Source organism: Rhizobium sp. L9 (assembly GCF_002531885.1).
Classification (GTDB): Bacteria; Pseudomonadota; Alphaproteobacteria; order Rhizobiales; family Rhizobiaceae; genus Rhizobium.
In genome coordinates this window covers 1-55,869 of the sequence record NZ_NWSZ01000030.1, presented here as the reverse complement: position 1 = coordinate 55,869, position 55,869 = coordinate 1, and the positions used below count along the sequence as shown (strand labels likewise).

General features: G+C 62.1%; 53 protein-coding genes and 3 pseudogenes (1 of these 56 only partly in view). 30 read left to right on the top strand and 26 right to left on the bottom strand.

Features of this window, described 5'->3' with window-relative positions; translation table 11 throughout:
- The 3 genes and pseudogenes from CO660_RS26575 to CO660_RS26565 all read right to left on the bottom strand — a co-directional run.
- Nucleotides 1–1,047, bottom strand: the 5' portion of a protein-coding gene (locus CO660_RS26575) for a DUF932 domain-containing protein (protein ID WP_097601257.1). 141 nt of this gene lie to the left of the window's left edge; 1,047 of the gene's 1,188 nt are visible here — the first part of the coding sequence; it begins with the start codon at nt 1,045–1,047; its stop codon lies beyond the left edge, outside the window.
- A 117-nt stretch (nt 1,048–1,164) separates the two neighbouring features.
- Nucleotides 1,165–3,327 (bottom strand): ParB/RepB/Spo0J family partition protein, encoded by a 2,163-nt coding sequence (locus tag CO660_RS26570; RefSeq protein WP_097601256.1) that lies wholly within the window; start codon nt 3,325–3,327, stop codon nt 1,165–1,167.
- A gap of 406 nt (nt 3,328–3,733) precedes the next feature.
- Nucleotides 3,734–3,953, bottom strand: a pseudogene (locus tag CO660_RS26565) (gfo/Idh/MocA family oxidoreductase); the annotation flags it as partial.
- A 4-nt stretch (nt 3,954–3,957) separates the two neighbouring features.
- On the opposite strand from CO660_RS26565, the gene soxR reads away from it, so the two are divergent.
- Nucleotides 3,958–4,383, top strand: a complete 426-nt coding sequence (gene soxR, locus CO660_RS26560) for a redox-sensitive transcriptional activator SoxR (RefSeq protein ID WP_097601255.1) — start codon at nt 3,958–3,960, stop codon at nt 4,381–4,383.
- A gap of 157 nt (nt 4,384–4,540) precedes the next feature.
- On the opposite strand, the gene CO660_RS26555 is transcribed toward soxR, so the two are convergent.
- From CO660_RS26555 to CO660_RS26515, 9 genes are all read right to left on the bottom strand, one after another.
- On the bottom strand, nt 4,541–4,924 hold the full coding sequence (locus CO660_RS26555) for a DUF3307 domain-containing protein (RefSeq protein WP_245421388.1): 384 nt from the start codon (nt 4,922–4,924) through the stop codon (nt 4,541–4,543).
- A 12-nt stretch (nt 4,925–4,936) separates the two neighbouring features.
- Nucleotides 4,937–6,799, bottom strand: coding sequence for an adenylate/guanylate cyclase domain-containing protein (locus tag CO660_RS26550; protein ID WP_097601253.1), 1,863 nt, complete (start codon nt 6,797–6,799; stop codon nt 4,937–4,939).
- Nucleotides 6,789–8,066, bottom strand: coding sequence for an NAD(P)/FAD-dependent oxidoreductase (locus tag CO660_RS26545; protein WP_097601292.1), 1,278 nt, complete (start codon nt 8,064–8,066; stop codon nt 6,789–6,791). Before CO660_RS26545 ends, CO660_RS26550 begins: the two co-directional genes overlap by 11 nt.
- A gap of 45 nt (nt 8,067–8,111) precedes the next feature.
- The gene (locus CO660_RS26540; protein WP_097601291.1) at nt 8,112–8,585 is read right to left on the bottom strand and encodes a DoxX family protein; all 474 of its coding nucleotides are present in this window, start codon (nt 8,583–8,585) and stop codon (nt 8,112–8,114) included.
- Nucleotides 8,586–8,599: 14 nt separating this feature from the next.
- Nucleotides 8,600–9,382: a putative DNA-binding domain-containing protein gene (locus CO660_RS26535; RefSeq protein ID WP_097601252.1), complete on the bottom strand. Its 783-nt coding sequence runs from the start codon at nt 9,380–9,382 to the stop codon at nt 8,600–8,602.
- Nucleotides 9,372–10,397 carry a DUF692 domain-containing protein gene (locus CO660_RS26530; RefSeq protein WP_097601251.1) on the bottom strand — a complete coding sequence of 342 codons (1,026 nt, stop codon included), beginning with the start codon at nt 10,395–10,397 and terminating at the stop codon, nt 9,372–9,374. Before CO660_RS26530 ends, CO660_RS26535 begins: the two co-directional genes overlap by 11 nt.
- 32 nt (nt 10,398–10,429) lie before the next feature.
- A complete protein-coding gene (locus CO660_RS26525) occupies nt 10,430–10,699 on the bottom strand; it encodes a DUF2282 domain-containing protein (RefSeq protein WP_085862087.1) in 270 nt (89 codons plus the stop codon).
- Nucleotides 10,700–10,921: 222 nt separating this feature from the next.
- Nucleotides 10,922–11,995 (bottom strand): patatin-like phospholipase family protein, encoded by a 1,074-nt coding sequence (locus CO660_RS26520; protein ID WP_176536388.1) that lies wholly within the window; start codon nt 11,993–11,995, stop codon nt 10,922–10,924.
- A 30-nt stretch (nt 11,996–12,025) separates the two neighbouring features.
- Nucleotides 12,026–12,856, bottom strand: a complete 831-nt coding sequence (locus tag CO660_RS26515; protein ID WP_085862089.1) for a 3-hydroxybutyrate dehydrogenase — start codon at nt 12,854–12,856, stop codon at nt 12,026–12,028.
- Between the two features lie 181 nt (nt 12,857–13,037).
- Between CO660_RS26515 and CO660_RS26510 the strand changes: the two genes are divergently transcribed.
- The 4 genes from CO660_RS26510 to CO660_RS26495 all read left to right on the top strand — a co-directional run bounded on the left by CO660_RS26510 (nt 13,038) and on the right by CO660_RS26495 (nt 16,499).
- Nucleotides 13,038–13,934, top strand: a complete 897-nt coding sequence (locus CO660_RS26510) for a LysR family transcriptional regulator (protein WP_097601250.1) — start codon at nt 13,038–13,040, stop codon at nt 13,932–13,934.
- 193 nt (nt 13,935–14,127) lie between these two features.
- Nucleotides 14,128–14,628: a cupin gene (locus CO660_RS26505; RefSeq protein ID WP_097601249.1), complete on the top strand. Its 501-nt coding sequence runs from the start codon at nt 14,128–14,130 to the stop codon at nt 14,626–14,628.
- Between the two features lie 88 nt (nt 14,629–14,716).
- Nucleotides 14,717–15,922: an MFS transporter gene (locus CO660_RS26500; protein ID WP_097601248.1), complete on the top strand. Its 1,206-nt coding sequence runs from the start codon at nt 14,717–14,719 to the stop codon at nt 15,920–15,922.
- 124 nt (nt 15,923–16,046) lie between these two features.
- Nucleotides 16,047–16,499: a DUF302 domain-containing protein gene (locus CO660_RS26495; protein ID WP_245421389.1), complete on the top strand. Its 453-nt coding sequence runs from the start codon at nt 16,047–16,049 to the stop codon at nt 16,497–16,499.
- A gap of 337 nt (nt 16,500–16,836) precedes the next feature.
- Here CO660_RS26495 and CO660_RS26490 read toward each other — a convergent pair whose 3' ends face one another.
- Nucleotides 16,837–17,520: a peroxiredoxin-like family protein gene (locus CO660_RS26490; protein WP_064807907.1), complete on the bottom strand. Its 684-nt coding sequence runs from the start codon at nt 17,518–17,520 to the stop codon at nt 16,837–16,839.
- A gap of 545 nt (nt 17,521–18,065) precedes the next feature.
- On the opposite strand from CO660_RS26490, the gene CO660_RS34000 reads away from it, so the two are divergent.
- Together CO660_RS34000 and CO660_RS26475 are read left to right on the top strand one after the other, a co-directional pair.
- The gene (locus tag CO660_RS34000; protein ID WP_097601245.1) at nt 18,066–18,254 is read left to right on the top strand and encodes a hypothetical protein; all 189 of its coding nucleotides are present in this window, start codon (nt 18,066–18,068) and stop codon (nt 18,252–18,254) included.
- Nucleotides 18,255–18,387: 133 nt separating this feature from the next.
- Nucleotides 18,388–19,527 (top strand): ROK family transcriptional regulator, encoded by a 1,140-nt coding sequence (locus CO660_RS26475; RefSeq protein ID WP_097601289.1) that lies wholly within the window; start codon nt 18,388–18,390, stop codon nt 19,525–19,527.
- 28 nt (nt 19,528–19,555) lie between these two features.
- Here the strand turns inward: CO660_RS26475 and CO660_RS26470 are convergent, their stop codons facing one another.
- The gene (locus CO660_RS26470; RefSeq protein WP_097601288.1) at nt 19,556–20,602 is read right to left on the bottom strand and encodes a Gfo/Idh/MocA family oxidoreductase; all 1,047 of its coding nucleotides are present in this window, start codon (nt 20,600–20,602) and stop codon (nt 19,556–19,558) included.
- Here CO660_RS26470 and CO660_RS32920 point away from each other — a divergent pair.
- From CO660_RS32920 to repC, 10 genes are all read left to right on the top strand, one after another.
- Complete coding sequence (locus CO660_RS32920; protein WP_141504921.1) at nt 20,589–20,867, top strand: hypothetical protein; 279 nt, start codon at nt 20,589–20,591, stop codon at nt 20,865–20,867. The genes CO660_RS26470 and CO660_RS32920 overlap by 14 nt on opposite strands.
- 75 nt (nt 20,868–20,942) lie before the next feature.
- Complete coding sequence (locus CO660_RS26465; RefSeq protein ID WP_097601244.1) at nt 20,943–22,241, top strand: extracellular solute-binding protein; 1,299 nt, start codon at nt 20,943–20,945, stop codon at nt 22,239–22,241.
- Nucleotides 22,242–22,326: 85 nt separating this feature from the next.
- Entirely contained in the window at nt 22,327–23,256 is a 930-nt protein-coding gene (locus CO660_RS26460) for a sugar ABC transporter permease (protein WP_097601243.1), read from the top strand.
- A complete protein-coding gene (locus CO660_RS26455; RefSeq protein ID WP_085782016.1) occupies nt 23,253–24,095 on the top strand; it encodes a carbohydrate ABC transporter permease in 843 nt (280 codons plus the stop codon). The genes CO660_RS26460 and CO660_RS26455 overlap by 4 nt, the downstream gene beginning before the upstream one ends.
- A gap of 43 nt (nt 24,096–24,138) precedes the next feature.
- Nucleotides 24,139–25,377: an ROK family transcriptional regulator gene (locus tag CO660_RS26450; protein WP_097601242.1), complete on the top strand. Its 1,239-nt coding sequence runs from the start codon at nt 24,139–24,141 to the stop codon at nt 25,375–25,377.
- 46 nt (nt 25,378–25,423) lie between these two features.
- Complete coding sequence (locus CO660_RS26445) at nt 25,424–26,278, top strand: sugar phosphate isomerase/epimerase (RefSeq protein ID WP_097601287.1); 855 nt, start codon at nt 25,424–25,426, stop codon at nt 26,276–26,278.
- A 22-nt stretch (nt 26,279–26,300) separates the two neighbouring features.
- On the top strand, nt 26,301–27,362 hold the full coding sequence (gene ugpC / locus CO660_RS26440) for a sn-glycerol-3-phosphate ABC transporter ATP-binding protein UgpC (RefSeq protein ID WP_085782018.1): 1,062 nt from the start codon (nt 26,301–26,303) through the stop codon (nt 27,360–27,362).
- A 240-nt stretch (nt 27,363–27,602) separates the two neighbouring features.
- A complete protein-coding gene (gene repA / locus CO660_RS26435) occupies nt 27,603–28,811 on the top strand; it encodes a plasmid partitioning protein RepA (protein WP_097601241.1) in 1,209 nt (402 codons plus the stop codon).
- 70 nt (nt 28,812–28,881) lie between these two features.
- Complete coding sequence (gene repB, locus CO660_RS26430; RefSeq protein WP_097601240.1) at nt 28,882–29,856, top strand: plasmid partitioning protein RepB; 975 nt, start codon at nt 28,882–28,884, stop codon at nt 29,854–29,856.
- A gap of 212 nt (nt 29,857–30,068) precedes the next feature.
- Nucleotides 30,069–31,370 carry a plasmid replication protein RepC gene (gene repC, locus CO660_RS26425; RefSeq protein WP_097601239.1) on the top strand — a complete coding sequence of 434 codons (1,302 nt, stop codon included), beginning with the start codon at nt 30,069–30,071 and terminating at the stop codon, nt 31,368–31,370.
- Here repC and CO660_RS26420 read toward each other — a convergent pair.
- Nucleotides 31,363–31,842 (bottom strand): ProQ/FINO family protein, encoded by a 480-nt coding sequence (locus CO660_RS26420; protein ID WP_097601238.1) that lies wholly within the window; start codon nt 31,840–31,842, stop codon nt 31,363–31,365. The two genes, repC and CO660_RS26420, sit on opposite strands and share 8 nt — an antisense overlap.
- Before the next feature lie 252 nt (nt 31,843–32,094).
- Here CO660_RS26420 and panC point away from each other — a divergent pair, with 252 nt between their 5' ends.
- Entirely contained in the window at nt 32,095–33,018 is a 924-nt protein-coding gene (panC, locus tag CO660_RS26415) for a pantoate--beta-alanine ligase (protein ID WP_097601237.1), read from the top strand.
- Nucleotides 33,015–33,836: a 3-methyl-2-oxobutanoate hydroxymethyltransferase gene (panB, locus tag CO660_RS26410; protein ID WP_097601236.1), complete on the top strand. Its 822-nt coding sequence runs from the start codon at nt 33,015–33,017 to the stop codon at nt 33,834–33,836. The genes panC and panB overlap by 4 nt, the downstream gene beginning before the upstream one ends.
- Before the next feature lie 44 nt (nt 33,837–33,880).
- On the opposite strand, the gene CO660_RS26405 is transcribed toward panB, so the two are convergent.
- Nucleotides 33,881–34,795, bottom strand: a complete 915-nt coding sequence (locus CO660_RS26405) for a hydrogen peroxide-inducible genes activator (RefSeq protein ID WP_097601235.1) — start codon at nt 34,793–34,795, stop codon at nt 33,881–33,883.
- Between the two features lie 143 nt (nt 34,796–34,938).
- Between CO660_RS26405 and katG the strand changes: the two genes are divergently transcribed.
- Together katG and CO660_RS26395 are read left to right on the top strand one after the other, a co-directional pair.
- On the top strand, nt 34,939–37,125 hold the full coding sequence (katG, locus tag CO660_RS26400; RefSeq protein ID WP_097601286.1) for a catalase/peroxidase HPI: 2,187 nt from the start codon (nt 34,939–34,941) through the stop codon (nt 37,123–37,125).
- A gap of 546 nt (nt 37,126–37,671) precedes the next feature.
- Nucleotides 37,672–38,397, top strand: a complete 726-nt coding sequence (locus CO660_RS26395) for an SDR family oxidoreductase (RefSeq protein WP_097601234.1) — start codon at nt 37,672–37,674, stop codon at nt 38,395–38,397.
- 94 nt (nt 38,398–38,491) lie between these two features.
- On the opposite strand, the gene CO660_RS26390 is transcribed toward CO660_RS26395, so the two are convergent.
- The 3 genes from CO660_RS26390 to CO660_RS26380 all read right to left on the bottom strand — a co-directional run bounded on the left by CO660_RS26390 (nt 38,492) and on the right by CO660_RS26380 (nt 39,792).
- Nucleotides 38,492–38,902 (bottom strand): type II toxin-antitoxin system VapC family toxin, encoded by a 411-nt coding sequence (locus CO660_RS26390; protein WP_097601233.1) that lies wholly within the window; start codon nt 38,900–38,902, stop codon nt 38,492–38,494.
- Nucleotides 38,899–39,159: a type II toxin-antitoxin system VapB family antitoxin gene (vapB, locus tag CO660_RS26385; protein WP_085781307.1), complete on the bottom strand. Its 261-nt coding sequence runs from the start codon at nt 39,157–39,159 to the stop codon at nt 38,899–38,901. Before vapB ends, CO660_RS26390 begins: the two co-directional genes overlap by 4 nt.
- A gap of 75 nt (nt 39,160–39,234) precedes the next feature.
- Nucleotides 39,235–39,792, bottom strand: coding sequence for a DUF3299 domain-containing protein (locus CO660_RS26380; protein WP_097601232.1), 558 nt, complete (start codon nt 39,790–39,792; stop codon nt 39,235–39,237).
- A 229-nt stretch (nt 39,793–40,021) separates the two neighbouring features.
- Between CO660_RS26380 and CO660_RS26370 the strand changes: the two are divergent.
- Nucleotides 40,022–40,417 (top strand): annotated as a pseudogene (locus CO660_RS26370) (response regulator); the annotation flags it as partial.
- Between the two features lie 39 nt (nt 40,418–40,456).
- Here CO660_RS26370 and CO660_RS26365 read toward each other — a convergent pair.
- The gene (locus CO660_RS26365; RefSeq protein ID WP_097601230.1) at nt 40,457–41,029 is read right to left on the bottom strand and encodes a pyridoxamine 5'-phosphate oxidase family protein; all 573 of its coding nucleotides are present in this window, start codon (nt 41,027–41,029) and stop codon (nt 40,457–40,459) included.
- Between the two features lie 10 nt (nt 41,030–41,039).
- Complete coding sequence (locus CO660_RS26360) at nt 41,040–41,744, bottom strand: SDR family oxidoreductase (RefSeq protein ID WP_097601229.1); 705 nt, start codon at nt 41,742–41,744, stop codon at nt 41,040–41,042.
- A 106-nt stretch (nt 41,745–41,850) separates the two neighbouring features.
- Here CO660_RS26360 and CO660_RS26355 point away from each other — a divergent pair, with 106 nt between their 5' ends.
- Entirely contained in the window at nt 41,851–42,726 is an 876-nt protein-coding gene (locus CO660_RS26355; protein WP_097601285.1) for a LysR substrate-binding domain-containing protein, read from the top strand.
- A gap of 71 nt (nt 42,727–42,797) precedes the next feature.
- On the opposite strand, the gene CO660_RS26350 is transcribed toward CO660_RS26355, so the two are convergent.
- The gene (locus CO660_RS26350) at nt 42,798–43,766 is read right to left on the bottom strand and encodes a zinc-dependent alcohol dehydrogenase family protein (protein ID WP_097601284.1); all 969 of its coding nucleotides are present in this window, start codon (nt 43,764–43,766) and stop codon (nt 42,798–42,800) included.
- A 53-nt stretch (nt 43,767–43,819) separates the two neighbouring features.
- On the opposite strand from CO660_RS26350, the gene CO660_RS26345 reads away from it, so the two are divergent.
- Genes CO660_RS26345 through CO660_RS26335 form a run of 3 tightly spaced genes read left to right on the top strand, consistent with a single transcriptional unit; the run spans nt 43,820 to nt 46,934 of the window.
- Nucleotides 43,820–44,236 carry a thioesterase family protein gene (locus CO660_RS26345; RefSeq protein ID WP_097601228.1) on the top strand — a complete coding sequence of 139 codons (417 nt, stop codon included), beginning with the start codon at nt 43,820–43,822 and terminating at the stop codon, nt 44,234–44,236.
- Between the two features lie 3 nt (nt 44,237–44,239).
- Nucleotides 44,240–45,757, top strand: a complete 1,518-nt coding sequence (locus CO660_RS26340; RefSeq protein ID WP_097601227.1) for an AMP-binding protein — start codon at nt 44,240–44,242, stop codon at nt 45,755–45,757.
- A complete protein-coding gene (locus CO660_RS26335; protein WP_097601226.1) occupies nt 45,735–46,934 on the top strand; it encodes a thiolase family protein in 1,200 nt (399 codons plus the stop codon). The genes CO660_RS26340 and CO660_RS26335 overlap by 23 nt, the downstream gene beginning before the upstream one ends.
- A gap of 159 nt (nt 46,935–47,093) precedes the next feature.
- Here the strand turns inward: CO660_RS26335 and CO660_RS26330 are convergent, their stop codons facing one another.
- A complete protein-coding gene (locus tag CO660_RS26330; protein ID WP_245421386.1) occupies nt 47,094–47,486 on the bottom strand; it encodes a transposase in 393 nt (130 codons plus the stop codon).
- Nucleotides 47,487–47,923: 437 nt separating this feature from the next.
- Here CO660_RS26330 and CO660_RS26325 point away from each other — a divergent pair, with 437 nt between their 5' ends.
- Together CO660_RS26325 and CO660_RS26320 are read left to right on the top strand one after the other, a co-directional pair.
- Nucleotides 47,924–48,688, top strand: coding sequence for an SDR family oxidoreductase (locus tag CO660_RS26325; protein WP_097601225.1), 765 nt, complete (start codon nt 47,924–47,926; stop codon nt 48,686–48,688).
- A 50-nt stretch (nt 48,689–48,738) separates the two neighbouring features.
- Entirely contained in the window at nt 48,739–49,152 is a 414-nt protein-coding gene (locus CO660_RS26320; RefSeq protein WP_097601224.1) for a cupin domain-containing protein, read from the top strand.
- Between the two features lie 50 nt (nt 49,153–49,202).
- Here the strand turns inward: CO660_RS26320 and CO660_RS26315 are convergent, their stop codons facing one another.
- From CO660_RS26315 to CO660_RS26305, 3 genes are all read right to left on the bottom strand, one after another.
- Nucleotides 49,203–50,486 (bottom strand): cystathionine gamma-synthase family protein, encoded by a 1,284-nt coding sequence (locus CO660_RS26315; protein WP_097601223.1) that lies wholly within the window; start codon nt 50,484–50,486, stop codon nt 49,203–49,205.
- Nucleotides 50,487–50,621: 135 nt separating this feature from the next.
- The gene (locus CO660_RS26310; protein WP_097601222.1) at nt 50,622–51,701 is read right to left on the bottom strand and encodes a YihY/virulence factor BrkB family protein; all 1,080 of its coding nucleotides are present in this window, start codon (nt 51,699–51,701) and stop codon (nt 50,622–50,624) included.
- A 315-nt stretch (nt 51,702–52,016) separates the two neighbouring features.
- A complete protein-coding gene (locus CO660_RS26305; protein ID WP_141504919.1) occupies nt 52,017–53,846 on the bottom strand; it encodes an adenylate/guanylate cyclase domain-containing protein in 1,830 nt (609 codons plus the stop codon).
- A gap of 769 nt (nt 53,847–54,615) precedes the next feature.
- On the opposite strand from CO660_RS26305, the gene CO660_RS26300 reads away from it, so the two are divergent.
- Nucleotides 54,616–55,056 (top strand): GFA family protein, encoded by a 441-nt coding sequence (locus tag CO660_RS26300; protein WP_097601220.1) that lies wholly within the window; start codon nt 54,616–54,618, stop codon nt 55,054–55,056.
- Nucleotides 55,057–55,195: 139 nt separating this feature from the next.
- Nucleotides 55,196–55,477 (top strand): annotated as a pseudogene (locus CO660_RS26295) (transposase); the annotation flags it as partial.
- Between the last annotated feature and the right edge of the window lie 392 nt (nt 55,478–55,869).

Sequence of the window (55,869 nt, the reverse complement as noted above, 5' to 3'; positions counted from 1 at the left end):
AACGGTCTCGATGATCTTGCCCGTTTCACTTTTCGAGAAGCCTCGCCGGCGCAGGAATGATTGTCTGTCATCATCGTCGTGGGCGACGATCCGCTCGCGCGCGGCCTGGATGCCTGCGACGAAAGCTGCAGGTGAGGAATTGGCAAAGCTTGTCAGCGCCGGTGCTGCTTCATGGACGAAACGCTCAGCAGCGAATTTGCTGTGGCGAATGCTGATCTCCTGGAAGTTTTCCGTGCCCCAGATGTTGCGGTTGGCGCAGACGGCGCGCAGGTAGAAGGAGGCGATGCCGAGCGTTTTCGACCCCACCTCCGAGTTCCAGGCATAGAAGCCGCGAAAGAAGAGATCAGGTTCACCATTGGGCAGGCGCCCTGCCTCGATCGGATGAGTATCATCGACCAGGAACAGGAAGACATCACGGTCGGATGCGTAGAGCGTAGTCGTATCCTTGGAGATATCGACGAAGGGGTTATATGTCATGCTCGCCCAATCAAGCAGGCCCGGCACTTTCCAGATCGTGTCGCCGGTCCCGTTGCCGGCGATTTTCATCACGGCGGACACGAGCTCGTGGTCCCAGATCCTGCCGTAGTCGGGGCCGGTCACCGCCCGCAGCTCGGCGCGGCCATCGTCCATTTCGAGCGTCTTGACGAGCTCGGCACGATTATTAAGCAGGCCATGCTGCAGATTAATCGCGGCAAGCGGCGCGGGAAGCTGGCGCATATAGGTGGCGGGCGCGCCTGCCAGGTTGCAAAGCTGGCCATAGCTCCAATGCGTCGGTGCCACCGGCCGTCGGTTGCCGGGTAAGATCAGCTCGAGCCGCTCGGAGTTGTCGCGACTGGCCTTGAGGCGGATCGACGAACTTTCCACCGTTCGGGCGTGAGTGCGCTCAGCACGGGACCTTACCGCACCGTAGAGTTCGCCAAGAGAAAGATAGCGCTCATCATCAGGTCGAGAGAACCATTCGGACGAGACGCGGCCATTGCGCTCACCGCGCGAGATGTCGACCCTGAAGCCGGATGCCGGTTGCGAGGCGGAGGTGATGGAGTCCATGACATTTGCTCCTTGAAACGAAAGCGGTCCGGCCTCCTGTTGGAGCCGGACCATGCGCGTGGATCGGAATCGAAGGCCCGGCTTCCGGCCGGACCTCATCGGTTGGATGGTTAAAGCCTACTCGGCCGCGTCGAGGTGCTGCTGCTCCTGCCGAAAGGCGTCATCCGGCTCTGCCGTCGCTTGCTCGGCGTTCACCTCGTCACTGAGAAAAGCCGGAAGATCTGAAGCCTCGGCGTCGATCAGAACCTCATCGGCAGCGCGGTGGGCGATCTCACCGACTGCTGTTCCGGAGCTGTCTGCCGGTGCGTCTTCAATCGCCATTTTCAGCGGCTCGGGTAGCCAGCCGCTGCCGTCGAGCAGGCGCTCGGCTTCGCGCGCCATATCGGCTTTTTTCAGATGATCGATCAGGTGAGCCGCTTGTTCACCCTTCGCCTCCCGCACGGCCTGCAGGATCTGAGCCTTGGTGACCCTTCCAAGATAGGCGTCGACCGTCGGGGTCCAGCCGGCATCGGCCATGTCGAAGCCGATTGCACGGGCGAGCTGGTCGGCATGAGCGATCGCGCGGGTGCGTTTGTTCCATGGTTCGATTACGGCATTCAGCGAGAGGGATGCGCAATGGGCAAACAATGCCAGCCGGCTGACCTCATCGAGCCCGATCAGAAAGTCCCAGAGATCCTCGGGTAGCTTCGGAAGGTCCTGGCCCCATGCTTCCTGCCGCTGGTCGATCTCCCTGGCCCAGACGGTGCCGGAGAGCCCTTCCGTCTGGCCGAAGGTGGCGCTTTGCAGCGTCAGTTCCAGGCACGTGCCCGACCCATAATGGTAGAAGGTCTTCAGGACGAAGGCGTGCAGCACGGCGATGAACGCGACAGCCGGATTGTTGGCGAGCGCATTGCGCAGCGCCACCGTGCGCGTCGCCGTCAGATCAACAAGCAGACGATCGGATATCGGGCGGATGGCACCGTCCTCCTCGTCTGCCTCATCACCGGCAGCGGCCCGACCGTCGAGCGTTGCCCCACCGGTGGACGATGATCCACTCACCTCGTAGCCGTCATCGCTCCCGGACATCACTGCCTCGGTCTCCACCGTCTCCGGCTGCGGTTCGTCTTCCGGCCGGACAAAGCCGCGCTCGATCTTCAGTTCGCCGCCGGCGCCAAGAGAGATGAACACGCCCCCACGGGCGACATCCTGAGGATCGAAGACATATGGCCGGTCGTTGATCCTGTCGAGCTCGTTCCCGAGTTCCTCCAAGCGATGTTCGGTCTGCTCGCACGTTTCCTCGGCCTCCGCATAGGCTGCATCCAGATCGTCGTATTCGGCCTTCAGCGTGCCGTATCGAGCAGTCTCTTCGTCGGTCATTTCGGCCTGGTGCCCATAGAAGCGACGCAGCCCGGCTGTATGCCCGTAGGGAAAGTCGAAGGCCGCTTCGACCCACTTCCAGCCTTCCGTAGCCTTTATTGCTTCTGCGTCTGCCGCCAGTTTCTCGAGCGCCAATTGCTCGAGCAGCGCCGGATCCTGAAGCCACCCGCCATTGTCCTGCTCGAATAGGTCACGCATCACGACACCGCCGGCGGCTTCATAAGCATCGATGCCAACATAGACGGTCCTGCGATCGCTCGCGCGGATCGTCGTTTCGGTCAGGAGCCTGCGGATGTAATAGGGTTCACGAACCTGCTGGCGCGAGACCGTGTCCCAGACCTGCTCCTGGCGGACGTGGTCGTTGCTGATGGAAAAAGCCATGATCTGTTCAAGTTTCATCTCCTCATTGGCGTAGAGTTCGAGCAGTCGCGGCGAGACCGAAGCCAGGCGCAGGCGCTGCCGGACGATGGCGGCCGAGACAAAGAAGCGCGCTGCGATTTCCTCTTCGCCAACCCCCTGCCCGCACAAGGCCTGGAACGCGCGGTATTGGTCGAGGGGATGAAGTTCGACGCGCTGGACATTTTCCGCGAGAGAATCCTCGGTTTCGAGGGTATCGCCGCTGCTGACGATGCAGGGAATACCGGCTGTCTTTGCCAGCCGTTTGCGGGAGACCAGCAGCTCAAGCGCACGATAACGCCGGCCACCGGCGGGGATGCGATAAAAGCCGGTCTCCTTGCCGTCGCCGTCGACTTCAGCACGCACATTCAGGCTGGTCAGCAGTCCGCGACGTGCTATGTCCTCCGCGAGATCTTCGATCGAGACTCCTGCCTTGATCCGACGGACGTTCTGCTCGCTCAGGATCAGTTTATTGAAAGGGATGTCGCGTCCAACGTTCAATGTGATTTTCTCAATGGCCTGTGCCATTTCGCTTCTCCGTGACGAGCCGGCCGGAGCTCTCTCCTGCCTTCCAAACCCGTCTCAGAATCCCCCTCCCTCCTCTCCCTCTTGCGTATACTCGCCTGGAATGATCGCAGGAGACCCCGATTGCCTCGGCGTTTTTCGAAGTCGCAAGTTCTTCTGGTGGATTTGTTGGCGAGACCTACGTCTGGCGCGGCCGAAGTGTTGGCAAGTTTCGGTACATCCAGTCTGAATTGATCGACGATGTTGCGCCAGTTCTGACTTCCGGCTTTGCAATGGATTTCGCCGATGCGGCCGGCAAGCTTCAGCGGCGGCGGCGTGGCGCTCGGTGCCGCCCTCCTGCCTTTCCTCAACACGCTCCTGCTGCCGCCGGCTTCGGCCTAAGCCGAAGTACAGCGCGGCTGCCTCGATCGATCGCCTCGTCGGCGTGGCTGAGATCGGAGGCGATTGCCTTGTCGAGCACCTTCTGGATGTTGGCGGCACGCCGGAAGGAAGGCTCCTGGGTCTTGCCCGCACGCACTGCCTGGACAAAACGCTGGTAGTTCGTTTCCACCGGATCGAAGGGCAGGTCACGCCAGGTCGCAGTATGCACGTCTTCGGCCAAGGAAGGCGCGCAGCGTCGATTTGCCGGTTCCGATGCTGACCATCACCGAGGCGTCGCGACGCAGCGGCGTTGCCTCATCAGCTCTGCGCTTCTATGAGGAGCGTGGGTTGATCGCATCGGAGCGCGCTGGCTCGGGACACCGACGCTACCACCGGTCCGCATTGCGGCGGATCGCTTTCATCGTCTTTGCACAGCGGATCGGGCTGACGCTTGAGGAGATCGGCGCCGAGCTCGCTCAGCTGCCGGCCGATCGCGTGCCGTCACGTCGGGATTGGTCGCGGCTGTCGAGCGCGTGGGCAAAGCGTATCGACCAGCGCATAGCCGAGTTACAGCGCCTACGGTCCGGTCTTGGCGAATGCATCGGTTGCGGCTGCCTGTCGATCGACCGATGTCGCTTGGCGAACCCTGCCGACATGGCAGGGCGCAAAGGGCCGGGAGCGAGGTATTGGCTGGGGTGAATGAGCCTCCAATGGAATGCCGAACGATCTTACGATCTTGCCGGTTATTCAATGTGTCATGTCCCGACTTCACCTCCACAATGAAGATTGGCTTATGGCGGAACGCTACCCGCATAACCTGATCTCAACAGCCGAGACGACGATTCGAATGTCTGCTTCAAGAAATGAACACAGTATCCCAGGCCACGATCGCCAGGATTGCCGAATAGGTCAGGTGATGAGCGAGCTGGTCGGCACCGTGAAGTATCCAGAATGAACGAGTGTTGACCGGGTGCGGCTGACGTTGACCGTGGATGGCCTTCAAGTGGTCGATGAGGAAATGGATCAGAAACTCGCCCGAGGCAATGGCGAAAATCCACGTCGGATCCGTGATTGCAACCAAGAGGATTGGCGCGGTGGCGAGGGCGTGGATGCCAGCGTGGACATAAGCGCCCGGCTTCTTGAAGTTCCCTTTGCCGGCAATCATCCATTCGGGCTGCAGGACATAGTCAGCCATGAAGTGCTTGGTTTGCAACCAAATCAGCGTTGTGAGCAGCAGCATCGTCATGCTCCTTCAGTCCGCCATAACCGCCGGATCGATCGTGTGCACTCGGACCGGCGCGATCCTTCCCCGTATGCCGACGCAGCCAAGCGGCCTTGTCTGAATAAGGTCTCGGGTCTTTCGAAGCGTTTCGTCGCTTAGCGCAATTTCCACGCCTTTGTCCTTGGCCACGCCAACGAGCCGGCTCGCGAGATTGACGACGTCGCCGATCGCCGTATAGCTGAGGCGTTCAGTCGAGCCGATATTGCCGACAAGGGCCACGCCGGTGTTGATGCCGATACGCACCCGAATCTCATCATGCTTGGGCGCAATCGGCGCCATGGCATGCATCGCATCGCGAATTGCCGCTGCGGCGCGGCACGCGCGCAATGCGTGATCCGGCACATTGCCGGGGGCATTCCAGATCGCCATCACCGCATCGCCGATGAATTTGTCGACTGTGCCGCCTTCGGCATGAATAGCGGCGATCGACAGGGTCAGAAACCGCGTCAGGCTTGGTTCAACGCCAGCGCCGAACTCTTCCGTGAGTTCCGTAAAGCCTGGCAAATCCGCAAACAACACCGTTATGTCCCTGAGTTCGCCGCCGGGACGAGGCTTAAGACCGCCGTCGACAAGGGGACGAACGACCTCGACGGGCATAAAGCGCGCGAACGCGGCAAGGCCGCTCGACATGCGCTTCAGGGCGGAGGAGAAATGATCGAGTTCAGTCAACAGCGCCGGGCGATGTTCCACGGCGTCGAGTTCGAACCTCTCGATCATATGCAGCTGCTCGGCAAGGCGCGACAGTGGCCGAGCGAAGAGAATTCTGGCAAACAGGATCGCCGTCACAGCGGCCAGCACAGCAATGCCCCCGATGATGAAGATCAGTCGCTCGGTATTGGCGTCGATGTCACGGGCAAAAGTCGCCCGCGGTATGGCGGTGACCAGACGCCAGTCTTCGAACGGCAACTTGCCAGATGACACGAAGATTGGGCCGAGCGCCTTGCTTGCCACCAGCGTCCGGGAACCGTCTGGCTTTTCGGAGCTGGCAGCCATGGCGACTGCCGCCGCCAGAGCGTCGGAGGCGGCAAAATCCTTGAGATGAGCAGCGACCATACCGTCTGACGGCTCGGATGTCGCCAGTACCGCGTTATCCCGCGCTAGCACAAAAGCCTTGCTGCCTTCCGGCATCTTGAGCCCTCCAAGGATGGCGGACAACCGATGCAGGCTGACCGCCACCATCACCACACCTTCGAAATGGCCGAACACCTCGACTTTCTTCGAGACGACGATCGCCGGTTCGAAGCCGTTCGGAAGGATATTGACGAGACTCCAGGCCGGTTCTGCACTGGTCCGGCCAAGTCTGTACCATGGCGAGCCCTCCGGAACGTAGACACTCTCGGCCTTCAGCCGATTTTCGAAAAAAATATCGCCAGGGATTGGCTTGTAGAGATCGCGGCGTAGCGGACGCGGCTTGCTCAGGGGTGCCCAACCGATCTCCACCATTTCGATCTCGCCATCCGGCAGCGCGTGCGCCCCAAAGAAGCGCCCGTCCGGGAAGCCGAAACCGATCCAGGCAATCGCCGGCTGTTCACGCAGCAACGACAGGAAAAGGAATTCACGCTTCACCTCGTCGTCCGGCCTGATCGCTCCCTGGAAAAAGACCGATCTGACGATCTCCGCGCTGCTCGAAACCAGCGCCAGATTAGAAGAAAGCTCGTTGCGGACCGCAGCGGTGCTCTGAGCATCGAGGCTCGCAACAACCGTTTCAATGTTCCGGCTTGCGGTACGATACCAGACCAGGTGGACGAGCGCCGCCGTCGACAACACTGCAAGCAGCAGCAGTGCAGTGACCGCACGCCCCATCTTTATGCGTGGGAATGTTCTAGCGTTCATGGCGGTCGGTAATCAGACGGGCGGCGCGGTCATAGCGGACATAAGCCAGCGCCCAGTCCGCAAACACCACGAAGCGATTGCGGAAGCCCACGAGAAACCAGAGATGGGCGATGTTCCAAACCAGCCAGGCGGAAAATCCTGAAAGACGGATGCGGCGAAAGTCGGCGACCGCCGCATTGCGTCCGATGGTTGCCAGATTTCCGAAATCGCGATAGCCGAACAGGCCAGCGGTCCGACCATCGAGACCGGCGAGAATGGCGCGGGCCGCGTGTTCGCCCATCTGCTTGGCGGCCGGCGCCACTCCGGGAACCGTTCTGCCGTTCCTGTCCGTGACCGCCGCGGTGTCGCCGATCACGAAGATCTCGTCATTGCCCGGCGGGTTGAGGTTCCGGTCGACATGAACGCGGCCTGCGCGATCAGCGGGCACGCCAAGCCATTTGGCCGCTCTGGAGGCCATGACACCGGCCGCCCACAGCACGCAGGACGATCGGATTTGCCGGCCGCCGGCAAGCGCTACTCCTTCAGAGTCGCAGCGCGTTACCGCTTCCCCGAGGGACACCTCGACGCCGAGCATCTCCAGGTGTCGCCGGGCTTCTCCCGACAATTTCGCCGGCATGGTCGGCAGAACGATATTGCCGGCCTCGACCAGCACCACGCGAGCCGAGGACGGATCAATGCGCCTGAAGTCACGGACGATGACCTTTCTTGCCAGCTCGGCGATTGCTCCAGCCAGTTCAACGCCTGTCGGGCCGCCGCCAACAACGACGAAGGTGAGAAACCGCCGCCGCTCGGCTTCGTCCTCGGCTGCCTCGGCACGTTCGAAGGCCGACAGGATCCGGGCACGGATTTCAGTCGCATCGGCGATTGTTTTCAACCCGGGCGCGGTCTCCGCCCATTCATCCTTTCCGAAATATGCGTGCCTTGCACCGGTGGCGATGACCAGATAGTCGTAGGCGATGCGACTATTTGTGGTCTGAACGAACCGGTTCTCCTTGTCGATCCCCTCGACACGCTCCATCAGCACAGTGACGTTGGATTGCCGAGAGAGAATGCGGCGGATCGGCATGGCGATCTGGGCTGGCGAAAGCGCGGCCGTCGCGACCTGATAAAGCAGCGGCTGAAAAAGATGATAGTTGCGCCGATCGACGACCGTCACATCCACGTCCGCGTGCCGAAGCCCCTTGGCGGCGGCAAGGCCGCCGAAACCGGCTCCGAGGATGACGACCCTCGGGCGGTGACCCGCCGCCTGATGTGTCCCTGGGCTCATGAGCGGCGAGCCGCCACTTGTCTCTTCGACAACTGCGCGCATGGCTCAGCGCCCCCTCGGAAACAGGCGCGCTGCCAGATAATCGAGCGAAACGGCGCCTGCCCCGCGCGTCAGGATCAACAGCAACGGCGCCGTCCAGAGCAAATGGTCCGGCCAGTTCTGCGGGTAGACGAGGAGCTGGATCGTCGAGATAACGCAAAGCAGCATAATGGCGGCGGGGCGAGAGAACAGGCCTAGAAAAATCAAGATCGAGCCAGTCACTTCGGCCGTCGTCGCAAGCACGGCGGCCACGCCGGGATCGATGACGGGCAGCTGGTATTCAAGGGTGAACAGCTGAATTGTCACCGGCCAGGAGGCAAGCTTGCTCTGCGACGACTGCCAGAAGACGTGGGCGACCGCCAGACGGGAAACAAGTTGGGCGAGCGACAGGGGCAGGCTGTTGAAGCTCTCGAGAGCGGCGACATAAAGTCCAATAATACCGCCTCTGTGTCGCGTCGAAGAAGGGGACATCATAGTCATGATTTCCATCCTGTTTACTTAGTTGCGGGCTTGATGTGGCGAATGCGAGCGACGAGGCCAAAGGCGAAAAGATTGCCAAAGGCACCCTCAAGATCGAAGTGAGGAGTCTGGGCAAGCACGCGGCTGACCGCAGCCTCCAGGCTGGCGCGTCCTTTCAGGGCATGAAGGAAGGCGAAATGGCTGGCATCGAGGCGCAGAAATCGCAGGCTATCTTGGCCGCGCCAGAGCGCGATCCGCTCCGGTCGGCGGCTCAGACTCGCCAATGCTTCGATGTTTCCGCCGGCTTGATGCGCCTCCCATATGTCCAGCGCGGGCCAACGGCAAACCAGCAGGCGTAGCGAGGGCTGAAGAAATATCTGGGGCGCGGTGTCGGCTTCACCGTCCGCCAGCTGCTCCAAGCGACAGCCCGGCAGCGCCGGCGCATCCAGCGCCTCGGCAATCATCCATTCCAGCCGCGCCGTTTCGGCAATGAAGGGCATGGCGCGGATGCCATCGAAGTCGGCCAGGAAGCGAGGGAAACTCGTGCCATAGCGAACAAGCTGCGCTTCCTGCGGCGGATTGTTTCGAATGAAGGCGCCGGCGACATGACGAAAGTAGCTTTCGCCCAGAAGCTGGACCGTGATCGGAAAAACCGCGATCAAAGTCGCTGTCAGCGAGGCGAAGGTGTTGTTGCGGTAAATGTTCAACCGACGCAGCGGATCGAAAGCACCTTTCGCCAGCACCGGCGCAAGATCGCGGCCATCTTCACCGAGGATGGCTTGGGCGACCCGCGATTGCAGCGCGCAACTAGAGAGCATGGCCAACCCTCCTTGCGCCGGAATGATTGGCGAAGACCGACGGCTTAATCGTCGCAAGCGCGGCGAGCGCCGGCATCGGGCCCGTCCGGTTGTCGGCACGCAATGGCAGGATCATCCCCTCGAACCGGGTCGACTGTGGCGTCGGCCTTTCCGCCAGCATGCGGTCTTCGAAGGCGATCGATTGCGCCAGCATGTCGGCCCACATGGCTTCACCGAGGAGCACGTCGAGAGCGGGCACATCCGTATCCCATTCGATGAGCGTCGGACGCGGGCCGATCTTGCGGATCGCATGAGCATAGAGCGACCAGACAGCCGGCGGAACGCGCGAACCGTGGTCGTCGATCAGTACGATATCGCCTTCGACCTCGTTGATCGCGTGCCCGGCAAGATGAATCTCGCCGATGGCGCACGCGGGAAGCTGGTCGATGAAGGCTTTGGAATCGAAGCCGAGATTGCAGGCCGAGACATGCACATTGTTGATATCGAGAAGCAGCCCGCAGCCGGTGAGGCGCACGAGCTCGACCAGGAATTCCGCCTCGGTCATTGTCGAGTCCTCGAAGGCGACATAAGCAGAGAGGTTTTCGATGTAGACGCGCCGCTGGAGCGTATCCTGCAGCCGCGAGACGTTGGCGGTCACGATGGCGAGGGCCTCTGCGTCATAACGCAGCGGCAGGAGATCATTCAGATAGGCGCCATCGGCGGCGCTCCAGGCGAGATGCTCGGAGACCAGGCCTGGCTGGAAACGCAGGCAGAGCTTGCGCATGCGCTCCAGGTGGTCGCCGTCCAGACCGGAACTGCTCCCGAGTGAAAGGCCGACGCCATGGACGGACAGGGGATAGCTTTCCCGCAGCCGCTCCAGCGCGTCGACGGCCGCCGAGCCGCCCATGTAGTTTTCCGCGTGAACTTCAAGCCATCCCGCCGCGGGGCGGCGAGACAGCATTTCGCCGATATGCTGGGAGCGAAGACCGATGCCCGCGGCGGTTGGCACCGGATTGCTGGGATATATCTTGGACATCGATTACTCCTTTGGTTGAAGTGGTGGAAAGGTCAGGCTTTGGGTTCGTTGCTTCCGCCGGTGATCTTGGTGCAGGTGCCGGCCGGCACGTAGATCCATGAATCCTTGGCGTTGTCGGCGGTGGCCGTGCCGGCGCAGGAGTGGCTGGCCGTCTGGCAGTCGTTCAGGCCGGCCTTGACGACGCCGAAGCACTTTTCGAACGAGAAATCCGGCTTGGCAGCCGGGCCGGCAAAGGCGCTGCCCGCAGCCACGGAGGCTGCGGCGGCAAGGGCCGAACTGATGAGAAGACGAGTGGTATTCATGAGAAATCTCCTGGGTTACGTGAGGTCAAACCGCCATCGGCTTGCCTGTCTTCACCTTCCCAGAAGTCAGTCGTCACCTGAAATGCTGTCTCTGCATGATTTCGATACGCTGTCTCTATGCGTCGACGGGCAATCTTGAAGACAAAAAAGCCCCCGCCGGAGTGGTGGACGGGGGCTCAAGTTTCTGCGGGCGGGAGGCGGGACTGCTGGAATGGCTGAGGATCAGAGATAACGTTCGCGGACGTCCACGGTCGATCGTTTGCCGATATATTGGTAATTGGCCTGCAGCCAGAGATCGGCGCATTGGCGGCCGCGATCCCTCAGGTCCATGAGCGCCCCCCAGTCGGCGTTGAGCTTGCTCGCGACGCTGAGGTTTTTCATCGCTTCGTCGTCTGAGATACCGTGCACGAAAATGCGCTTGAGGTTGGAAGGCGGCGTCGCTGCCGTGTCGATCAGCTGTGTGACGAAGGCCACCGCACGCATTTCCCTCAGCAACGACGAATTGAAACTGATCTCATTGATGCGGTTGAGAATTTCTCCAGCCGTACGCGGCAGTTCCGTTCGTTCTATCGGATTTATGTGAACGACCAGTACATCGGGCGTGTCGCAGCCATAGATCAGCGGGAAGATTGCGGGATTGCCCATATAGCCGCCGTCCCAATAGGCTTCCTCTCCGATTTCCACGGCTTGGAACAGGAAAGGCAGGCAGGCAGACGCCATGATGGCATCGATCGAGAGCTCGTCGTTGCCGAACACCTTCACCTTGCCAGTCCGCACGTTGGTGGCACAGATGTTGAGCTTGACAGGGCAGCGTGCCATGCGGATTGCCTCCAAGTCGATCGACTGTTCCAGCACCTGGCGCAGCGGATTGAAATTGAAGGGGTTGAACTGGTACGGCGACATCAGCCGTGTCACCAGGTCGAACATGATGAACGCCGGCGAGAATTCCAGCGATTTCGAGCCTGTAATGCGGTCGAGCAAGGTTGGCTGCAAAGGTCCGGATGCAGCTGCGTGGCTGACGCGGCGCCAGAAATTGGCCAGCGCCGTCTGTGCTCCGCTCCGCCCGCCCTCAGCCAGGCCATAGGCTGCGACCGCAGCATTCATGGCGCCGGCGCTGGTTGCCACAATGCCCTCGAATGACAGGCTCGGCTCGTCCAACAACCGATCGAGTACTCCCCACGTAAAGGCGCCGTGCGCCCCGCCGCCCTGCAGCGCAAGATTGATCGTCCGCGGCTCGCGCTCGGCAGGCGAAGAGTCGGGCTGCATTTTGAGCTTTGCACCCACATGTTTGTTCACGATCGCAACCTCCGTGCCTCAAATGACTGATCAGTGCGCAGTCCAACCGCCGTCGACAGGGATCGCCGTGCCGGTGATCGATCCGGCAAGATCGCTGCAGAGAAAGACGGCAAGCGCGCCCATTTCCTCAACCGTGGCAAAACGCCTCGTCGGCTGGTCCTTCAGGAAAACGTCGCGGATCACCGCGTCCCGCGGGATGTTGTGTGACTTCGCCTGATCCTCGATCTGGTGCTCGACAAGCGGCGTCCAGACGTAACCGGGGCAGATCGCGTTGGACGTCACCCCGTATTCCGCGCCTTCGAGCGCGATCGTTTTGGTGAAGCCGACAATACCGTGTTTGGCCGCCACATAGGCGGATTTGAAGGGGGACGCGACCAATCCGTGGGCGGAGGCGACGTTCACGATCCGGCCATAGCGGTTGGCGCACATGCTGTCGAACGTCGCCTGAACGAGATGGAAGGCTGAGGAAAGATTGATAGCAAGTATGGCGTCCCACTTTTCAGGCGGAAACTTCCCGAGCGGCGAAACATGCTGGATACCGGCATTGTTGACGACGATGTCCACCTGCCCAAAACGGGCGACCGCCCTCTCGACCATCATGCGGATCGCTTCCGGCTTCGACATGTCAGCGGCGTCATAGGCAACATCGACATCGTTATCGGTGGCAATGCCGTCGCGCAGCATCTCAATCTCGGCAGGATCGCCGAAGCCGTTCAACATCACGGCGGCCCCTGCCCTTGCAAGCGCATGTGCAATGCCAAGGCCGATGCCGCTGGTCGAGCCAGTGACTATGGCGCTACGCCCTTCCAAGGGCCTGCGGCCGACGAGAGTATCAGTTACGGGATCAAAGGCGTTCAGCATATCCGCTCTCCACTACGTTCGACGACGCCGTCTGGCGTCTTGCAATCACAATGGTCGACGGGACTTCGCTTTAGAAATGCCAGTCTGGTATGGAATTGATAAATCCATGGCATTGGAGGAGAATGCCGCCCGCGGAGAATATTGAGGGCATTGCAAATAGAATTCATGCCGAGGGGCGGCGATGGATATTCACCATATAAGGTATTTCCTGGCGGTGTGTGAAACGCGAAACTTCACGCGCGCGGCCGAAAAGTGCAATGTTACTCAGCCAGCTCTCAGTCGCGCCATCCAGCAGCTGGAGGATGAGGTGGGCGGACTGCTCTTCCGCCGGGAGCGCAATCTCACGCACATAACAGATCTCGGCAATCTTCTTCGCCCACGATTCCAGCAGATCCAGGACGAGTTGATGGGTGTGCGTACTGAGGCATCGCGATTTCTTTGTCTCAGCGAAGCGCATCTCAAGGTCGGCATCATGTGCACGATCGGACCGCGCCGGTTCACCGGTCTGCTCACAGAATTCAATATGCGCCACAAGGGAATCCAGCTGCAGCTGATCGAGGGCGTGCCCGCCCGATTGTCCGATCTGCTGGAGACCGGCGAAATCGATGTGGCGCTCATGTCGACGGCAACGAGCTTTCCGGAACGCTTCGACGTGACCTCGCTCTTTCGCGAGAGGTTCATGCTCGCTTTCCCCGCCGGCCACCGCCTCGGCCAATATGACGCCATTCCGATCGCGGCGATCGACGGTGAGATCTACCTGCGGCGTGTCAACTGCGAATACTGGGATTACCTCACGGATCTCTGCGATGCACAAGGCGTGAAGACACTCGTTTCCTATTCCAGCGAGCGCGAGGACTGGATCCAGAACCTGGTCGCCGGTGGCCTTGGTATCTGTTTCATTCCCGAATACAGCGCCGTTATCCCAGGATTGCAGGTGCGACCTGTCGCGGACCCGGAAGTCTCGCGCGAGGTCTGCCTTGTGACGGTGGCGGGCCGACGCTTCTCCCCGGCGGTTTCAGTCTTTGTCGGCGCCGTGAAATCCTATGGCTGGGCGAAAGCGTCGGGCCGTTCGCATTAAAGGCAGTATCGTAACAACCACGGGAGCACAGCCTGGCAAGCTGCCGGGCATTCGGTGTTTCCCCTGCGGCTGACAATAGCTTGCGGCTATCGAAATCAAAAGCATCTGGCATTTCTCTTTCGATCGGCGCTGCGCCAGTCTTCGAACATGCTCGGCACCGTCCTCGCCGGGCTCCAACAAGGAGAAACCGCTGATGAAGCCCGTATTGAAAACCGACCGCATGTCCCTCGCCGCTCTCGCATTTGCTGCAGTGGTCCTCGGCGCCGGCCTGCCCGCCGCGTCCGCCATGGCGGGCGAATGCCCGGCTGATCAGGTCACTGAAGATGGCATGAAGCCTGGCCCGATGATGCCGAAGGGCGTCTCCGACAGCGTCGTCAAATCAATCGATCTCTCGTCCAAGGGCGAGGCATGGAAGGGAAGCATGCTGCGCATGCGCAAGCTCGTCGTGCAGCCGGGCGGCATCGTTCCCTGGCATTCGCACGAGATGCGCCCGGCCAATATCCTGATCATCTCCGGCTCGATCACGGAATACAGCAGCGCCTGCAAGGTGCCGATCCTGCACAAGAAGGGCGAGGTGACGGCCGAGTTTGGACATCTCTCCCATTGGTGGAAGAACAATGGCAAGGCTTCGGCCGTGCTCTATTCCTCCGACATACTGAGCCCGGAAATGCACACCGATGACGCGGCGATGTAACGGTTGCCCTTTGATCTGAAGCAGCCCCATCGCTCGCCGGCGTTTCCCTCGCAGTGGCAGGGAAACGCCGCATCCCGGAGGAACAAGCATGACCGACATCGAACAGCCGCTCACGGCATCCGTTCAAGAGCGGAGGACCATTCACGCCGACAGTTGGCGCTTTGGACTGATCGCACTCATCGCCTTTTTGACCTTGGTCGACCTCTTTGCGGCGCAAGCCGTATTGCCTTCTCTGGTCGAGAGGTTTCAGGTCAGCCGCGCCACGATGGGTTTCGCCGTCAATGCCAGCACCCTCGGTATGGCGCTCGCCGGTCTGCTCGTCGCCTTCGTCGGCAGAGGCCTGGACCGGCGCAACGGCATCTGGATCAGCCTCGCGATCCTGTCCGTGCCAACGACGCTTCTGGCATTTACCGACAACATCATCGTCTTTGCCGCGCTGCGAATACTTCAGGGGCTTTGCATGTCGACGGCCTTCACGCTGACGGCCGCCTATCTGTCGGAGCATTTCTCCGCCGGAAAGGCCTCCACGGCCCTAGCCGCCTATGTCACCGGCAATGTTGCCAGCAACCTCTTCGGCCGCATGCTGTCCGCTGCCGTCGCAGGCATTGGCGGCCTCTCGATAAATTTTCTGGTGTTTGCCGCCCTCAACCTCCTCGGCGCCGCCCTGGTTTGGTTCACGCTCAAAAGGACGACCAGCATGATGCGGAGCGATGATCGCGGGAATCTCACCATGCGCATCTGGGGCGGACATCTTGCCGATCCAAAGCTGCGACGCGTCTTCGCTATCGGCTTCCTCATCCTCTTCGTGTTCATCGGCACCTACACCTATGTCAACTTTCGGATTGTCACGCTCGGGGTACGCCCGATGGCGCTCGGCCTTGTCTATCTCGTCTTCCTTCCGTCGATCTTCACCACGCCTTTCGCCGGCAGGCTCGCAAGCGCTGTGGGGCCGGCAACCGGAATCGTGCTGACGCTTGCGATTGCCATCGTCGGACTCGTCGCGCTCTTCAGTGCGTATTTGCCGGTCATCCTGATCGGTTTGACACTGGTGGCGGTCGGCACCTTCCTCGCACAGGCAATGGCAACCGGCGTCGTCGGTCAACATGCCAGGAGCGACAAGGCTGGAGCGAGCGGCATCTACCTCGCATCCTACTATACCGGAGGCATGGCCGGCAGTGTGGTTCTCGGTCAGGTCTACGATCACGTCGGCTGGAACGCATCCGTCTACGTGCTTATCGCAGCTCTGGCGGTAGCAATGCTGCTCGCGGGTTCGCAAAGCGCCCCGCACCGATAGATCCCAATTTTCCGTGGTAGCCGGAAGAGGGGTCGCCCCTTCCATGCGGAAGCCGGCGACGAGTTTGAATGAGACACAACCGAAAGGAGTAAATGACATGCAAAGAATGATCAGACTATTGTTCATGGCCGCGCTTTCATTGGCAGGAATTCTGTCGGCATCAGCCACTATCGTCCAGGCAGGTGCCCGGGACGGTGTCGTTGTTCTGAAGAGTCGCTATTCGGTCGACGAGACTGTCACAAAGATCAAAGGCAGCGTCGCAGAGAAGGGCATAATGCTGTTCGATGATATCGATCAAGCAAGACTCGGCAACGCGGCTGGCAACAAGGTCCGTCCATCGCGGCTGATCCTGTTCGGCAATCCGGCGCTCGGAACGACGTTCATCACCGCCAATCCAGTGGCCGGGCTCGATTGGCCCGTCAGAGTTCTCGTTTACGAAGCGAAGGATGGAACGGTCCGTGTTGCCTATACGGATTTTAACTGGATCGCGCGACGCCATGGCATCACCAGCCGCGAGAAGGAGTTCAAGATGGCGTCCGAGGTCATCAAAGCGGTGACGGATCCGGTCCATCGATGAGGTCACGGCGATGCGGTGATAAATGGGGAGGGAGCGACTTCCTCCTCATTGCGGATGTTGCAGAGAGGTTACCATCTGAGGCTGCCCTGACCTTTAATGGTTGGTTGAGAACCTTCCAGGCGCGATGCTGACTTTGGTCTAGATTCTACTGGTTCTGATGACCGTTGCTCGCCACGGACTTGGTGCAGCTGCGTAACGACCGGCCGCGGGCTTGGCAATGCCCACGGTCCGCTGGTGGCCCCAGACCTGCTGATCATCGTATACAACGGGAAGCTCTGCGCGTTCGCCGATTGGTATAAGGCTGCCAACCGTCTCGTGGAACGAGTTTTTCAGCAGCTTACTGAAGTGCGACTTGGGACGCTGCCGACATCAATTCTTCGGGACTCGGCGCCCGGCATAGATTTTGGCCCCCCTCTTCGGCTTCTGTGAAACTCCAGCGCACAGTGCCTTCCCGATCGAGCAGGAACTCGCCGATAAGCGGCATGTGACCGGCGATGATAATCTGCTGGTCGGCCGCCGTCATTTCATACGGGTCCTTTTTCTCCAGAAAGTCGCCCGCCGCAGCCGGGTTCATCGGCACGGGCAACTCCCGCGGTAAATCGATCCGCATTGTCATGACCGCGTCCATTCCGAGCTTGTGCGGCCATTCGGTTTCATTCTCCGTGAGCTCGAGGATGGGTAAACCGAAGGCGCGATGCGAAGCCCCCTCCGGGTCGGATGCGCTGATAAGGTTGGGTAGTGGATGGTAACGAAAGTAGAGCCGCGCCCGTTCGACGGGCGTCTTGACGACAGCGAGACACTCGATGCCTTTCTCCTTCAGGGCAGGGTTGAGCTGCGCCATCGCCGAGACATGACGCCGACAGAATGGACAGTGTAGGCCTCGAAATAGACCGATCAGTAGCGGGCTACGGCCTCGAAAGTCATCGAGCGCGATCTTGCCTTCGCGCGAGATCGCATCGAGTACAACATTCGGTGCCCGGTCGCCCGGCTGCAGCGGGCGGTCGACACTATCCGTGGACATGAACAACCTCCTCCCGATCGATCAAAAAGGCAGCACACCCAGCGCTTCGGGGGGCGAGCCCCTGCTGGGCGCAAACCCCCTTCGCCGGGGCAAAGTAGCGTTCGGCCTCTGCCATATTCCAGACGTCGAACTTGAGCTTTGCAGGCCCATCATAGCATGGAAAAGACATCCGCGGGCGAACATTCAGAGTGGTCAGCAATCCGCGGCGTGCTATGTCCTCCGAGAGATTTTGGATCGAGCCGCCTGCCTTCATCCGACGCACGTTCTGATCGTCCAAGACAAGTTTATCGAAAGCGATATCACATCCAACACTGAGCGTGATCTTCTCAACGCCCGTGCCATGTCGTTTCTCCTTAACGAGCCGGCCGGAGCTCTCTCCAGCCTCCCCTTCGAAAAAACCTCGCTTTCTAAGTAGGCGACCATCAGCCGCAAGGATAACGCAATCTTGATCGATGATGACAGTTTCCTGATCGCAGCATCGACCTATCTGCTTTGGCAACCACACTGAAGACGCTGCCTGTTGGCGGCGAAGGGAGGGTTGAGGGATGCTCCGGATGTGGAAATTGCCGGCAGCGATGGCAGCGCTCATCGCCGTTGCCATGTCGGCGTCGTCCTGCACGACGACCTCTACCGACCCGGCGCAGACCGGATCGGTTGGATACTCCAGCGCTGACTTCGCACTCAGGCCGGCTTGTCGCGACGGTTTCGGCAACGATCGTCCTTGCAGCTATTAACGTATAGAAGACGCAGCGAGGATGATCGGCACGCCGTTGCGGTTCTCGAAAGCCGGAGCACTTCGTTGGAAAATCGTTACGAGCACCGATAAGCGTGATACACACCGTCGAAGTGCTCTCAAGAAAGACGGTCATGCGGTATCTTCGGTCGGGGCCGCGTCGGCTTCACACTCAAGAGTTGGGCGCTCCCCGCGCTAAAACGGTGGGCTTGAGATCGGGTGAGATCGCCGACCGGAATATCCGCGTCATCCTAGAAGCAATCCGCCGGCACGGGCCACTGACGCGCACCGAGCTTGGGCGGCATAGCGGGCTGACGGGGCCTGGCATCACCAATATATTGCGGCGGCTTGCCGACGAGAAGCTCGTGACATCGAACCGGCGCACCGGGCTCGGCGGCGGGGCGACGGCCACGGAATTCGCGCTGCGGCCGGAGGGCGCGTTTTCGATCGGCGTCAAGCTTCGACGGACGCGCGGCGAGATCGTGCTGATCGATTTGAGCGGCCAAGTGCATGACCGGGTCTATTTCGACGTGGAGCCGGAAGACGGGGTTGGCGCGGTACACGCGGCGGTCCGGGACATGGCCGATCGGCATGCGACATTGCCGATCGTCGGGCTCGGGATCGCCGCCAACGATTGGAACGATGCCCGCAGCGAGCAGCTTGCCGCGATGTCGACGATCGCACGCACCTACGTCGAAAACGAATGCACGGCGAGCCTGCTTGCCGAGCGCACGATCGGCAGCGCCATGCCGGAGGGTGGGCTCGCGATGATCATCATCGACGACGATGTTCAGGCGGGTTTCCTCATCCGAGGCATACCCTATTCCGGCGTGCATGGGCGGGCGGGCAGCATCGGCGAAATGCTGACCGGGCCCGACAATGTCCAGCTCAATACCGTCGTCGGTTTCGATTCCCTGCGCTCACGCATCGGAGACGAGGACTTCGCGCGCCTGCTCAGGGGCGAGGAGTTCTCCTCGTCGTCGCTGTCGCAATGGATACGCGAGGCCGCCGGCCATCTGCTCGACCCGATCATCGCCATGGCCGGCTTCATCGCCCCGAGCGTCGTCATGATCGGCGGCGACCTGCCGCAGGGCGTGATCGAGGCGCTGATCCATCAGCTTTCCGTCGAGCGGCGCGACACCTCGACCAGGCCGCTCCTGACGCCCTGGATTTCGCCGATGCGGCCGGCAAGCTTCAGCGGCGGCGGGGTGGCACTCGGTGCAGCCCTCCTGCCCTTCCTCAACACGCTTCTGCTGCCGCCAGCTTCGGCCTAAGCCGACCGTGCAGCATAATTCGGCGGGCTCAGCCGAGCGCCTCATCGGTATGGCTGAGATCGGAGGCGAGCGCCTTGTCGAGCACCTTCTGGATGCTGGCGGCGCGCCGGAAGGAGGGTTCGTGGGTCTTGCCCGCCCGCACGGCCTGGACGAAACGTTGGTAGTTCGTCTCCACAGGATCGAAAGGCACATCGCGCCAGGTCGCTGTGTGCACGTCTTCGCCGAGGCAGGCGCGCAAGCTCGATTTACCGGTGTCGTAGATCATCTCGACCGAGCCGGTTTCACCATAGACCCTAAGGCGCAGCTGATCCATCTGGCCGGCGGCCGTACGCGTCGCCTGGATCGTGCCGATCGCGCCATTGGTGAAGTCGACATTCATCGTGAAGCTGTCATTGGCGTCGAGATCATATTCGCCGATCCTGTGACCCGGCGCCTTGTCGAAAGTCTTCAGCCGAGCAAAGACGTGGGCGACGTCGAGGCCGGAGCCATAAGAGGCGAAATCGACGATGTGAATGCCGATATCGCCAAGCGCGCCGTTCGAGCCGTGTTTCTTGCTCAGCCGCCAGAGCCATTTGCTTTCGCTCTTCCAATCGCCCCAGTGGCGGCCGACCAGCCAGCTTTGCAGATGCGACGCCTCGACATGGCGCACGGCGCCGATCTCGCCGGCCAGCACCATCTGCCGGCCCTTCTGCAGCGCCGGCGAATTGCGATAGGTGAGGTTGACCATGCCGACCTTGCCGGCCCGCTCAATCGCCTCGGTCATTTCCATCGCCTTGACGGCATCGGTGGCGAGCGGCTTTTCGCAGAAGACGTGTTTGCCGGCGGCGATCGCCTGAAGCGTCGTCGGGTGGTGGATACGGTCGGGCGTGACGTTCGCCACCGCGTCGAACTCGCCCCAGGCGAGCGCATCCTCCAGCGAGATGAAATGATTGGCGATGCCGTGTTCGGTGCAAAAGGCGGCGAGCCGCTCCGGGACGACGTCGACGCCGCCAACGACGCTGACGCCTTCGATCGCCTTGAAACGCGCGGCGTGCTGGTTGGCCATGCCGCCGGTTCCGAGAATGAGTAAACGCATCTTCTCCTCCATGGACTTCAGTTTCCGGCTGCCGCTGCGGCCGGAGCACGAACTGACACCATCGCGGCCATCCGCGATCGATCGGCCTTTTCGTCAGGAAAATTGCGGGTTGGATGCGCCTGATTTCCCTAAGGCGCTGTCGACAACTTATTTTGGCGCGCATCCCTTCCGAAAACCGCAGCGTGCGCTAGCTGCTGTTGAATGTCGCCAGCATCTCATCCTCCCAAGCTCTGGCTTGACATCAAATCAAAGTAACTTAATCTAATTAATGCAGCACGGAAATGAGGAGAGGTCAACCGACCGCCAGGCTGTATTCGTTCAAATGGGGAGGAGACCCATCATGAAGAGCGCGACCGTCAGCGCATTGGCGCTGAGCACTGTCTTATTTTCAGCATCCACCATTTTTGCCCAGGAACTTGCCACCAAAGACCGGATCGGCCTTGCCGATGCGCCGAAAACGCTCGTCGTCCGCCTGACGAACGACAGCCCGAACAATTCCGATCCCGCCATTGCCGAGGGCTATCAGAAGCTCTTCGTCGATTTCATCAAGAAGCATCCGGACTGGAAATTGCAGATGCAATTCATGTCCTCCGACATCGGCACTGAACAGGCCAAGATGCTGGAGCAGGCCAAGGCCGGCAACGCGCCGGATTGCGCGGCCGTCGACTCCTTCGTGCTCTCGCAATTCATGGTCAATCACGTGCTGGCCGATTTCACACCCTATTTCTCCAAGGAAGAAATCGACGATCTCTTCCCCTTCATCCGCGACGGCATCACCGACAAGGACAAGACCATCCGTGCCTGGTGGTGGGATACGGACCTGCGCGTTCTCTACCGCAATAAGTCTGTGGTCGCAGATGCGCCGAAGACCTGGGACGAACTGAAGAAGGCCGCCCTTGCCTCCACCAAGGAGGGCATGGAAGGCGTGCTCTTCAACGGCGGGCGCTGGGAAGGCACGACCTTCGACTGGCTCGCCAATTACTGGGCGCTCGGCGGCAAACTCGTCGACGACTCGGGCAAGCCAATCTTCGGCGAAGGTGAGAACAAGGAGAAATTCCTGAAGGCGCTGAACTACTTCAAGGATCTCGTCGATTCCGGTGCGGCGCCGAAGCGCGTTACGACGATCGCCAATTACGACGATATGAACGCTGCGGCGGCTGCCGCGACGACGGCGCTCTTCATCGGCGGCAACTGGCAATATGCACAGCTGAAGACGACGCTCGACGAAGAGGAATTCAAGAACTGGACCTTCTCGCCGATCCCGGGCCCCACGGCCGACCAGAAGTCGACGGGCACCGGCGGCTGGACGGTCGCCTCCTTCAGCAAGGACAAGGAGAAGATCGAAATGTGCGCCAACCTGGCGCGCGACGTCTATATGGGTCCTGCAAACGCGCTGCAGCAGCAGCTGCCGACGCGCAAGTCGCTCTTCGACAAGTATGAGGTCTTTTCGACGGAAGCCAACAAGACCTTCGCCAATGCGCTGGTCGATGGCCAAGCCCGGCCCGGCGTGCCGATCTATCCCGAGATCTCCAACCAGATCCAGATCATGATGGGAGACGTGCTGTCGGGGACGAAGAAACCGGAAGAAGCTCTGGATGCCGCATTCAGCGCGGCGATGGAGGCTTACAAGCGTCTCTGATCCCGGGCGCTTTCCACGCTTCCGACCGCGACGGCGCCTGGACTTGAGGCGCCGTCGACAGTGCCAAACCCGGACAGAGAAGCCAATGAGCCCTATTGCCATCGAGGCTGACAGCCCGCCTCAGAGCAGAACGTTCATGCGCCGGTTCGCCGGCGCGCCCCTGCCCTGGATCATGCCGGTGATCATCGTCATCGGCATATTCTACCTTTATCCCGTCATCGACGTTTTCCGGCTTTCCTTCACCAATGCGACGCTGATCGGCGAGAACCAGCAATATACGTTTGGGTCGATCACCAGTGCGCTGAGCTCGCCGCAACTGCCCGACATTCTCTGGGCGACGCTGATCTTCGTCGGCGGCAGCGTCATCGGCCAGCAGATCCTCGGCCTTGCGGTCGCCGTCACCGTCGTTCGCGGCGAAAAGCGCGGCCTGTTCGGCACCACGATCCTGAGGACCACGGCGCTCGTCGCCTGGGTCGTGCCGGGCATTGCCGGCGGCATCATCTGGCAGATGTTGTTTTCCGAAGCGCCCTACGGCGCGCTGAACAGCATTTTGAGGCTGATGCACATGCCGACCGTCGCCTGGCTATCGGACCCGGCAATGGCGCCGTGGTCGACTCTGATCTCGAACATCTGGCGCGGCACCGCCTTTTCGATGGTCGTCATGTATGCGGCGCTGAAATCGATCGATCCCTCGCTATACGAGGCGGCGGAGGTCGACGGCGCCAGCGCCTCGCAGCAGTTCTTCTTCGTCACGCTGCCGCAGCTGCGCGCTGCCATCCTCGTCAACATGATCCTGATCACCATCCAGACGGTGAACACCTTCGATGCGATCATCACACTGACAGGCGGCGGACCCGGGCGCGCGACCGAAGTGATCTCGCTCTACGTCTTCAATATCGTCTTCCGAAACTATGACCTCTCCGGCGGCAGCGTGCTCTCCGTGCTGATGCTGATCATCAGCCTCGGGCTCGCCTTCGTCTATGCGTCGTTCCTGCCGAAGGAGGAAGAGCAATGAGCGGACGCACCGGAAGCCGGTTAGGCGATGCCATGAGCTATCTCTTCATGCTGGTGATGTTCGTCTTCTTCGCCGGCCCCCTCACCTATCTGCTGTCGATGGCGCTACGCGACAAGCGGGAGGTCTATCGCGGCGCGGCGCGCTATATTCCCGACAATCCCACCATCCAGAATTTCATCACGGTTCTGAACAACAGCTATTTTCCGATCTATCTCTGGAACGGCCTGAAGCTTGCGGCTCTCAGCGGGCTCGGCGTGCTGATCGTTGCCTTGCCCGCCGCTTACGCTTTCTCCCGCTTCCAGTTCCGTGGCAAGGGCCTCTCGATGATGGGGCTGCTGCTCTTCCAGATGATCTCGCCGCTCGTCATCATGGTGCCGCTCTATCGCTACATGAACCGCCTCGGCCTGCTGGACACGCATTTCGCCGTCGTCATGGTCTATATCGCGCTCGGTGTTCCCCTGGCGACCTGGCTGTTGAAAAGCACGGTCGACGGCATCCCGCGCAGCCTCGACGAAGCGGCGATGATCGACGGCTGCAACCGCTTCTCGGTCTTCTGGCGCATCATCGTGCCCCTGTCGGCGCCGGGCATCGCCTCGGTTTTCATCATCACTGTGATTGCCGGCTGGTCGCAATTCCTGGTGCCTTTCCTGCTGCTCACCAAAAATGACCTGATGCCGATCGGCGTCGGAATCTTTAACTTCCGCGGCATGCAGACCGACTCGTCCATCCAGCTGCTTGCCGCCGCCTGCCTGATTGCGGTCGTTCCGGCGATCGTGGCCTTCCTGTCGCTCCAGAGGCTGATCCTCGGCGCGATGACCAGCGGCGCGGTGAAGGGATGAGAGGGTCTGCTTCACTCTCCACGCGCGCGGAAGGATTGAACGCATGAACCAGACACTCGGCGCTAGGCTCTCCCCCGATCTGACGGGCGCCAATGTCGAAGACGCGGGCGAGCACAACAGGGCCGTCGTGCTCCGCTGCATCCACCGCCAGGCGCCGATTTCGCGCGCCGAAATCGCCAGGCAGACGGGCTTCACCAAACCGGCGATCGCACGCATCGTCGACCGCCTGCTGGACGAGGGCCTGATCATGGAGGCCCGCCGCCGGCATGGGCTCAGAGGCCAGCCGGCAATCGAACTCGAAATCAATCCCGACGCCTATTACGCCATCGGCATCAACATCGACCGCGACCATCTGACGATCCTGGCGGTCGACGCCGTCGGCAATGTGCGCGCCCGCGTACACCACGAGAAACGCTTCATCCTGCCGGCGGAATTCATGCAACTGACATCAGATGCGATCTCGCATTTCCAGCGCAGCCGGCTGATCGACGATGCGCGCCTTGCCGGCATCGGCCTTGCCATGCCGGATTGGCTCGGCGAAATCTCGCTGCTCGGCAAGCCCGACGCCTATCAGGAATGGACTGATTTCGACGTGCGCGCCGCACTGGAGAGCCTGACGCCGCATCCCGTCTTCACCGAAAATGAGGCTAATGCCGCTGCCCTTGCCGAGCTCAACTACGGCCTCGGCGCGGAAAGCAGCAGCTTCTTCTATATCGCCGTCAATGCCTGCCCGGGCGGCGGCCTCGTTCTCGACGGCAACGGCCATCGCGGCGCCATGGGCCTCAGCGGCGAGATCGGCTGGCTTCCGATTGCCGACGGCCGCGACGGCGAGGCGCAGAAGGTCCAGCTTCTCGGGGAGATCTTCTCGCTGTTCTTCCTCTATGATTTCCTCGCCCGGCATGGGATCAAGGTGAGCGTGCCGCAGGATCTGCTGACCCTCGACGCGCGCGGCAAGCGCCTCGTTTCGCAATGGCTGAAGGAAATGAGCGCGCATCTCGCCGTCGCGGTCAAACATATCGCCATGATCGTCGATCCCGATGCCGTGCTCGTCGGCGGCCGGCTGCCGATCCGCATCGTCGATGAACTGCTGCGTTACGTGCACGAGCATCTCGACGCCGAGGACACGAACCTGCCCTCGCTGCATCGCGCCTCGATCGGCGAGGACGCCTCGGCCATGGGTGCGGCGGCCATGCCGATGGCGGCCGCCCTGATGCTCGCATCGGCCGATGTGGCGCAGCGCACGCGCTCGCCGCTGAAATTCATGGATCGGCTGAACAGTTGAAACGACCGCAAGGCCCCCCGGATTTTGATGAGGATCGGAGGATATGGTGAAAATCGGCTTCTATACCTCGACATTCAATGACCGCCCGCTGGAGGAAGTGGTAGATTTCGCCGCGTCGGCGGGGTTCGAAGCGATCGAGATTGATGTCGGCGGCCACATCAAGACGCCCGACCGGGTGGAGGACGCCGTCTCGCTGGCACGAAGCCGCGGCCTCTTCGTTTCCTCGATGACTTTTTTCGGCAATCAGCTCGATGCCGACCGCGACAAGCGCCGCGAGCTCCGGGCAAGGACCTCAGAATTTGCCGAAGCGATCGGCGGCGCCGGCGTTCCGATATTCGTGATCTTTCCCGGCCGTAACGATACGGCAAGCGACGAGGCCAATTATGACGACTTCGCCGACTTCGCGATTGGACTGATCGCGCAAACGCAGGCAAGCGGCCTCACCTTCGCGATCGAGAACTGGCCCGGACCTAGAGACAATTTCATCGGAACGACGCCTCGGGGATGGCAGGAACTTTTCCGCCGCATCGAGGACCGCCGCTTCGGCCTCGAATTCGACCCCTCGCACCTCATCCGCATCGGCGTCGATCCCTATCGGGCGTTGGAGGCGGTCAAGGACCGCATTGCCATTCTGCATGCCAAGGATACGGCGATCGACGCCGAGGCCCTGCAGGCACTCGGCTATCACGGCAAGGGCTGGTGGCAATACAAGTTGCCGGGGCTCGGTCTGCTCGACTGGCCGCGTTTCCTCAGGCAGGCCCGCGGCTACGGTTTTGACGGCACGCTGTCGATCGAGCACGAGGATGCCGCTTACGGCTGGCCGGGCAAGGACTTGGCCGCGCGCAAGGAGGGTGAGCGCCTCGGCCTCGATTTTCTCAAAAGTGTCTTGAACGGACTTTGACGGCGAATTCGGGAGGAGTTTCATGGCCCATGTTTCGGTCAGCAATGCGCGCAAGGACTACGGCGCGTTCAAAGCCATCAAAGGCGTGTCCGTCGATATCGGCGACGGCGAATTCGTCGTCCTGGTCGGCCCCTCCGGCTGCGGAAAATCGACGCTGCTCAGAATGATCGCCGGCCTGGAGGGCATCACTTCGGGCAAGATCCAGATCGGCAAGCACATCGTCAACGAGCTTGCGCCCAAAGACCGCGACATCGCCATGGTGTTCCAGAACTACGCGCTCTATCCGCATATGACGGTGGCGAAGAACATGGGCTTCTCGCTGCGGATGAAGCGCATGCCGAGATCGGAGATCGATCAGCGCGTCGGCAATGCGGCAAAAATCCTCGGGCTGGAAAACCTGCTGGAGCGTTATCCGAAGCAGCTTTCGGGCGGTCAGCGTCAGCGCGTCGCCATGGGCCGGGCGATCGTGCGCGATCCAGCCGTCTTCCTGTTCGACGAGCCTTTGTCGAACCTCGATGCCAAGCTTCGGGTGCAGATGCGCTCGGAGATCAAGGAACTGCATCAGCGGCTGCAGACGACGACAATCTACGTGACCCACGACCAAATCGAAGCCATGACCATGGCAGACAAGATCGTTGTCATGAAGGACGGGCTGATCGAGCAATCGGGCTCGCCGCTCGAACTCTACGACCGCCCGAACAATCTGTTCGTCGCCGGTTTCATCGGCTCGCCGGCGATGAATTTCATCAAGGGCAGCATGAGCGAAGACGGGTTCAGGACCGTGGACGGGCTGCTGCTGCCGAGCGAACGCCGGCCGAAGGATGCCGTGACCTACGGCATTCGCCCCGAACATATCATGCTCGACCCCAACGGCATCGAAGTGACGACCGTCGTCGTCGAGCCCACAGGCTCGGAAACACTCGTGCTCGTGCGGCTCGGAGGTCAGACGCTGACCTGCGTCTTCCGCGAGCGGATCCGGGCCGCCCCCGGAGACGTGTTGAGGATCGCCCCCGGCCACGACACCGTTCACCTCTTCGGCGCCGACGAGCAGCGCATCACTACAGGCGAAGCGCCATTGAGTTAAGCCCGCCGAATGCCCCCTCCCCTTCGGCCGGGCGCCGCCGGGGGCGCGTTATCAGCGCCCCCGGCCCAAAATCCCCGGTCATCCGGACATCACGCAGAGATCCGGCAAGTGCTTGGACGAGCATCGAAAAGGTTAATATGCGTTAACCTTAAATTTCTTGGCCGGTATCGGAGAATCGCGGATAATAACGGTTACAGGGGCTTTTGATCCCGAAAACCGTTATCCGAAAGATTGCTGCCGATGAACGCTAATTCGAACGCCGTGAAGGCCGCGCCGCTCTATTTCGAGGATCAGATTCTCGAGCACGGCGACGTGATTTCGAAGAAGCTGCATCTCTTGAGCGTGCAGCGCTTTCCGCCGAACGCGAAGAAGACGCTGCGCAGCTTTTCTCTTGCCGAGGTCGCCAGTTATGTCGGCGCGTCGCAGAGTACGCTGAAGAAACTGCATCTCGAGGGCAAAGGCCCCTGCCCGCAGACGTCGCCTTCTGGGCGGCGCTCCTACAGCGCCGAGCAGATGCTCGAGCTGAGGCGCTATCTCGATGCGCATGGCCGCTCCGAAAGCCGCATGTATGTGCCCCATCGCCGCGCTCATGAGAAGCTACAGGTCATCGCCGTCGTCAACTTCAAGGGCGGCTCGGGCAAGACGACGACGGCTGCCCATCTTGCCCAGCATCTGGCGCTGACCGGCCACCGCGTGCTCGCCGTCGATCTCGATCCGCAGGCATCGCTCTCCTCCCTGCACGGCTTCCAGCCGGAGTTCGACCAGGCCGCCTCGCTCTATGAAGCGATTCGCTATGACGGCGAGAAGAAGCCACTCTCCGAGATCATCCACAAGACGAATTTTCCCGGTCTCGACATCGTGCCGGCCAATCTCGACCTGCAGGAATATGAATACGATACGCCGCTCGCCATGGCCGACAAATCGACCAATGACGGCAAGACCTTCTTCACCCGCATCTCTCGCGCGCTTGCCCAGGTCGACGATCGTTACGACGTCGTCGTCATCGATTGCCCGCCGCAGCTCGGTTATCTCACGCTGACGGCGCTGACGGCCGCGACCAGCGTTTTGATCACCATCCATCCGCAAATGCTCGACATCATGTCGATGGGTCAGTTCCTTCTGATGCTCGGCGGCATCCTGAAGCCGATCCGCGCCGCCGGCGCCGAAGTGAACCTCTCCTGGTATCGCTATCTCATCACGCGCTTTGAGCCGACCGACGTGCCGCAGGCGCAGATGGTCGGCTTCATGTCGACGATGTTCCACGAGTTCATGCTGAAGAACCAGATGGTTAAATCCACCGCGATCTCGGATGCCGGGATCACCAAGCAAACGCTTTACGAGGTCGAGCGCGCCTCGATGAACCGGGGAACCTATGATCGCGCGCTGGAGGCGATGGACGCCGTCAACACGGAGATCGCCGGCCTTATTCACCAGGCATGGGGGCGGTGAATTTGTCGGCTGACAAATTCACCGTTTTCTTGAACTGAATCAATGCAATGACCGCAATCGGAGGACGCTGATGGCACGAAAGAATCTGCTGGAAGGGCTGGCCGATATGCCTGATGAAAACGCAGGCGCGCCGAACTATCCGATGCGCGGGGCAGGCCGGTCTCTCGTCCGCTCGCTGGATGAGCTTGCCAAGCAGGCGGAAAAATTCCTGGAGGGCGAGGCGGTGGTCGATCTCGACCCCGATCTCGTCGAAGCCTCGTTCATCAAGGACCGCCTGTCCGAGGATGATGAGGACTTTCAAGCGCTCGTCGAAGCGATCCGCGCGCGCGGACAGGACACGCCCATCCTGGTGCGTCCCCACGCCAGGATCGACGGACGTTATCAGGTGGTCTTTGGTCACCGGCGGCTGCGCGCCGCCCGCGAACTCGGCCGCAATGTCCGTGCCGTCGTCAAGGTGATCGACGACCGGACCCACGTGATCGCCCAGGGGCAGGAGAATTCGGCCCGCGCCGACCTCACCTTCATCGAGCGCGCACTCTTTGCCAGACGGCTGGAGGAGCTCGGTTACGACAGGGAGGTCGTCTCGACCGCACTTGCCGCCAATGCGGCTTTGGTCTCGAAGATGCTGTCGGTAATGGACCGCATCTCGCCGGAGGTCGTCCAGGCAATCGGGCCGGCGCCCGGCGTCGGCCGCGAGCGCTGGGTGGAACTGTCGCTGCTCGCCGGCAAAGCGGCCAATGCGGCAAATGTCGCCAAGGTCCTGCAGGACGACAACTTTCATCAGCTACCATCCGACAAACGTTTCGAAGCGCTTTATGCGGCGCTGAACAAAAGCGCGCGGCCGGTGAAGAAAACCGCCGCCGCGAGGAAGGTGACATGGCAGCCGCGGGATAAGGCGGTGCAGGCGGAAATGAAGAATGACGGCAAGGCGTTCTCGCTCTCGATGAAGGCGAGAAATGCCGGCCGCTTCGGAGACTTTCTCTCCAGCCGGCTGGACGCGCTCTATGAGCAATTCCTCGCCGAGGAGGGCAAACAAGGAGACTGAAACCGCAAAAGAAAAAGGCCCCCAAACGAACGAGTCGTGGAAGCCCTTCTCACATCCTTAAGCAAGACAGAGAATCGCATTTTCACGAATCCCAGTCAAGAGTCCTGCAGCGCCTCGGCGTCTTTTCAGACGCGCAAATGACGCTGCGGCACTTTTCCTCCTCGCATCGTTTCGGTGAGCGGATTTCTTTTGCCTGATGAGAGGTGAAGGAAATGGAGAGTGACTATGTGACGACGCCCTTCGGGCGGCGGCCGATGTCGCTTGCCATGCTGCTGAAACAGCGGCGAGGCGAGGCGATCGCGGCCGGAACGACGCGCAACAAATGGAAACTGTTCCGATCGGTCTGCGAGGCGCGGGCAGGGCTGGATATCACCGACCGGGCGCTGACGGTGCTTGATGCGCTGCTGAGTTTTTATCCCGAGGATGAACTCTCCAGCGACAAACCGCTGGTGGTCTTTCCCTCGAACGCGCAGCTTTCGCTCAGAGCCCGCGGCATGGCCGCCGCCACCTTGCGCCGGCATCTTGCCCTGCTGGTGGAAGTCGGCCTTATCTCCCGCAAGGACAGCCCGAACGGCAAGCGTTATGTGCGCCGCAGCCGGGAAGGCGGGATCGACGAGGCCTACGGCTTCAGCCTCGCCCCGCTTCTCGCCCGCGCCGGCGACATCGAGACGATGGCAGCGCGCATCGCCGCCGACCGGCAGATGCTGCGCGGTCTTAAGGAGCGGCTGACGATCTGCCGGCGCGACATCGCCAAACTGATCTCCGCAGCCGTCGAGGAAGCCGTTCCCGGCGATTGGGAGCGCGTGTCTTCGATGTTCCAGGCGATCCTGCAGCGCATTCCGAAGGCTGCAAATCTGGAAAACCTCCCGCCGATCCTCAAAGAACTCGAGATAGCCCGCGAAAATATCGTCAACCTATTGGAACTGCATGAGAAAATGCAGATGCCGAGCGCCAGTGAATCCCAAATTGAGCGCCACATACAGAATTCGAACCCCGAATCCATACTTGAATTTGAACGAGGGCTGGGAACCGGCCAGGCGGCGACGACGGAGAGGCTGACCGAGCAGAACGACTGGCCGGGGATCAAGCTCGACGATGACGGACGCGGAGCGCAAGAAAATGGTCTAGAGGGACCGCGCTTCGTTAAGAGCGCGAGGGCAGGGGAACTGAAAAGCTTCCCGCTCGGCGTGGTCCTCCAGGCCTGCCCCGACATTGCAGATTACGGCCCGGACGGCAGCGTGCGCAGCTGGCGGGATCTGATGACTGCGGCGGTCGTCGTGCGCTCGATGCTGGGCGTCAGCCCCTCGGCCTATGAGGATGCGTGCTCAGTGATGGGATCGGAAAACTCGGCTGCCGTCATCGCCTGCATTCTGCAGAGGGGAGGGTGCATCCATTCCGCCGGCGGCTATCTCCGGGACCTCACGCGGCGCGCCGAGCGAGGTGAGTTTGCGTTGGGGCCGATGCTGATGGCGCTCCTGCGCGCAAAAGATCCACCTGTCGCCAAGCTCAGCTGACGGCGTTCTTCCTGCCTCGTAGAAGTGCGGCGCGGATCTGTTCGTTCTTGCTCAGCACAGGAGCGGGGACCACGACAGGTGCCGGCTCGGGTTCCTCGGCCTTCGCGGCGCTCTGCTTGAGGCTCAGGAAACGCTTCTGCGCAACCAATCGGTCTTCCTCCGACAGCGGCTCGACCGGTTCGCCGTCGATGTTATGGCGCATGGAATCGGGCTGAGCGCTGGCGAAATAATAGCGCCGGCAATGGACATAGGCAGCGGTCGCGCGCCGAAGCGTCGTCACGCCGGCATCGGGCTTCAGGAGCGGGCGCAGCTCGTTGAACAGGCCGACGGCGAAGGGAAGGACAGGATCACCGGGCCTGGCCGGAAGCACGCCGACCGGCCGGATCAACAGCGAGTTGATCGCGTTTGCCTTCTCAACATCGAGCTCGGTCGCCGCTATCGGCCCGCGGCTGATCTTCCAGGGTTTGTCCATGTAAACTCCATAACGGCCGACTGTGATGGTATCTTGACGGAAAGGGTAGATAGAGGCGCAGTTCGCACATTGCTAGCCCTGCGCTAGCGCTGCGGCAAGCCGGGTGTGAGATACGATTTGCGAGCTGACCGGGCCAGCCTGATCCGCCGGCCATGCATCTAATCGTTTTTTGTCCGGAAGTGCATTGACCTCGGGCTTCGATTACATTTCTTATCCGCGCCCAAGATGAGTGACCGGCCGCGGGGAGGATGTATGCGGGTTTTCTCGAATATTGAAGAGCTGCGCCACACGCTCGATGCGCTGAAGCGGCAGGGGCGCACCGTCGGCCTTGTTCCAACCATGGGCTATCTCCACGCCGGACATCTCAAGCTCGTCACGCGCGCCCGGGCCGAAAACGACATCGTCGTCGTCTCGATCTTCGTCAATCCGCTGCAGTTCGGCCCGGCCGAAGACCTCGGCAAATATCCGCGCGATCTCGAGCGCGATGGCGCCATGCTCAAGCAGGCCGGCGTGAATTTCCTCTTCGCGCCGGGCGTCGAGGATATGTATCCCCGCCCGATGAAGACGGTGGTCGACGTTCCCGATCTCGGCCGCGAACTCGAAGGCGCAGTCAGGCCCGGCCATTTTGCCGGAGTCGCCACCGTCGTCACCAAGCTTTTCAACATCGTCCAGCCGCAAACTGCCTATTTCGGGGAGAAGGACTACCAGCAGGTCGTCATCATCAAGCGCATGGTGGAAGATCTCGCCGTGCCGGTGCGGGTGATCTCTGTGCCGACCGTGCGCGACAGCGACGGCCTCGCCTTGTCGTCGCGCAATGTCTATCTCAGCCCCGATGAGCGGCGCGCGGCGGTGATCGTTCCGCAGGCGCTCGATGAGGCCGAGCGGCTCATCGCCGAAGGCATCACCGATGCGCAAGAACTTGAGGCGAAACTCACCGCCTTTATTGGCCGCGAGCCTCTGGCGAAACCCGAAGTCGTCGCCGTCAGGGATGCAGAAACACTGGCGCCGGTCGCTTCGCTCGAAGGCGCCATCGTCGTGGCGCTCTTCGTGAGGATCGGCACGACGCGGCTTCTCGACAACAGAGTTGTCGGAGACAACAGCAGCCCGGCGAGCGGGAACAGAATGATCCGGGACAACCGAATGAGCGGTCAGCCGGGAAAGGGAGTGACGAAATGAGCGCCACCGGATCTCAGAAGCGCCTGACGCCGACGCGGATCGCAGCCATGAAGGGCGGTAAGCCGATCGTCTGCCTCACCGCCTACACGACGCCGATGGCGCGCCTCCTCGACGAGCATTGCGACCTGCTTTTGGTCGGGGATTCGCTCGGCATGGTGCTCTACGGCATGGAGACCACGATCGGCGTGACGCTGGACATGATGATCGCTCATGGCAAGGCCGTGATGCGCGGCGCCGCCAATGCCTGCGTCGTCGTCGACATGCCCTTCGGAAGCTATCAGGAATCGAAGGAGATTGCCTTCCGCAACGCCGTGCGCATCATGCAGGAAACCGGCTGCGACGCCGTCAAGCTCGAAGGCGGCGAGGAGATGGCCGAAACCATCGCCTTCCTGACGAAGCGGGGCATTCCCGTGCTCGGCCACATCGGCCTGATGCCGCAGCTCGTCCACACCGCCGGCGGCTATCGCTCCGTCGGCCATTCCGAACACGAGACCTCGAAGATCCGCCGCGACGCGCATGCGATTGGCGGCTCAGGCGCCTTCGCCGTCGTCGTCGAGGGCACGGTGGAGCCACTGGCCCGCGAAGTGACGGCAGCCGTGCACATCCCGACTATCGGCATCGGCGCCTCTTCCGCCTGCGACGGCCAGATCCTGGTTTCCGACGACATTCTCGGCCTCTTCAATGATTTCAAGCCGCGTTTCGTCAAGCGCTACGACGAGCTCGGCAAGAGGGTCGCGGACGCTGCCGCCTCTTATGCCGAGGAGGTGCGCGCGCGGAAATTTCCGGCAGCCGAGCATACGTTCAAGCGCCGCAGTTGAGGTGAGGGGCGGGTCTTAGACGCTGAGATGACGGCCAAGGTCCGTCACGTGAGCGCATCCTGCGCGCGCATCGTCTCGGCCGAGCGGCGCACCGCCTCGGCGACTTCCTGCAGCTGCTTGGCCATCGGCGTCGAATTGCGCCAGACCATGCCGATCGTCCGCGACGGCTGTGGCGAGGGGAAGCGGGAGATCGAGACTTGGGCCGAGCGTGTTTCGACCGGAACGGCCATCTCAGGGATCAGGGTGACGCCGATGCCGGCGCCGACCATCTGGACGAGGGTGGAGAGCGAGCTGCCTTCCATGATCTCCCGCGGGCGGGCTGGGCCGATCTTGCAGAAGGACAGCGCCTGGTCGCGGAAGCAGTGGCCCTCTTCGAGCAGCAGCAGCCGCATTTCGCGCAGCGCCTCGCGCTCGGGCACGGGCTTGTCTCCATCCTCCTGCCTCCGGACCAGCACGAATTCTTCCTTGAAAAGCTCGAGTTCGGTGAGCGAGGGTTCCGACACAGGCAGCGCGACGATCGCCATGTCGAGCTGGCCCTGCGCCAGTTCATGAACCAGCTTGCCTGTCTGCGTCTCGCGCACCTCGATCTGAATTCCGGCGAAGGTTTCGTTGAGATCGTTTATAATTGCCGGCAGCAGATAGGGCGCGATCGTCGGAATGATGCCGATGCGCAGGCGCTTGAGAAAGGATTCGCGCGAGGCTCGGGCAAACTCCCCCAATTCGTCGACGGCGCGCAGGATGTCGCGGACGCGCAGCGCGAAGCTCTGGCCGAACGGGGTAAGCTTCACCTCGCGCGCGCTGCGCTCGAAGAGCTCGCCGCCCAATTCCTGCTCGAGTTCTTTGATCTGCATGGAGAGCGCCGGCTGGGAGATGGCGCAGGCGTCGGCGGCACGGCGGAAGCGGCCATCCCGCGCCAGGGCTTCAAAATAGCGTAGCTGTTTCAGGGTAAGATTCTTCATAACCTCAGCTTATCGCGACAATCAGTAAATCCAACTTAAAATTATTGAACGCTTCCGATATGAAGACTGCAGGGAGAGAGTGGGGCGTCAGCTCGGCTCATCTTTTTGAACCGCCGACCGATCAAGCAATGAAGGAGACGATCATGGACAATCCCACTGACAGCACAGGTAAATGTCCTGTAGCTCATGGCAATACGCCGCGCGGCAGAGCCAACCGCGACTGGTGGCCGAACCAGCTGAACGTGCAGATTCTTCATCACAATTCCGGCCGTGCCGATCCCCTCGGCCAGGACTTCGACTATGCCGAGGAGTTCAAGAAGCTCGATCTCGACGCGCTGAAGAAGGATCTTCACGCGCTGATGACGGATTCGCAGGACTGGTGGCCGGCCGACTTCGGCCATTACGGCGGCCTGTTCATCCGCATGGCCTGGCACAGCGCCGGCACCTACCGCATCACCGACGGCCGCGGCGGCGCCGGCCAGGGCCAGCAGCGTTTCGCACCGCTGAACTCCTGGCCTGACAATGCCAACCTCGACAAGGCACGCCGGCTGCTCTGGCCGATCAAGCAGAAATACGGCAACCGCATCTCCTGGGCCGACCTCCTGATTCTCACCGGCAACGTTGCGCTCGAATCCATGGGCTTCAAGACCTTCGGCTTCGCCGGCGGCCGCGCCGACGTCTGGGAGCCCGAGGAGCTCTATTGGGGCCCTGAGGGCACCTGGCTCGGCGATGAGCGCTACAGCGGCGAACGCCAGCTGGCAGAGCCGCTCGGCGCCGTGCAGATGGGCCTCATCTACGTCAACCCGGAAGGCCCGAACGGCAACCCCGACCCGGTCGCTGCGGCCCGAGACATCCGTGAAACCTTCGCTCGCATGGCAATGAACGACGAGGAAACCGTGGCATTGATCGCCGGCGGCCACACCTTCGGCAAGACCCATGGCGCAGGCGACCCGTCCTTTATCGGCGCCGAGCCGGAAGGCGGGGCGATCGAAGACCAGGGCCTTGGTTGGAAGAGCACGTTCGGCACCGGCGTCGGCAAGGACGCGATCACCGCCGGCCTCGAAGTCACCTGGTCGCAGACGCCGACCAGGTGGAGCAACTACTTCTTCGAAAACCTCTTCGCTTACGAGTGGGAGCTGACGAAGAGCCCGGCCGGCGCGCACCAGTGGCGGGCCAAGAACGCCGAACCCTCCATCCCGGACGCCTATGAGGCGGGCAAGAAGCATGTGCCGACCATGCTGACCACCGATTTGTCGCTGCGCTTCGATCCGATCTACGAGAAGATCTCGCGGCGGTTTCTCGAAAATCCCGGTGAGTTCGCCGACGCTTTCGCCCGCGCGTGGTTCAAGCTGACCCACCGCGACATGGGACCGAAGGTGCGCTACCTCGGCCCTGAAGTTCCGGCCGAAGACCTGATCTGGCAGGACGTGATCCCGGCGGTCGACCATCCGCTTGTCGACGATCAGGACATTGCCGAACTGAAGACAAAGGTTCTCGCAACCGGCCTTTCCGTACAGGAACTCGTCTCAACCGCCTGGGCGTCGGCCTCGACCTTCCGCGGCTCCGACAAGCGGGGCGGCGCCAATGGCGCGCGCATCCGCCTGGCTCCGCAGAAGGACTGGGAAGCCAACCAGCCGGCGCAGCTCGCCAAGGTGCTCGGTGTTCTCGAAGGCATCCAGAAGGACTTCAACGCAGCCCAGACGGGGGCTAAGAAGATCTCGCTCGCCGATCTGATCGTGCTTGCCGGTGCTGCCGGCGTCGAAAGGGCCGCGGCAGCGGGCGGCAACGCCGTCAGCGTGCCCTTCACGCCGGGCCGCATGGACGCGTCCGAAGCCCAGACCGACGCGCATTCCTTCGCGCCGCTCGAGCCCCGCATCGACGGCTTCCGCAACTATGTGAACGACAAGCGCCATCAGTTCATGAAGCCGGAAGAAGCGCTCGTCGACCGCGCCCAGCTTTTGACGCTGACCGGGCCTGAGATGACCGTCCTCGTCGGCGGCCTGCGCGTGCTGAAGGCAGGCAATCCCGAGCACGGCGTCTTCACCTCGGCTCCTGAGACACTGACGAACGACTTCTTCGTCAACCTGCTCGACATGGCCACGCAGTGGGTTCCGGCCGCCGGCAAGGACGGCGTCTATGAAGGCCGCGACCGCAAGACGGGTGCGCCTAAGTGGACCGGTACCCGCGTCGACCTGATCTTCGGCTCGCACTCGCAGCTGCGCGCCTTCGCCGAAGTCTACGGCCAGGCCGACGCCAAAGAAAAGTTCGTCAAGGACTTCGTCGCCGCCTGGAACAAGGTCATGAATGCCGACCGCTTCGACCTCGTCTGATCGGTTCAGCGAGTTTGCCCGGGCGCGGCTTTCGGCCGCGCCCGGTTTCTTTGGTGAATGTCCTGGGGCGGCTACAACCGTCCAAGCTTCCGATCCTCGCCGCACGTGATGGTTGGTGGGGCGCGGGCACCACCATCCTTCCCTCATCCCTGTGACCTCAGGCTTCGCTCGAGGGATGTCACAGGGATCCAGCGCGCCCAAGTCCTTGGGCGCAGGAAACTCCCTTGTTTTCAAAATAGTCATTCACCGCGCGGACGCGCGGTGGCTGGATTCCTGTGACAGGCACAGGAATGAGGAGTGTGGGGTTGGCCTCCGGCCACTTTTCCGCAGCCGTTTCATTTTTACTCGGCGTCGTCCTCGGCCTTGTGCCGAGGATCTGCTGCCCTATCGACCGGAAGCAGATGCTCGGGACAAGCCCGAGCATGACGGAAGAGAGTTCAGAGGCACCACCGCCCAATCGCCCAGATCATCCCCGCCACGCCGCGAACTTCTAGCCATGACCGACCCCGCATGCGATAGATGATCGACACATTTGGAGGAGTGGATATGAACGGTTTGCAAGGTAAAATCGCGGCCATTACCGGAGCTGCCTCGGGCATTGGATTGGCGACGACCGAGGCGATCATCGCGGCGGGCGGCACGGTCGTGATGATCGATCGGGACGAGGCGGCGCTGAGTGCGGCCTGCGGCAGGCTCGGCGAGAGGGCGATTGCGCTGCCGCTCGACCTTCTGAAACCCGAGGATTGCGCCGGCCTGCTGGACGGCATTCTCTCGAAGGCCGGCCAGCTCGACATCTTCCATGCCAATGCCGGCACCTATATCGGCGGGGATCTGGCGGATGCCGACCTCGATGCGATCGACCGCATGCTCAATCTGAACGTCAACGTGGTCATCAAGAACGTCCGGACGGTCATGCCGCACATGATCGAGAGAGGGACGGGAGACATCATCGTCACCAGTTCGGTCGCGGGCCATGCCCCGGTCCCGTGGGAGCCGGTCTATTCGCCTTCGAAATGGGCGATGCATTGCTTCGTCCAGACCATGCGGCGGCAGCTCCTCAAGAACGGCATCCGCGTCGGATCCGTCTCGCCCGGCCCTGTCATCAGCGCTCTGCTGAAAGACTGGCCTGCGGAAAACCTGCGCAAGGCAAAAGAGGCGGGCGCGCTGATCGAACCCCGCGACGTCGCGGAAGCAGTGCTCTTCATGCTGACCCGGCCGCGCAACGTGACGATCCGCGACGTGGTGATCCTGCCGAGCGCCTTCGACATCTGATGTGAGTGAAGGCAGGGTGGATTCCTCTCCGTATAAACCGGCTGCGTGAAGAGGGGATAGTGCGTGCCGAAACGCCGGCTGAAGCTCTCCGGGGCTACCGCCCGGTCGTCCAATCCTCGACGCGCAGGCCATCCACGCGCCGGAACTCCCCGACGTTGTTCGTAATTAGAACAAGATCCCGCGTCTTCGCCTGCGCGGCTATCAGCACATCGTAAGGACCGATCGGTGTTCCCTTTGCCGCCAACGCCGCGCGGATCTCTCCAGCGGCCAGCGCATCCTCGCGCTCGAAACCGACGGTCGGGAAATCCGCCATGAACAGGCGCAGGGTTTCGAGATTGTAGGAAATTTTCGCGCTCCTGTAGGCGCCGTAATAGAGCTCGTGCATGACGATGCTCGACAGCCCGATCGATCCCTCGTCGCTGTCCATGACGTGGGCGAGCAGCGTGTCGGACTTCCGGCCGATCAGAGCAATCACCGCATTGGTATCGATGAGATGAGTGATCACTTGAACAAGTCCTGAAGGCCAGTTCTCTCCTGATCTTCCGGCTGCTCACGTCCCTCCGCCATGAAATCGTCGCTGAGGCCGCGCTCCAGGGCGCTGCGCAACGAGGCCCAGCGCCCGCCGTGATCGGTCCGCGGCCGCAGAATGATCGCATCGCCTTCCCGTGTCACTTCCACCTGATCGACATCGAAGCGAAACTCCTTCGGCAGCCGGACGGCCTGCGAATTGCCGGATTGAAAGACGCGCGCATATTGCGGCATAGAGAACGCTCCACAGGTCGTATATATAGTTATGTATATACGCGGCTGGCGGCACTCATGCAAGAAGCCGTTCCACTAGCGAGGCAGAATGCCGAAAGGCGAGAGCGTCAGCAGATCGGGATCATCGGTCGCCGTCGCCGTCGCCACCTGGGCATGGCTCATGCTGTAGCCGTAGGCAAGGACGCGGACGCCGTCGATCATGAAGAACTGCGCCTGGTCCAAGCCGGGTCGCAGGCTGCCCGTTACGGTGACGGTCTCGTAGATTCTTTCGAGGTGCAGAGGCTCCTGCGGAACGACGCGGACCAGCTGATTGGGCGGAGGGGAAGGCATGTGGCTGCAGGCTCCGGCCCAGGGGACCAGCATGAATTCGTAGACGAGATCACCATCCTGGTCGACCGGCAGCACGAAGCCCGTCAATTCGACGGGCTGGCCTTCGTCATGCCAGGCAAACGTTTCGCCCTGCGGGCCGCTGACCGTCTTGCCCGACAGCGGCATTGTCGCCTTGGCCTGGTCGGCCGGCCGCAAAGCGCTCCAGAAGATGGGCTGGGCTGCGGCAAAGGCATCGGAAACCGGCGGTGCGGAAGCAAATGCCAGCACCGCGAACATCAGGCGAAACTGTCTGTGCTTCATCATCGCGTCTCCCGTGGCCGGCCGTTTCGGCGACCTGCCGCTGCCGCGGATGGTACTCCTGATTTCGCTCGGCCGTCCATCCGCCGCGGTCCGATTTTACGACGTCATCCTCGGCCTTGTGCTGCCTTGTGCCGAGGATCTGTGCCCTATCGACCGAGAGCAGATGCTCGGGACAAGCCCGAGCATGACGAAGAAACGCTGGCGTCTCAGCAACTAGAAGACCCCGTGTCCCAATGTTTCGTTGCTAGAGCGCATCCTCAAGCGCGAGGGCTTTACGGCGCTGATCAGCACGACCGCGCCGCGCGAGGCCCTGCGGCTCTTCCGCGAGCACTCCGTCGATCTCGTCCTGCTCGATCTGATGATGCCCGATCTCGATGGTTTCGCGCTGCCGGAGACTTTCGCAAGACTCGTCCCCGAGGACAGCTGCTCCCGATCCTGGTGCTGGCTGCCGATGCGACCCTGCCGACGCGTCGCGCGCGCCTTCCCTCGGCGCAAAGGATTTCCTGACCAAGCCCTTCGCGGCGATCGAGGCAGTGCTGCGGATCTTCAACCTGCTCGAAACTCGCATCCTGACGCTGGAACTCACGGGCTGGCGACGCCGAAGTCGGACCGCCCCAGGGACGATTGATCGCCTCCGCTCAACGTCCGAAAGCGCGCCGATTTCAGGTCAGGGATTGACCCAGCGGCAAGAAGAGAGGGCGCCGGCTTCGTCATAACAGAACAGCGCGCGTCGATTGTCCTGCTGCCGCAGCTGGAACCAGTCCAGCGTCCAGGCCCGGAAGATCAAGACGCCAAAGCGCGTCTTTCCCTCGGCCTCATCCGCAGGCTCTGCCGCGTCGATCGTTTCGAAGGCGCGCTCGTCCCCGGGCGGGCCGCCCGCATAGGTCATCCGCGTCCGCGCGGGCAGCCTGCCCCACGCGGCATTAGCACCTGCGCTTCCCGGCCCATGAAGCTCGACCGCCCCTTGAAGCCGAAGCTGCAGCCGGCTCTCGGCGCTAAAGCCGAGGATCGTGACGCGGGGATTGACTGAAAGTTCCAGCCATTTGGAGCTGCGCGTATCCGTATGAAATTCGAGACACCGCGCCGACCTATCGGCCGCACGCAGCACGACCATGCGCGCCTGCGGCTTCGCCTCGGTATCGATGGAGCAGAGGCTCACATAGCGGAAACCCGACTGCGGATCCGCCGCAGCCGTTTCCAGCTCCGCCCATGCCGAGGCATCGATGTCAGTCAGATCCACCGGCAGTCGCTCAGACGGAACGGGCGATGCCGCCGTCGACGCGGATGTTCTGGCCGGTGATGTAGCCCGCACCTTCCGACAGGAGGAAGGCGATGGTGGCGGCGATTTCTTCGCTCGTGCCGTAGCGGCCCATCGGAACGCTGTCCCGCCGCTCGTCGGTCGCCGGCAGGCTGTCGATCCAGCCGGGCAGGACGTTGTTCATGCGGATGTTCTTGGCCGCATAGGTGTCGGCGAAGATTTTGGTGAAGCTTGCCAGTCCCGCCCGGGCGACCGCAGAGGTCGGGAACATCGGCGAAGGCTCGAAGGCCCATGCCGTCGAAATGTTAACGATCGCACCGCCGCGCTGGGCTTCCATGATCGGCGTCACTAGGCGCGTCGGGCGTACAGCGCTGAGGAAATAGACCTCCATGCCCTTGTGCCAGTCCTCGTCGGAGATTTCGAGGATCGGCGCTCGCGGGCCGTGGCCGGCGGAATTGACCAAAGCGTCGATCCGCCCCCACGTCGCCATCGCCAGATCGACGAGGCGCTTGACGTCGTCGTTCGACTGGTTCGAGCCGGTGACGCCGACGCCGCCGAGTTCTTTCGCCAGCGCCTCTCCCTTGCCGGAGGAGGAGAGAACGGCGACGCGATAGCCGTCTGCGGCGAGCCTCCTGGCGGCCGCCGCCCCCATGCCGGACCCGCCGGCGGTGATGAGAGCGACTTTTCCTTCAGACATTGAAACCTCCGATAGCCGATTTTGCGCAGCATTATGGCAGATGCTGATGGGACTTTCGCGCGAGAAAGAAAGCTGCCAGACTGTAGAAAATCTACTGGATATGCCGATGAACCAATCCCGCCGCACGCTGCCGTCCCTCAATGCCCTGCGCGCCTTCGAGGTTTCCGGCCGCCGGCTGAATTTCCGCGCCGCCGCCGAAGAACTGGGCGTCACGCAGGGCGCGGTCGCGCAGCAGGTTCGCGCGCTGGAGGATCAGCTCGGCCTCAGGCTGTTCCAACGCCTTGCCCGCGGCCTTGCGCTCACTGCCTATGGCACGGCCTATCTGGCGGACGTGACCCGCGCCTTCGATACGCTTGCCGAAGCGACCGGGCGGCTTCTCGACCGGCCGGAAATGGTGACGATCAGCGCCACCCCCACGGTCGCCACCAGGCTGTTGATCCCGCGGCTCGCCGAGCTCTATGCCGCCCTTCTCGACATCGATCTGAGGACGGTTGCCACCGAGGCGCTCGCCGATTTCGACCGCGACCAGGTTGATATCGCGGTGCGCCTCACCCGCCCGCCTTTTCCGGCAAACCTGCAGGCGCAGCTGCTGTTTCCCCAGGAGCTGGTCGCGGTCGCAAGCCCGCATCTGGTCAAGGGCCTGACCTTGCCCTTAAGCGGCGAACAGCTTCGCAAACTGCCGCTTCTGCATGACTCGCACGATCACTGGCCGGTATTCCTGCGCACGGGCGAGAAGCTGCCCGGCGCGGCCTTCAACCATACGACACTGGCGCTCGACGCCGCACTCGCCGGCCAGGGCGTCGTGCTCGCCTGCCGGGCTTTCGTCATGGCCGATCTCGAGGCCGGGCGGCTGGTGCGGGTGACGGATGCGACGGCGACCATCGGACCCGATTACTTCCTCGTGCGCAAACGCTCGTCGTCGCCGCGAAAGGCGGTGGACGCGGTCTGGGACTGGTGTGCGGCGCAGCTGTCGCTTTCCTGACGCGTGCCGCATGAAAACATCGACGGACAATAATTCGGGTCGCAACCTCTCTCCACTCACCCAGGCGCCCCTCACGCCAGCAGCACCTTGCCACCCGTCCGGAAAGGCAGGGCAGAGCGGAGCGCATTGCCGATCTTTTCCAGCGGAAAGACCTCCCGCACCTCGGTCGCGATGACCTTGCCCGCGATCTGCGTAGCAACTTCGGAATAGGCGCGCTGGACCTCGACCATCGCCTCGGAGTGAACCCATTCCCTGAGGTGACAATAGGAAAAGGCGATGTCGGGATGGGCCGACCAGAATGACGGCGGGATGCTCTCACCCGAAAGCAGACCATAATGCAGGAAGTAACCGCCAGGCTTCAGCGCATCGGCAAGTACCGAGGCGCGCGCGCCGCCGACGCAGTCGAGCACTGCATCGAGCCCGGACCTGCCGGCGAGGCTGGCGGCGAGATCGCTGCCCGCCCTGTCGACGATAACCGCCTCCAGCCGGCCATGTAGGCGCGCAAGAGATTCTTCGCCGCGGACGATTGCGATCGGCTCCACGCTGACGGCATTCGCCATGCCGATCAGGATAGACCCGATCGAAGAGGCGGCGGCATTGATGGCGATACGCATGCCGGGTCTCAGCCCGATCTTCTTATGCAGCATCAGCCAGGCGGTCATCGGGTTGACATAGCTGGTCGCGGCCTCGAAATCCGAAAGCGCGTCGGGCACGCGAAGGCACCAGTTCGGATCGGTATCCTTGACCTCCTGCCATCCGCCGGCGCTGCGCACCGGCAGCACGCGTGCCCCCGGCGCAAGCCCATGAACCTCTTCGCCGCATTCTTCGACCACCCCGAAGGCTTCGAAGCCTGGAATGAAGGGCAGGGTCGTGCGGCCGGCATAGGCGCCAGAGATGGTGATGATATCGGAGGGATTAATCGAGCGCGCCAGCAGGCGAACGCGAACCTGGTCTCGCGAAAGCGGCGCCAGATCGGCGCGTTCGATGCCGACGACCTCCTCGGCCGGCCCGAATTTTCGCACGACCGCCTGATATTGCATTTGCATCCCCCACACAGTCGGTTAGAACACGCCTTCGAAATTTCGGTGATCGAATGAGCGTTGACGACAGGCCTTTAGCATCGTTCCGGGTCTCGATGCGAGACATCGACATTTATGGCCATGTCCACAATTCGGTTTACCTCGATTATTGCGAGGATGCGGTCGTTGAGTTCCTGCGCCACCGGGAGATCCTCAGCCACTTCCGCCACACCACCTCAGGTGTTGCCTATCATGTGAAGAAGGCGGAGATCACCTTTCACAACCCGATCGACGTCGACGATATCGTCGAGGCGAAGGTCAAGGTCGAGAAGATCGGGCGGTCAAGCCTCTCCTTTACGATCGAGCTCTATCGCCAGCGCGACGGCGCCCATTGCGCCTCGGCCGGCCTCGTCTGGGTCTGCGTCGGCCTTTCCGACAGCCGCCCGACGCCTATCCCCGAGGCGACGAGAGCCGCCTTGCCGCAGGGCTGACCCATGCCGATCCACGCGGAGCTTCTTCGACACGCCACAGAGAGACCGGACAAGCCGGCAGTCGCGATCGACGGTGGCTCCCAGAGCTATGGCGAACTCTATAGCCGCGCCGGCGCGATCAACCGGTTCATCCAGGCGCTTCCGCGCTCGAACGGCCGTTCATTCGATCTTCCCGGCGTCGAGAAGCTTGTAGCGGTCAGCCTCGGCAATCACATCGGTTTTGCAGAGTATTTTATCGCCGCCACCGCACTGGCGAATGCCTGCGCTGTCATCGATCCGATGATGCCGGAGGCAACGATCGAGCGCATCGTCGAGCGCCTGGCGCCTGACGCGCTTGTCGTCGATGATGCTGCCAGCGCAAGCGCCGAGATCGGCCGCCGGCTCGGTGTTCCCGTGATCGTCGCCGGCGCGGAGCCCTTTGACCTCGCCGCGACGGGAGACGACATGCCCGTCGATGCCGAGGGGATCTTCCTGATCGGCTTCACCTCGGGCACGACAGCCGAACCGAAGGCCTATTACCGCTCGCGCGAACAGTGGCGCCGAAGCCTCGATCGGGGGCGTCTCGTGTTCGAACTCCAGGACGCGCCCTCGACCCTGTGCCCGGGAGCGCTGGCGCATGGGCTCGCGCTTTACGCACTCGTCGAAGCGCTCGATGCCGGAGCAACCTTCCATTCGATCGGGAAATGGGATGCCGGCGCGGTCGCGCGCATTCTCTCCTCAGAAAAGATAGAGCGGCTGGTTGCCGTGCCTACCCATATAGCGGGCATTGCCCGGGCATGGAGCGAGCCGATTCAATCCTTACGCGACGTGCTGACCGCCGGCGCCAAGCTGAACCTCAACGAAGTCCAATCCATGCGCCGACTTTTTCCGAAGGCGCGCATCCGGGAATATTGCGGCGCCTCCGAGATCGGTTTCATGACCGTTTCGACGCTCGTTGGCGCCGCGACCGATTTTCCGATCGACCGAGTCGGGCGAGCCTATCCCGGCGTCGAACTCTCCATTCGCGACCCGGAGGAAAACGATGTCGGCACCGATGTGCCGGGCACCATCTTCGTCAACAGCGACCTGATTGCCGACGGCTATCTCTGGGGCGACGACGGCCAGGCGTTCCGGGTCACCCCGGCGGGCGCGACTGTCGGCGATCTCGGCGAGATCGATGCAAACGGCATGCTGCGGGTGATCGGCCGGGCGGGCGGCATGATGATATCGGGCGGCAACAACGTCTATCCCGCCGAAGTCGAGAGCGCGCTCAAAACCTGCCGCGGCGTCGAAGATGCCGTCGTCTTCGGGCGGCCGGACCCCTATTACGGCCAAAGCATCGTTGCCGTCGTCTCGGGGGAAGCGATGGATGCGAAAATGCTTGCCGAGCATTGCGCAGGCAGGCTTGCAAGGTTCAAGATCCCCAGGCAGTTCTACCATATCGCCTCCTGGCCGATGACGAGCAGCGGCAAGATATCCAGGGGGCAGGTAGAGGCATCGGTGATCTCGGGAGACGGTCTTGTCCTACGCCTATCAGCCTGACGAGGATTGGCAGCCGGTCGTGGTCGCCGCCTACCGCACGCCGATCGCCCGGGCCTTCGGCTCGCTGTCGACGGTTGCAGCCGAAGACCTGCTTACCCCCATCATCCGCCGGATCGTCGCAGAAACAGGCGTTGCGCCCGATGCCATCGACGACGTGCTGGTCGGCAATGCCGCCGGCGGCGGCGGCAATATCGGCCGGCTGGCCGCCCTCCATGCCGGCCTGCCCATGGCCGTTCCCGGTGTTGCGATCGACCGGCAATGCGGTTCCGGCCTCGAAGCGATCATCATGGCCGCTCGGCTGATCCAGGCGAAGGCCGGTTCGTGTTTCCTTGCCGGCGGCGTCGAAAGCGTCAGCACTGCGCCGTGGCGCGTGGAACGACCGAAGACGAATGGCGCCGTGCCGCGCTTTTACGGGCGGGCGCGGTTTTCACCTGAGGCGATCGGCGATCCCGAGATGGGTGGCGCCGCCGAAAATGTTGCGCGCAAATTTGACATCTCGCGCCAGAGGCAGGATGAGTTCGCCCTACGCAGCCACCGGCTCGCCGTCGCAGCGGCCGAAGCAGGCCGCTTCCGGCCGGAGATCGTCGAGATCGCCACCGCCAGCGGCCCCGTAACGCGAGACGAATGTCCGCGCCCGACGACCTCGCTCGAGGCGCTCGCAAAGCTGAAACCCGTTTTCCTGGCGGATGGCTCGGTGACGGCAGGCAATGCTTGCCCTGTGAATGACGGCGCCTGCCTGGTGCTCGTCATGAGGCGCGGCATGGCCAGAAGCCTCGGCATCGAAACATGCCTCGCCTTCATCGACAGCGCCGCCGCCGGCGTCGACCCCAACCTGCTCGGCATCGGTCCGGTCGCCTCGACTGACAAGCTTCTGCAGCGCCAGCCTCACCTGTCGCTTTCCGCGATCGACGCCATCGAATTCAACGAGGCTTTCGCGGCGCAGGTTCTGGCGTCGCTCGATCAGCTGGATATATCAGCCGACGCGGTCAACAAAGAGGGCGGCGCCCTGGCGCTCGGCCATCCCTTCGGCGCCTCCGGCGCGATCCTCGTGACCCGGCTCTACAGCCAGCTCATCCGCGGGGATGGTCGGAGGCCCGCCGCCACCGGTCTCGCCATGATCGGCATCGGCGGCGGCATAGGACTGACGGCGCTGTTCGAGGCAGTCAGGCTTTCCTGATAGAAAGGCAAGTCTGCCCGGTTCGGACCCGGAAGCTACCCCTCACCCAAACACTCTCCCCGTAAAAACGGGGAGAGGGGACGTGCCATACGAGAGGTCGGTGAGGAACCGAGACGTTGCGGCATGTCCCTGCTCCCCGCGCGCGGGGAGCAATCATGTTTAATTTTTGCTGGTATCGTGGCGTCCATCGTCTTTCGAGAGAGCATGGAACTGCTCGAGACTTGCCGTGAAGAGCGCAATCAGCACGGCATCGAGCCGATCGTTCTTGGCCCGCTTGAGCCGGCTCTTGGCAAAGAAGCGCAATTGCGCCGGCTGCAGACGCGCCGCTGGCCGCTTGCCGGCCCGCAGATGCGCCAGCAGCCGCCATTCATAGCCGCCGGAGGCTTCAAAGCCGATGCGGCTGACGTCATGCTCTCGAAGAAAGGCGTCAAGCGCCTTCAGGCCAGCGGTGTCGTACGTGACCCTCAGCCTTGCCTTACCGGGATGGAGGGCAATGTCGAGATGGCTTTTGCCGACATCGATTCCGGCACAAATCATGCTATTATCGGTCATCTTCGTCGTCCCTGTCTTGGATACGAACCCCAAGGTTCCTGCAACCACACGGGCCAGATGAAGAGCCGGTTGCGATCCTGCTCCCCACAGCCCCAAACGGCTAAGAAGGTGACGATCCGACAACCAGCTGCCGGGCGGGCGGCCACCCGCCCGGCAGGCATCAGTATCCTACATTTTGCGCATCCAAGAAGGTGGCGGCAGGCGGATGAGGGGCGACACCAGCGCGCCGCCCTACTGCCTTGGCATAGGTCGACAGCGACCGAGAGAGAATGGTTCGGACCCGCAATCCGGCGCATTCTGCTGGCGATCAGTTCCGGCCAATGAAGCCGCCTGGCCTCGTGAAGTGCGCGGTTTCGGGACTCCGAGCAGTTCCTGCTCGCCTTCATTCAGCAATGCAGATCAACAGAGGATATTCCTCGTAAACAAGGGAGATTACCATGAAGATCATCGTTATCGGCGGGACCGGCCTCATCGGCTCGAAGACGGTGGAAAGGTTGCGCAAGAAGGGACACGACGTTTTGGCGGCCTCGCCGAATTCGGGCGTCGACACGATCACCGGCAAAGGCGTCGCCGAAGCGCTAGCCGGGGCGCAGGTGGTGCTAGACCTCGCCAACTCGCCTTCCTTCGAAGACGAGGCCGTGCTCGAATTCTTCCAGACGTCGGGCCGCAACCTGCTCAAGGCCGGGGCTGCGGCGGGCGTGAGACATCACATCGCGCTGTCGATCGTCGGCATGGAGCGGCTGCAGGGCAGCGGTTACATGCGGGCCAAGATGGCGCAGGAAGAGCTGATCAAGAGCTCCGGCATTCCCTATACCATCGTGCACTCCACTCAGTTCCATGAATTTATGGCCGGCATCGCCCAGGCGAACACAGTCGGCCAGACCGTGCACCTGTCGCCGGCCTATCTGCAGCCGATCGCCTCGGACGATGTCGCCGACGTCATGGCCGAAGTGGCGCTCGCAGCACCCGTGAACGGCACGATCGAAATCGGTGGCCCGGAAAAGATCCGCCTGACCGATATCGTGACACGGCTCTTCAAGGCGACGCACGATCCGCGCCAAGTGACGGCCGATCCGCACGCCCGCTATTTCGGCGTCGAGCTCGATGACACTTCGCTCGTCGCCGGCGCTAATGCCCGGCTCGGCAAGATTCGCTTCGACGACTGGCTGCGCCAGCAGCCCCCCCAGAAAAAAAGCGCGTGACGGCGAAGCGTCGCCTGTCGACCTATTCCCATCATCGGAGGAGACCAGACATGCTTAGGAAAATAATCTCGGCGGCGGCCTTTGCGCTTGTCCTTGCCGCCGGCACTCAGGCTGACGCCGCTGGCGGCAAAGCCAAGGTGACCCTCGTCTTTGACCAGAAGCTGCCCAATGTTGCCGGCAAGAGCATGAAGGCCGTGCTGGTGGAATATGAACCGGGGGGCCAGTCGCCCGGCCATACGCACCCGAAGTCGGCCTTCATCTACGCCACCGTTCTCGAAGGGGCGATCACTAGCAAGGTGAATGACGGGCCGGCGAAGACCTACAAGGCCGGCGAGAGCTTTCCCGAATTTCCCGGCGATCATCACGCCGTCAGCAAGAATGCCAGCAAGACAAAACCGGCGCGCCTGCTTGCGGTGTTCGTGCTCAATACCGACGAGACGGATCTGACGACAGACGACAAGTAACCTCAACCTCGATGCCCGGCGCCGCCGGGCATCGATTCCGTGCGCCCCGTTCAAACAGCCTGCAGCGCCAGCTCCAGATCGGCGATCAGATCATCCGGATGCTCGATGCCGATCGACAGCCGGATTGTCGATTCCAAGACGCCAATGCGCTCCCTGACATCGGCCGGCACGCCGGAATGCGTCATGGCGGCGGGGTGGCTTGCGAGCGACTCCGTGCCACCGAGGCTGACGGCGAGCTTGAAGACCTGCAGCGCGTTCAGGAATTTGAAGGAGGCCGGCTGGCCGCCGCGGATATCGAAGGAGAAGGTCGAGCCGGCGCCGGTGCATTGCGCGGCGAAGGTGCGGCCCGACGGCGAATCCGGATCGTGGTAGGGGAGATAATGAACCGTTTCGACCTTCGGGTGATCGCGCAGGAAATCGGCGACGGCGCGCGCATTGCTGTTCGCCCGCTCCATGCGCAGCTGCAGCGTTTCGAGCGACCGGCCGAGCATCCAGCAGGAATGCGGATCGAGCTGCGTGCCGATCGCGCCGCGCAGCGCCTTGACCTGCTTGATGACTGCCTTGCGTCCGAGGACGGCGCCGGCGATCAGATCGGAATGGCCGCCGACATATTTGGTCAGCGAATAAAGCGAGATATCGGCGCCATGCTCGATCGGCCGCTGGAAGACCGGCCCGAGCAGGGTATTGTCGCAGACGACGACCGGTACATGCCCCTGCCTTGCGCCGATTGCATCGGCCACGCGCCGGATCATCGCAACGTCCACCAGGCTGTTGGTCGGGTTGGCGGGCGTCTCGATCAGGATCACGGACACGCGACCCTTGCCGACCGCCTCGTCCGCCGCCTTCTGCACCGATGCCTCGCTGACGCCATCGGCAAAGCCGACCGCGGCGACGCCGAAGTTGAGGAAGGTTTTCGCGAGTAAGGTTTCCGTGCCGCCATAGAGCGGCTGCGAATGCAGGATCGCATCCCCCGGCCGGACGAAGGCGAATAGAGTGGTGGCGATCGCCGCCATGCCGGAAGAGAAGAGCGCACCGCTTTCCGTCCGCTCGTAAACGGCGAGCCTGTCTTCCACGATCTCGCTGTTCGGATGATTGAAGCGCGAATAGACGAGGCCGGCGCCCTTGCCGGCCGGCGGCTCGCGACGGCCGGAGACATAATCGAAGAAATCGCGGCCATCCTCGGCGGAATTGAAGACGAAGGTGGAGGTCAGAAACACCGGCGGCTTGACCGCCCCTTCCGAAAGTTCGGGATCGTAGCCATAGTTCAGCATCTGCGTTTCGGGATGCAGGGCATGATTGCCGATATGGGTTTTGGAAGGATGCGGGGCGGTCATGATCGTCTCCTCTGTCGAACCTGCCGAAGGACAGGATACATCAAATCGGGGAGCAGTCATCGAGACTGCTCGATTAAGAGCGGCGCATGATGTCGTCCGAAAACCGCTCACCCTTTCGGCCTCGTGCCGAGACGCTCAGCTCGCGATCTCGCCCAGAGTATCGGCGACATAGGCGCCGCGCGCACCCATTGGCAGCGGATGGCCCGTCGTCGTGTCCCGCGCCGTCTGATGCTCCAGCTCGGCATTGAGCTCCGCGCCGACAATGAGAATGACTACGGAAAGCCAAATCCAGATGAGAAAGCCGATCAACGCGCCAAGGGTGCCGTAGGTCGCGTTGTAATTGGCGAAATGCTCGAGATAGAAGGAGAAGCCAAGCGACATGGCGGCCCAGGCGAGCGCAGTCAGCCCCGCGCCCCATGTCATCCACCGGATCCTGGCGGGCTCGCGGCTCGGACCGAAACGGTAGACCAAGGTCACGGCAACCGCGGCGACGAAGAGAAGCAGCGGCCATCTCAAGAGAAGCGCCATCTGCTCCTGGAACTGGTCGAGCCAGAGATAGGAGAGCACGACAGGCATCACGCCCACGAGCGCCACCATGACGACCGCAAAAACCATCGCGCAGAGGGTAAAGCAGAGCCCGATCAGATTCAGCCGCACCAGGCTGCGCTTCTCCCTCTCCTCATAGGCGACGTTCATTGCGTCGAAGATCGCCAGCGTGCCGCTATGCGTGCTCCACAGTGCAATGCCAAGACCGACGAAAAAGGTAATGCCGAGCGTGCTCTCGCGGTTTTCGACCAGCGCCTTGATCTGATCGGCAAGAAGATCGAAGGCGCCGGGCGGCAGAAGCACGGCGAGCTCGCGAAGATGTTCGGAGATGGTGATGGGATCCGCCACCAGGCCATAAAGCGAGACCAAGGCCGCCAAGGCCGGAAACAGTGCCAGGAGCAGATAGAAGGTCACGCCCGCCGCAATGAGGGTGATCCGGTCGTCGAGGACCTCATGGAAGACGCGCCAGAACACATCCCGAAGGCCGCTCATCGGAATGGCCTCGGGTGTCGCCGCGCTGCGCCCGTGATCGTCACCGGACCAGGCGACTGCCGCCGGCGGCGCCAGCGAGCTGCGCTGCCTTGCCTGCATAAACACGATCGCCCCGACGGCGGCGGCGACCATCGCCGTGGCGAGGGGATATCTCTTGAGGTGGAGCGCATCAGCCATTACCCTATCCTCCGAATTGCTTCGTGGATAACGCCGGGTGCGGCTAAAGGATGCAAGCCGTTGCCTTCCTCCGGAGATCTCGAGTGAGGGGAGGGCGCCCGCTGCCGCTCCAAGCGCCGCAAGGCAGGAACTGCCTCGGCTTAGAAAATCTTAAGCCGATGATTCTACGTGTATAATTTCTCGTACGGAAGCCAAATCGACCGTTGCTTTCGTTACTGCGGCAAAGCCATGGTTCATGCACTTTCGCGGGCAGAGCATCCTTGCGGCGCCAGAAGGGCAAATTCGCGCCCGTGAGCCACTGGATGGAAGGCAATTCTATTCCGGCAGGCCGGCCTTGCGCAACGCCAACGCCAGCCCATTCATTAGCTGAGGCCGCACCACGTCCATCCGGACAAACTCGCCTATCGTCCAGCCAGGCGCGACCTGCAGGAGGCGCCCGGCAGCGGCTCGAGCGGCCTCCAGCCGATCGAGATTGGCATAACTTGCCACCAGGCTGGCATGAAGGATGCTAAAACCGGGGTTCACCTGGATGCCGAGAGCTGAATACTTTACCGCGTCCTCGAACTGCGAGGTAAACAGGCTGACCCAAGCCAATGCGAGATAGGAATGGTAGTTCATTGGATCGAGTGGGCTTAGCCGAAGCGCCTTGAATGCATGGTCGCGTGACTGGTCGTAAGTTTCGTTGAACATGTGGACCATCGCGCTTAGTCCGTAAGCGAGCGACGAATTGCCGTCCAGCATCAGTGCCCTGTCAAGCGCGTTGATCGAGCGCTCGTAACCGTGGGTTATCGTGGCATGGACGAAAGCTCCGAGGCAAAGCGCCTGCGGATCGTCCCGGCCGGTCGCGAGGGCCGCGTGCGCGTGTCTAAGCGCAGCGGCTCTATCCTCGGGATGGAAGCCGCCGCGCAGGAAACGCTGCTCGTATCCCCAGGCGGCATAGCCATGTGCGCAGGCGTAGTCGGGATCAAGACGCAAGGCCTCTCTCAGCAACCGCAGGGCTTCATCGGACTCCGCCGGCGTGTTGGCATAACTGTGCGGCAACGCGCGGAGAAAAAAATCATAGGCATCCAGGCTGCCTGGCCGTTTGCGGCGCGCGCGCTCGATCTCCGCCCGCCGGATCGTCGGCTCAAGTGTACCAACGATCCGCTCGGTCAACTGATCCTGCAGATCGAAAATGTCCTCGGCTGCGCCCTCAAACCTGTCGGCCCAGATATGGGTTGCGTCCCGCCCTTCGATCAGTTGCGCAGTGATGCGCAACCGGTTCGCTGATCGCCGGATACTGCCTTCCAGCACATAGCGGACACCTAGTTCTCTGGCGATCTGCCTGACGTCGATGGCCTTATGTTTGTATGCGAAGGTGGAGTTTCGCGCGATGACGAACAGGCTCGGAATTTTGGAAAGGTTGGTGATGACATCCTCGACCAGTCCATCCGCAAAATACTCCTGTTCTGGATCGCCGCTCATGTTTTCAAAGGCCAACACGGCTATCGACGGCCTATTCGGCAGGGCAGGTGGCCTTGCCAATCGCGTCTCCGGCGAAGTCCCTTCCTGCACGAGGCGATGCACCGTGATCGGCTCGGTGATATTCTTGACCTGCTGCTCCCCCATCGATTCAAATCCGAAGGCAAGTGTCTTTTCGACCTCCCGCACGACTTTGCCGGAGATGCAGATGCCACCGGGATCAGCGAGTTGCTGCAGACGCGCCGACACATTGACGCCTTCTCCATAGCGGTCTTCGCCGTCGACAATGACTTCACCGAGATTGAGCCCAATCCGCAGCTCCAGCCGCTCGTTTTGCGGTACCTTCGCATTTCGCTCGTTCAGCGCGCGCTGCACCGACACCGCGCATTCCACAGCATCCACGGCGCTGCCGAATTCCGCCAGCAAGCCGTCGCCCATGAGCTTGAAGATGCAGCCGCGTCGCTTGGTGATTTCTGGTTCGATCAGCGCTTTGCGCATCGCGGTGAGACGCTCGAACGTGCCCGTCTCGTCCCGCTCCATCAACGCCGAGTACCCGACGACGTCGGCCGCTAAGATTGCCGCGAGCTTCCTGTCCATCGACCCCTCACATGAAGCCATGCCGAACATTAACATAGAAGCGGAAAGCCAACTAGGAACCTTCCCGGCAGCAGCAAGCGCGGACAAGATGATGCATCAGCTACATCCGTTGTCCGCGGACAACCGACCCAGGAGATGCCTGCCTCACATGCCGAAAGAAGATCTTGCAGAACCTGCGCCGGAAAGCCGCTGACCCGCCGCTGTCGAGCACAAAAGCAAACCAGCGGCACGGCAGGCCACGACGCCAACTGGCGTCATTTGGCGGCAACTTCGCGGCCCTCGTTGCCGACTGACCATAAGCGCCGCCTCGCGGGTTGTCCGCGGACAACGACGCACGAGATCATCTGCGCGATATCGCTGGTAGATATCGGCTTGAATTCGCCGCATTGCGGCACTACCTCGTGACGAGCCGAAGCGCTGCCCTCCGTAGCTGCTTTGGCTCGATAGACAGCACTCCTCCTCCCATGCTGTCGGTCACTATCGAAGCCCGGCGCACTCTCCCGCGCCGGGCTTCTGTCAGATCGATATCACACCCCCACGCCGTTCGAAGCCCTCATGGGGCACCGCAGGGTCACGCCCTCATGGGCGCCGACACCTCCAACGCCTCTCGTCGACCGCGGCACTCACCAACGGACGTCAGCCACGGCATCCTCCGCCAACCCTCATGCCGAGGTGCGCAGCCGGCAGGGCGGAGCCTCGAAGCACTCGCAGCAACGCCGCTCCTTTCGACGCGACTCGCACCCACGCCCCTTGAAGTGCTCTTGAGCGCCGGCACGGTAACCTCCTACGCTTCTCATGGGACGCAGCGCTCTAACCGACCACGAACAAGATCAGCAAAAAGCAACCGAGGTGACGGATGAACAGGCTTGCGCAATGCCATTGCGGATCACTCCGCGCAAAGACATCGGGCGATCCGCTCATGGTGAGCATCTGCCACTGCCGCGATTGCCAGCGCAGAACCGGCGCCGTGGCCGGCAGCGGCGCGATCTTCGCGAAGGCGGAAGTGATGATCGAGGGGGATCGCAGGATCTTTGAGCGGGATGCCGCGCAGGGGCGCAAGGTGCGATTCCATTTCTGCCCGAACTGCGGCACGTCCCTATACTGGGAAGGCGATTTCAATCCCGACCTCTACATCGTCGCCGTTGGCGCGTTCGCCGACCCGGCATTTCCACCGCCCCTGGTTTCCGTCTACGAGGAGTCCAGGCACGATTGGTTTCAGCTTCCCGATGGGGTGAAGCGCGCGCAACGCGGGCTGGTTTCGGCAGCGGCTGCGGACAAGGAGCAGGGCAGCGGCTAGCGGCCTTGGTGGCCGTGCGCCATGAGGGCGGCTCCTCTTCGGCAGCCCGTGAGGAGCGTGCGGCAACACCGCTCCTTGTCATTTGACACCTGCGCACCCGCGCCGACCTTCGAGGCCCTTACGGGCACCTCAGGGTGAGGCTCTCTTGGGCGTCGCGCCGGTCGCCCACGACAGCGGCACCTGGCGTGGCCAGCGCCACATCCCCGGCGGCCGCGCCACCGTCCGCTGCGCCCTCTACATGGCAACGCTCTCGGCCATTCGCTGCAGTCCGGCCATCAAGGCCTTCCACAAACGACTGCGCGCTGCCGGCAAACCACCCAAGGTCGCGCTCGTCGCCGCCATGCGGAAATTCATCGTCATGATCAACACTATCATCAAAAGACGAACCCCATGGAGCGAACCGCAACAACACGGTTGCTGAGGCACGCAACCCAAAGGGCGGAGCCTCGAAGGACACGCCGCAGCGCCGCTCCTTGCATCAATCAACGTGGCGCGCCCGCTCCTCTCCGGAGCCACAGTCGATATCCCGACGCATTTTTGATCAGCAGCCGCCGCTCAGCTTCATCCCTGCGAAAGCTCCTCGTCTCCGCTCAAAAGTGACAGCAACTACATGTCGTGAGAAGACAGCAGAAAGTAAAGGAACTAAACCTCAATATTACTTCCATTTCTGGATCAATACCAAACAAATCATGGCACTAGCCCCCTATACCGTTGCAAACTCCAGCCGCTTAGCCGGGTAAGCGGGGCTGATTTGGTGGCCATGCCGACACAATCAGCATGTCTGACGCCGAGCAGGGTGCTCGAAGGGCCGAG

Excerpts from the sequence above, each read along its gene's own strand:
- CO660_RS26535 (WP_097601252.1), bottom strand. The coding sequence starts at position 9,382 with ATGCTCTCTAGTTGCGCGCTGCAATCGCGGGTCGCCCAAGCCATCCTC.
- CO660_RS26450 (WP_097601242.1), top strand. The coding sequence starts at position 24,139 with ATGAACCAGACACTCGGCGCTAGGCTCTCCCCCGATCTGACGGGCGCC.
- panB (WP_097601236.1), top strand. The coding sequence starts at position 33,015 with ATGAGCGCCACCGGATCTCAGAAGCGCCTGACGCCGACGCGGATCGCA.
- CO660_RS26495 (WP_245421389.1), top strand. The coding sequence starts at position 16,047 with ATGGCCGCGCTTTCATTGGCAGGAATTCTGTCGGCATCAGCCACTATC.
- CO660_RS34000 (WP_097601245.1), top strand. The coding sequence starts at position 18,066 with ATGCTCCGGATGTGGAAATTGCCGGCAGCGATGGCAGCGCTCATCGCC.
- CO660_RS26455 (WP_085782016.1), top strand. The coding sequence starts at position 23,253 with ATGAGCGGACGCACCGGAAGCCGGTTAGGCGATGCCATGAGCTATCTC.
- ugpC (WP_085782018.1), top strand. The coding sequence starts at position 26,301 with ATGGCCCATGTTTCGGTCAGCAATGCGCGCAAGGACTACGGCGCGTTC.
- repA (WP_097601241.1), top strand. The coding sequence starts at position 27,603 with ATGAACGCTAATTCGAACGCCGTGAAGGCCGCGCCGCTCTATTTCGAG.
- CO660_RS26540 (WP_097601291.1), bottom strand. The coding sequence starts at position 8,585 with ATGACTATGATGTCCCCTTCTTCGACGCGACACAGAGGCGGTATTATT.
- CO660_RS26355 (WP_097601285.1), top strand. The coding sequence starts at position 41,851 with ATGAACCAATCCCGCCGCACGCTGCCGTCCCTCAATGCCCTGCGCGCC.
- CO660_RS26500 (WP_097601248.1), top strand. The coding sequence starts at position 14,717 with ATGACCGACATCGAACAGCCGCTCACGGCATCCGTTCAAGAGCGGAGG.
- CO660_RS26545 (WP_097601292.1), bottom strand. The coding sequence starts at position 8,066 with ATGAGCCCAGGGACACATCAGGCGGCGGGTCACCGCCCGAGGGTCGTC.
- CO660_RS26505 (WP_097601249.1), top strand. The coding sequence starts at position 14,128 with ATGAAGCCCGTATTGAAAACCGACCGCATGTCCCTCGCCGCTCTCGCA.
- CO660_RS26345 (WP_097601228.1), top strand. The coding sequence starts at position 43,820 with ATGAGCGTTGACGACAGGCCTTTAGCATCGTTCCGGGTCTCGATGCGA.
- CO660_RS26315 (WP_097601223.1), bottom strand. The coding sequence starts at position 50,486 with ATGACCGCCCCGCATCCTTCCAAAACCCATATCGGCAATCATGCCCTG.
- CO660_RS26570 (WP_097601256.1), bottom strand. The coding sequence starts at position 3,327 with ATGGCACAGGCCATTGAGAAAATCACATTGAACGTTGGACGCGACATC.
- CO660_RS26470 (WP_097601288.1), bottom strand. The coding sequence starts at position 20,602 with ATGCGTTTACTCATTCTCGGAACCGGCGGCATGGCCAACCAGCACGCC.
- CO660_RS26405 (WP_097601235.1), bottom strand. The coding sequence starts at position 34,795 with ATGAAGAATCTTACCCTGAAACAGCTACGCTATTTTGAAGCCCTGGCG.
- CO660_RS26300 (WP_097601220.1), top strand. The coding sequence starts at position 54,616 with ATGAACAGGCTTGCGCAATGCCATTGCGGATCACTCCGCGCAAAGACA.
- CO660_RS26550 (WP_097601253.1), bottom strand. The coding sequence starts at position 6,799 with ATGAACGCTAGAACATTCCCACGCATAAAGATGGGGCGTGCGGTCACT.
- katG (WP_097601286.1), top strand. The coding sequence starts at position 34,939 with ATGGACAATCCCACTGACAGCACAGGTAAATGTCCTGTAGCTCATGGC.
- repB (WP_097601240.1), top strand. The coding sequence starts at position 28,882 with ATGGCACGAAAGAATCTGCTGGAAGGGCTGGCCGATATGCCTGATGAA.
- CO660_RS26515 (WP_085862089.1), bottom strand. The coding sequence starts at position 12,856 with ATGCTGAACGCCTTTGATCCCGTAACTGATACTCTCGTCGGCCGCAGG.
- CO660_RS26475 (WP_097601289.1), top strand. The coding sequence starts at position 18,388 with ATGCGGTATCTTCGGTCGGGGCCGCGTCGGCTTCACACTCAAGAGTTG.
- soxR (WP_097601255.1), top strand. The coding sequence starts at position 3,958 with ATGCTGACCATCACCGAGGCGTCGCGACGCAGCGGCGTTGCCTCATCA.
- CO660_RS26395 (WP_097601234.1), top strand. The coding sequence starts at position 37,672 with ATGAACGGTTTGCAAGGTAAAATCGCGGCCATTACCGGAGCTGCCTCG.
- CO660_RS26460 (WP_097601243.1), top strand. The coding sequence starts at position 22,327 with ATGAGCCCTATTGCCATCGAGGCTGACAGCCCGCCTCAGAGCAGAACG.
- CO660_RS26330 (WP_245421386.1), bottom strand. The coding sequence starts at position 47,486 with ATGACCGATAATAGCATGATTTGTGCCGGAATCGATGTCGGCAAAAGC.
- CO660_RS26325 (WP_097601225.1), top strand. The coding sequence starts at position 47,924 with ATGAAGATCATCGTTATCGGCGGGACCGGCCTCATCGGCTCGAAGACG.
- CO660_RS26555 (WP_245421388.1), bottom strand. The coding sequence starts at position 4,924 with ATGCTGCTGCTCACAACGCTGATTTGGTTGCAAACCAAGCACTTCATG.
- CO660_RS26465 (WP_097601244.1), top strand. The coding sequence starts at position 20,943 with ATGAAGAGCGCGACCGTCAGCGCATTGGCGCTGAGCACTGTCTTATTT.
- vapB (WP_085781307.1), bottom strand. The coding sequence starts at position 39,159 with ATGCCGCAATATGCGCGCGTCTTTCAATCCGGCAATTCGCAGGCCGTC.
- CO660_RS26490 (WP_064807907.1), bottom strand. The coding sequence starts at position 17,520 with ATGTCCACGGATAGTGTCGACCGCCCGCTGCAGCCGGGCGACCGGGCA.
- panC (WP_097601237.1), top strand. The coding sequence starts at position 32,095 with ATGCGGGTTTTCTCGAATATTGAAGAGCTGCGCCACACGCTCGATGCG.
- CO660_RS26525 (WP_085862087.1), bottom strand. The coding sequence starts at position 10,699 with ATGAATACCACTCGTCTTCTCATCAGTTCGGCCCTTGCCGCCGCAGCC.
- CO660_RS26420 (WP_097601238.1), bottom strand. The coding sequence starts at position 31,842 with ATGGACAAACCCTGGAAGATCAGCCGCGGGCCGATAGCGGCGACCGAG.
- CO660_RS26510 (WP_097601250.1), top strand. The coding sequence starts at position 13,038 with ATGGATATTCACCATATAAGGTATTTCCTGGCGGTGTGTGAAACGCGA.
- repC (WP_097601239.1), top strand. The coding sequence starts at position 30,069 with ATGGAGAGTGACTATGTGACGACGCCCTTCGGGCGGCGGCCGATGTCG.
- CO660_RS26530 (WP_097601251.1), bottom strand. The coding sequence starts at position 10,397 with ATGTCCAAGATATATCCCAGCAATCCGGTGCCAACCGCCGCGGGCATC.
- CO660_RS26360 (WP_097601229.1), bottom strand. The coding sequence starts at position 41,744 with ATGTCTGAAGGAAAAGTCGCTCTCATCACCGCCGGCGGGTCCGGCATG.
- CO660_RS26320 (WP_097601224.1), top strand. The coding sequence starts at position 48,739 with ATGCTTAGGAAAATAATCTCGGCGGCGGCCTTTGCGCTTGTCCTTGCC.
- CO660_RS26380 (WP_097601232.1), bottom strand. The coding sequence starts at position 39,792 with ATGATGAAGCACAGACAGTTTCGCCTGATGTTCGCGGTGCTGGCATTT.
- CO660_RS26350 (WP_097601284.1), bottom strand. The coding sequence starts at position 43,766 with ATGCAATATCAGGCGGTCGTGCGAAAATTCGGGCCGGCCGAGGAGGTC.
- CO660_RS26310 (WP_097601222.1), bottom strand. The coding sequence starts at position 51,701 with ATGGCTGATGCGCTCCACCTCAAGAGATATCCCCTCGCCACGGCGATG.
- CO660_RS26340 (WP_097601227.1), top strand. The coding sequence starts at position 44,240 with ATGCCGATCCACGCGGAGCTTCTTCGACACGCCACAGAGAGACCGGAC.
- CO660_RS32920 (WP_141504921.1), top strand. The coding sequence starts at position 20,589 with ATGAGTAAACGCATCTTCTCCTCCATGGACTTCAGTTTCCGGCTGCCG.